34 protein-coding genes are annotated in these 42,192 nt (G+C 47.0%); 20 read left to right on the top strand and 14 right to left on the bottom strand.

Annotated elements, in window-relative coordinates; translation table 11 throughout:
* On the bottom strand, window positions 1-306 hold a 306-nt coding region (locus OEV42_12680), incomplete at its 3' end, for a CAP domain-containing protein (protein ID MDH3975128.1).
* Between the two features lie 183 nt (window positions 307-489).
* Here OEV42_12680 and OEV42_12675 point away from each other — a divergent pair.
* Window positions 490-1,794, top strand: coding sequence for an OFA family MFS transporter (locus tag OEV42_12675; protein ID MDH3975127.1), 1,305 nt, complete (start codon window positions 490-492; stop codon window positions 1,792-1,794).
* An 85-nt stretch (window positions 1,795-1,879) separates the two neighbouring features.
* Window positions 1,880-2,806, top strand: a complete 927-nt coding sequence (locus OEV42_12670) for a hypothetical protein (protein MDH3975126.1) — start codon at window positions 1,880-1,882, stop codon at window positions 2,804-2,806.
* 134 nt (window positions 2,807-2,940) lie between these two features.
* Here the strand turns inward: OEV42_12670 and OEV42_12665 are convergent, their stop codons facing one another.
* Window positions 2,941-4,122 (bottom strand): recombination-associated protein RdgC, encoded by a 1,182-nt coding sequence (locus OEV42_12665; protein MDH3975125.1) that lies wholly within the window; start codon window positions 4,120-4,122, stop codon window positions 2,941-2,943.
* Between the two features lie 161 nt (window positions 4,123-4,283).
* On the opposite strand from OEV42_12665, the gene OEV42_12660 reads away from it, so the two are divergent.
* A complete protein-coding gene (locus OEV42_12660; GenBank protein ID MDH3975124.1) occupies window positions 4,284-4,619 on the top strand; it encodes a TraR/DksA C4-type zinc finger protein in 336 nt (111 codons plus the stop codon).
* Window positions 4,620-4,779: 160 nt separating this feature from the next.
* Here OEV42_12660 and OEV42_12655 read toward each other — a convergent pair whose 3' ends face one another.
* The 3 genes from OEV42_12655 to OEV42_12645 are packed head-to-tail and all read right to left on the bottom strand — an operon-like array spanning window position 4,780 to window position 6,539.
* On the bottom strand, window positions 4,780-5,364 hold the full coding sequence (locus OEV42_12655) for a periplasmic heavy metal sensor (protein ID MDH3975123.1): 585 nt from the start codon (window positions 5,362-5,364) through the stop codon (window positions 4,780-4,782).
* 21 nt (window positions 5,365-5,385) lie between these two features.
* The gene (locus tag OEV42_12650) at window positions 5,386-5,904 is read right to left on the bottom strand and encodes a hypothetical protein (protein MDH3975122.1); all 519 of its coding nucleotides are present in this window, start codon (window positions 5,902-5,904) and stop codon (window positions 5,386-5,388) included.
* On the bottom strand, window positions 5,901-6,539 hold the full coding sequence (locus OEV42_12645) for an RNA polymerase sigma factor (GenBank protein ID MDH3975121.1): 639 nt from the start codon (window positions 6,537-6,539) through the stop codon (window positions 5,901-5,903). Before OEV42_12645 ends, OEV42_12650 begins: the two co-directional genes overlap by 4 nt.
* Before the next feature lie 235 nt (window positions 6,540-6,774).
* Here OEV42_12645 and OEV42_12640 point away from each other — a divergent pair, with 235 nt between their 5' ends.
* Complete coding sequence (locus OEV42_12640) at window positions 6,775-7,194, top strand: hypothetical protein (protein MDH3975120.1); 420 nt, start codon at window positions 6,775-6,777, stop codon at window positions 7,192-7,194.
* A 148-nt stretch (window positions 7,195-7,342) separates the two neighbouring features.
* Entirely contained in the window at window positions 7,343-8,494 is a 1,152-nt protein-coding gene (locus OEV42_12635; GenBank protein ID MDH3975119.1) for a ParM/StbA family protein, read from the top strand.
* 58 nt (window positions 8,495-8,552) lie between these two features.
* Here OEV42_12635 and OEV42_12630 read toward each other — a convergent pair whose 3' ends face one another.
* Together OEV42_12630 and OEV42_12625 are read right to left on the bottom strand one after the other, a co-directional pair.
* Entirely contained in the window at window positions 8,553-10,148 is a 1,596-nt protein-coding gene (locus OEV42_12630) for a TIGR03790 family protein (GenBank protein MDH3975118.1), read from the bottom strand.
* 109 nt (window positions 10,149-10,257) lie between these two features.
* Window positions 10,258-12,120 carry a fibronectin type III domain-containing protein gene (locus OEV42_12625; protein ID MDH3975117.1) on the bottom strand — a complete coding sequence of 621 codons (1,863 nt, stop codon included), beginning with the start codon at window positions 12,118-12,120 and terminating at the stop codon, window positions 10,258-10,260.
* A gap of 230 nt (window positions 12,121-12,350) precedes the next feature.
* Between OEV42_12625 and OEV42_12620 the strand changes: the two genes are divergently transcribed.
* The 3 genes from OEV42_12620 (at window position 12,351) to OEV42_12610 (ending at window position 13,764) form a co-directional block, all read left to right on the top strand.
* A complete protein-coding gene (locus tag OEV42_12620; protein ID MDH3975116.1) occupies window positions 12,351-12,824 on the top strand; it encodes a hypothetical protein in 474 nt (157 codons plus the stop codon).
* A gap of 81 nt (window positions 12,825-12,905) precedes the next feature.
* Complete coding sequence (locus tag OEV42_12615) at window positions 12,906-13,301, top strand: SCP2 sterol-binding domain-containing protein (protein MDH3975115.1); 396 nt, start codon at window positions 12,906-12,908, stop codon at window positions 13,299-13,301.
* A 154-nt stretch (window positions 13,302-13,455) separates the two neighbouring features.
* Complete coding sequence (locus tag OEV42_12610) at window positions 13,456-13,764, top strand: MTH1187 family thiamine-binding protein (GenBank protein ID MDH3975114.1); 309 nt, start codon at window positions 13,456-13,458, stop codon at window positions 13,762-13,764.
* Window positions 13,765-13,770: 6 nt separating this feature from the next.
* Here OEV42_12610 and tatB read toward each other — a convergent pair whose 3' ends face one another.
* The 6 genes from tatB to smc all read right to left on the bottom strand — a co-directional run bounded on the left by tatB (window position 13,771) and on the right by smc (window position 19,755).
* Complete coding sequence (gene tatB / locus OEV42_12605) at window positions 13,771-14,181, bottom strand: Sec-independent protein translocase protein TatB (GenBank protein MDH3975113.1); 411 nt, start codon at window positions 14,179-14,181, stop codon at window positions 13,771-13,773.
* Window positions 14,182-14,302: 121 nt separating this feature from the next.
* The gene (locus OEV42_12600) at window positions 14,303-14,815 is read right to left on the bottom strand and encodes a hypothetical protein (protein ID MDH3975112.1); all 513 of its coding nucleotides are present in this window, start codon (window positions 14,813-14,815) and stop codon (window positions 14,303-14,305) included.
* Window positions 14,816-14,927: 112 nt separating this feature from the next.
* Entirely contained in the window at window positions 14,928-15,341 is a 414-nt protein-coding gene (locus OEV42_12595; protein MDH3975111.1) for a 6-carboxytetrahydropterin synthase, read from the bottom strand.
* Window positions 15,331-15,753, bottom strand: a complete 423-nt coding sequence (locus tag OEV42_12590; protein ID MDH3975110.1) for a 6-carboxytetrahydropterin synthase — start codon at window positions 15,751-15,753, stop codon at window positions 15,331-15,333. The genes OEV42_12595 and OEV42_12590 overlap by 11 nt, the downstream gene beginning before the upstream one ends.
* 56 nt (window positions 15,754-15,809) lie before the next feature.
* Window positions 15,810-16,169: a roadblock/LC7 domain-containing protein gene (locus tag OEV42_12585; protein ID MDH3975109.1), complete on the bottom strand. Its 360-nt coding sequence runs from the start codon at window positions 16,167-16,169 to the stop codon at window positions 15,810-15,812.
* A 43-nt stretch (window positions 16,170-16,212) separates the two neighbouring features.
* Window positions 16,213-19,755 (bottom strand): chromosome segregation protein SMC, encoded by a 3,543-nt coding sequence (gene smc / locus OEV42_12580; protein MDH3975108.1) that lies wholly within the window; start codon window positions 19,753-19,755, stop codon window positions 16,213-16,215.
* Window positions 19,756-20,002: 247 nt separating this feature from the next.
* On the opposite strand from smc, the gene OEV42_12575 reads away from it, so the two are divergent.
* The 11 genes from OEV42_12575 to OEV42_12525 all read left to right on the top strand — a co-directional run bounded on the left by OEV42_12575 (window position 20,003) and on the right by OEV42_12525 (window position 39,198).
* Window positions 20,003-20,476, top strand: coding sequence for a WbuC family cupin fold metalloprotein (locus OEV42_12575; GenBank protein MDH3975107.1), 474 nt, complete (start codon window positions 20,003-20,005; stop codon window positions 20,474-20,476).
* Window positions 20,477-20,534: 58 nt separating this feature from the next.
* The gene (locus tag OEV42_12570; protein ID MDH3975106.1) at window positions 20,535-21,764 is read left to right on the top strand and encodes a hypothetical protein; all 1,230 of its coding nucleotides are present in this window, start codon (window positions 20,535-20,537) and stop codon (window positions 21,762-21,764) included.
* Window positions 21,765-21,834: 70 nt separating this feature from the next.
* Window positions 21,835-23,556, top strand: coding sequence for an adenosylcobalamin-dependent ribonucleoside-diphosphate reductase (locus OEV42_12565; GenBank protein ID MDH3975105.1), 1,722 nt, complete (start codon window positions 21,835-21,837; stop codon window positions 23,554-23,556).
* A 22-nt stretch (window positions 23,557-23,578) separates the two neighbouring features.
* A complete protein-coding gene (locus tag OEV42_12560; protein MDH3975104.1) occupies window positions 23,579-24,067 on the top strand; it encodes a DUF188 domain-containing protein in 489 nt (162 codons plus the stop codon).
* A gap of 410 nt (window positions 24,068-24,477) precedes the next feature.
* The gene (locus OEV42_12555) at window positions 24,478-25,110 is read left to right on the top strand and encodes a hypothetical protein (GenBank protein MDH3975103.1); all 633 of its coding nucleotides are present in this window, start codon (window positions 24,478-24,480) and stop codon (window positions 25,108-25,110) included.
* 33 nt (window positions 25,111-25,143) lie between these two features.
* Window positions 25,144-31,008 (top strand): OmpA family protein, encoded by a 5,865-nt coding sequence (locus tag OEV42_12550; protein ID MDH3975102.1) that lies wholly within the window; start codon window positions 25,144-25,146, stop codon window positions 31,006-31,008.
* A gap of 50 nt (window positions 31,009-31,058) precedes the next feature.
* Entirely contained in the window at window positions 31,059-32,342 is a 1,284-nt protein-coding gene (locus OEV42_12545; GenBank protein MDH3975101.1) for a FecR domain-containing protein, read from the top strand.
* 12 nt (window positions 32,343-32,354) lie between these two features.
* Window positions 32,355-34,199: an ATP-binding protein gene (locus tag OEV42_12540; protein ID MDH3975100.1), complete on the top strand. Its 1,845-nt coding sequence runs from the start codon at window positions 32,355-32,357 to the stop codon at window positions 34,197-34,199.
* A gap of 247 nt (window positions 34,200-34,446) precedes the next feature.
* The gene (locus OEV42_12535) at window positions 34,447-35,409 is read left to right on the top strand and encodes a diguanylate cyclase (GenBank protein MDH3975099.1); all 963 of its coding nucleotides are present in this window, start codon (window positions 34,447-34,449) and stop codon (window positions 35,407-35,409) included.
* Window positions 35,410-35,434: 25 nt separating this feature from the next.
* Window positions 35,435-36,436 (top strand): diguanylate cyclase, encoded by a 1,002-nt coding sequence (locus tag OEV42_12530; protein ID MDH3975098.1) that lies wholly within the window; start codon window positions 35,435-35,437, stop codon window positions 36,434-36,436.
* Between the two features lie 14 nt (window positions 36,437-36,450).
* Window positions 36,451-39,198 (top strand): hypothetical protein, encoded by a 2,748-nt coding sequence (locus OEV42_12525; protein ID MDH3975097.1) that lies wholly within the window; start codon window positions 36,451-36,453, stop codon window positions 39,196-39,198.
* Between the two features lie 509 nt (window positions 39,199-39,707).
* Here the strand turns inward: OEV42_12525 and OEV42_12520 are convergent.
* Window positions 39,708-40,031 (bottom strand): hypothetical protein, encoded by a 324-nt coding sequence (locus OEV42_12520; protein MDH3975096.1) that lies wholly within the window; start codon window positions 40,029-40,031, stop codon window positions 39,708-39,710.
* Between the two features lie 801 nt (window positions 40,032-40,832).
* Between OEV42_12520 and OEV42_12515 the strand changes: the two genes are divergently transcribed.
* The gene (locus tag OEV42_12515; GenBank protein MDH3975095.1) at window positions 40,833-41,978 is read left to right on the top strand and encodes an SIR2 family protein; all 1,146 of its coding nucleotides are present in this window, start codon (window positions 40,833-40,835) and stop codon (window positions 41,976-41,978) included.
* Window positions 41,979-42,192 lie beyond the last annotated feature (214 nt).

Here is a 42,192-nt window from a genome sequence, read left to right as displayed (position 1 = left end):
AACGCACATAAAGAGATTTTCACCGTATTTCCGCTTCCACTTTCCCGATGAGGGCCTATGCCGGAGTACACACAAATTTTCAGCCAGATAATTTGCCCATTGCTCTACATACCGGGAAAGCTCATCAGACCATTCGAGGGCCTTCACGCCAATATCGGCACGGACCCTGTTATGTTCGCCAAGAAGAATGGTCTTTTCTTTTTTTGACAGTTTTTCAAAAATTACCACCTCTTTTATCTCTTCAGCGGCAAGCCCCTTCACAGTAAAAAGTGATAAAAAAACAAAGGCTATCCATATTTTTTTCATGGGTCATCTCCTTTGGAAAAGTTATGCCTATTTAATATCAAATTTACTTTGCTTTGCAAAGGGGCATAAAAAAATTTCTTTGTGCCCTTTGTGGTGGAAAAAAACTTACCAACCATTTGACAAGCTTTTTGCCGGTGCTACACTTTTAATCATAAGAAGACTTTTTAAGAAGGGGAGGACTTTATTATGGAGGGAATAAAAGACAGGGGAAAAATAGTAACCGCTGCCGGAACGGGGATCAACCTTGCCCTCGGTGTGCTTTATACGTGGAGTATTTTTAAGGGCGAAATTAAACGATCCATAGAAAGCGGCGGTGAAGGGGCCTTCAACTGGTCTCTCTCTTCACTTAACGACCCTTACGCCCTTTGCTGCCTCGTCTTTGCCTCCATGATGATCGTCGCCGGAAAGTGCCAGGACCTGCTGGGCCCCAGAAAAACGGCTATTATGGGCGGTCTCCTTGTGGGGCTCGGATTTATCCTCATCTCGACAACAACATCCTATGTCATATGGATAGCAGGCTTCGGCTTCCTTGTCGGTTCGGGTATCGCCTTCGGTTACTCTTCGGCAACGCCTCCGGCGCTTAAATGGTATCCACCGACAAAGACGGGCAAGATCGCCGGGATAGTTGTTTCAGGCTTTGGCCTGGCCGCCGTCTATATTGCCCCGCTGGCTCAATACCTTCTTAAAACGATAGGGCTTCAGCAGTCCATGCTCTTTTTCGGCATTGCCTTTTTTATTATCGTCACCCTTCTTGCCATACTTCTCATCAATCCACCCGACGGTTATGTGCCCAGGGGCTTTGTCGACAGGAGAAAGAAGGAAGGGGACGCCCCCGGCATAAGAAGTCAGATAGAGGATAATGAGACAGGCCCCCTTGCCATGATCAGGACGGCTGAATTCTGGGAACTCTGGCTGCTTTACTTTATCGGCGCCGGGGCAGGCCTTATGGTTATCGGAAGTGTCGCCGGCATGGCAAAAGAGAGCCTTGGGGCCAATGCCTTCTGGGCAGTGGCTATTTTAGCCATAGGCAATGCAGCAGGCAGAATCGCAGCGGGGGCCTTATCTGATAAAGTAGGACGAAGGTCCACGCTGGCCGCAATATTCAGCTTTCAGGCCCTTCTCATGTTTATAGCCGTCATGGCTATCGGCACGGGCGGCCCCGTTGTGCTTGTCCTGCTGGCCACATTTATCGGTTTTAACTATGGCGCAAACCTGGCGCTCTTTCCTTCCTTCGCCAAGGATATGTGGGGAATGAAAAATTTCGGCGTCAATTATGGCATTCTCTTTACTGCCTGGGGAGTGGGTGGTTTTGTTATGAGCCGGGCATCACAGACACTCTTGTCGACAACGGGGACTTTTAATTCCTCCTTTATGACCTCCGGCATACTGCTTCTGGCCGGGGCGGGACTTACCTTCCTGGTAAGAGATAAAAAGGATGAAGCAAGACGCAAAGCTGCCAGGCAAATTGCCAAGCAAATACCGGTTTAGAGGCATTAGAAACATTCACTTAGGATAAAACAACAATTTACCGGCATTGCTCTATGGGAATCGGGGGCTGCACAGGAGGCATGACGTGAAAAAAACAGTACTTATGGTTTCTCTTATCCTTTTCTTTATGAGCCGGACCAGCACTGCCGCCGACCATAGCGGTTGCCTTAGCTGCCACCAATATGCCGGACAGGCAGTTATGACGGAAAAGGGAAAGCTGAAGATCACCCATATCGATGAGGAGCAGTTCCTTAAGTCGCCTCACAAAGACCTGGGATGCCAGGATTGCCATAAGGAAATCAGCATCATGCCTCCCCTGGAAAAACCTGAAATCGATTGCAGGTCCGCTTGCCACAAAGGAAAAAAAGAGGGAAAAAGGCTAAAAAAATATCCGCTGGAAAAAATTCATGAAGGCCAGCAATGGGCCATCAGTTTTCTGGAAAACAAATCCCCCTGCAGGATATGTCATAATACCTATCCTCACAGCAAGTATAAAATGACAAGGGCAATCCTTAACAAACATACCCTTCACTTAAACTGTGAAGTCTGCCACCTGGATATAAAAAATACTGAAAAAATCACTTATGACTGGACCGGCGCCGAAAGCGCCCTTTTTAAAGGAAAACCCTTCGGAAATTATTATGACCCCCTGAAAGACACCCTTTTAAAACCCCAAAAGGCTATTTCCCGGATAGGAATTTATATGACGGCAGAGGGGAAAAAAGAGGCGCTCATGAAAAAATGGAACAAAGAGTTGGCCAAAAAGCTCAAAGTCCCTGTAAAAAACTGGAATGAGGAACAATCAATAAGAGTCATGAATTTTCTCCATGAGGGAATCAGGAAAATGCCCGTGAAAAGCGCCTGCAAAAAATGTCACAGAAAGTCGGGATTGATTGACTTCAAAGCGCTTGGCTTTTCGGAAAAAAAGGCTGAAGAACTCAAAAATATCGCGCTGGAAAAAATCGTTGCTAACTATGAAACCTTTCATATACCACAGGTATTTATGAAATAGGCGTGCCGGAAAAGGGGCGGAACGGCAGTTAGTTCTTCACTCTCTTTCCTACCCTTCATCTATCACTGAAAATTACGCTTTATTCCGTAAATAATCATAAACTACCAGCGCCACCCCCCGTCCAATTCATCCATTCAGGAGGGATTTACTTCTCCCCCGGCGGTCCACTCATTAATCGCTTTCAACTCATCAGCCCACTGAGAAGACAGCCTCAAACGAAGAAAAACCGAATAGAGGCTGTTAAATAGCTGAAGTCCTTTTTCCACCAGATAAATGCGCTCATAGAAAACAGCCTCCTTTTCACTTTCGGCATCGGTCAGTTCATCCTTTTCTATCCTCACAGCGGGCGATTTAAAAGAGGCGAAATGAAATAAATCCCCTTTGAGGGTGAGGCTCCACTGGTCTTCCTCTTTTTCAAAAATGATGGCCGCTTCAGAAATGGCCTTGCCGTTTTTAACGGCCGTACGGACCTCTTCAAAATTATCCTGGGGGCCGGCAACGGTAATTTTTTGAACCCCAATTTCTGATTCACCCTTCAATATAAGCCGGTCATTGAGGTAAGCTACGTACTCCTCTCCCTCCATGAAATGGCCCGGTTGGTTTACCTTATAGAATGATGAGTCGGTCATTGTTTTATACATGAGCCATAGGAGAAAATCCCTGCCGAGCCAAAGGTTTCCTTTAATGAGAGAGATTACGTCATCAGCGGAAGAACCATTGGCCTTTGCCAATAGAGGCAGGGAGGCTTCATCTATGACGCCTTCCGCCCTTTTAAAAGGATGAATCATCACCAGCCTTAAGCCCTCAAAAGTCTCTTTAAAAAGCGCCTCCAACGTATCTATCGCCCTGGGGCTTAAACTTGAGAATGTGACAATTCCTCTGTTCCTGTCCCAGACAACATCATAGGTGGCCGGCGAGGGAAGGGTCTTTGAATAAAGGGAAGAGCGCACCGCCTCACGCAAGCTCTCTTTTTCGCCCTTCGGCACCCGCCGGAGGGTCGGGTTGGCTGCAAGAAACTCCCGGCTTGCCCGTTCCAGTTCGGATTTAAAAAGGACGGAAGGAATCTTCCTCACGTCTCTGCGAAGTGAAAAAACGGTGCACTTGTCACGCCAGAAGACACGGGGCGTGTCGAAGCTGCTCCGGTCCATATCGTCCAAATGAACCCAGCCGACGGATGATTCTTCAGCCCGGTTATCTATAGGTGTAAACCCATTTTTCGCAAGCGATTCCGAAGACCACTCAAAAAGGTCTCCCTCAGGTATGTCTCCCATTACCTGAAATTGACAGAGGCTCACCTTGTTTGCAAGAATACCCATCGCTGTTCTCCTTTTAATAATGATTTTTTAAAGTGGCAAAGGATACCTTTTTAAGAGACGGGGAGCAAGATAATTTTCTTTTTCTAATAAAAGACGGGATATGGTATAAAAAGAGAGGGTAAAGGGGAACACTTAAGGAAGAATTAAAGAAAGGGCAACCAGTGACTGCAGAAGAAAGAGCAAGCATCAAGCTTAAAATCAAGGCAAGTATTGAAGCGGTAGAGGAAAACATTTCATCCCTCGAATTTTCCATCGGGCAACTCCCCAATCCTGACGACCTGGAACGTCATGCCCGTATAGACATGATGAATTATAAGAGAAATTGTGAAGCCCAGATAAGAGCTGCCATAAAAAAGAAAAAGGAACTTGATGTCGCGCAAAAAAGAGTGGACAGCGATGATTACGGTATCTGTATCGAATGTGACAAACCGATTGAAGTGCAAAAGCTGCTGCTTATACCGGAAACCTTTTACTGCGTGCAGTGCCATAAGCTGTAACGAGAAGCAAATCCTATAGAGATACCTTTTTATCCTTGTTATGAAATCCCCATTAATCCCCCTTTGCAAAGGGGGAGATTTTAATCCCTCCCTTTAATAAAGGGAGGGATTAAAAAAAAGGGGCCCCAAAGGCCCCTCTTCTATTTTACCAACACAATATTTATCGACGCGGTTCCCCTCTTTCATCCCCCATGGGCCTTCTTCCTCCCCGGTCTCCCCTCATCATTCTTCGCTGCTGGAACTCTGACTTAAGTTTCTGGTACCTTTCATAACCCAGGATTTTTCTCACCTCCAGGAGAAAGCTAAAACGTGCCATAGACATCTTTCCCCTGGCATTATGCAGTTTTTCAAATTGTCCCTTCACTGCCTGTTCATCAATAGTTTCCTTATCAATGAGATATTCGAATTCCAGTTTTTCCTTCTCCACATCACCTTTCAGTGTAATCATCTCTCTGCGATGGGTCATGTAGAGTTCATCAAGCCGCTTCTGCTCTTCCCGGCCAAGGCCCAGTTTTTCCGCCGCGCCGGGCATGCGCCACCACTGTCCCGGCGGCATGTTCCCCTTCATTCCCCCCTGAGAACCCCCTCGCCCCGGCCCTTTCATGTTATCGCCGCCGCGCTGACCAGACATTTGGGGCCGCTCCATTCTATAATCTTCTTCTGCCACAGCGTTCCCCGGCAATGATAAGCTTGCCAGCATACCGAATACCAGGGCAATTGCCATACTTTTCATTCTCTTTTTCATAATAATCCTCCTGTTTTTTTATTAAGCGCCATTTATTTCTTCTCCCATGGGAAAAACAAAATCGATAAATTCATCATATTGATTCGAATCAGCATTACCGGTCAATGCTGAATAAATTTCAGGCATAATATTTTCCTCCAGCTCGATTACCTCGGCAACAAGCAGGCTGTGTTTCTCCATTTCTACAGTCAACTCGGCTACAGTAAATACCTTTCCTTTAAGGCGGGATTTGCTTCCCGGCATAAAAAAGGAAAGCCCCGCCAGGGCAATTATCACAATAATGGCCCCGGCTAAAGGGGCAGAAAACCAACCTATGCGGCCTTTATCTCTTTCTTCAAGGATAACCATTCTTTTCGGTTGGGGCATTAATTCATCAGCCGCTGAAGTAAGGCGCGATAAATTACGCTCCATTATTTCCTTCCTGTCCCTGCAACGATGACAAGTTGAAAAGTGGCCCCGGGCTTCCTTCGAAAGGTCAGATTCATCAACGATGGCTTTTATAATTATCTCATCACTAAGATGTGGATCCTTGCCGCTCATACCTTTCCTCCTTTCATCATTTCCTGAATAAACGGATCGTCCCTGAATTTCTTTATGGCCCTGTAAAGATGGGTTTTTACGGTACTTTCATTTTTATTAAGCGTTGAAGAAATTTCGGCAATCCCCAATTGGTCGACAAAACGAAGCATAAAGACCTCACCTTCACTCCCGGGAAGGCGATCAGTAAATTGTTGAAGATTTTTTATCAATTCCATCCTCTCCATATGAGCGCCGGGATCACTGTCTTCGACGGACAATTTATCAAGTTCATCATAACTCCTGCCAAAAAGCCTTTCTATCGATTTCCATCGTTTAAAATCTCTCACCCTGTTAAGTGCAATGGCGAAAAGCCAGGGCCTGATTTTGTCCGTGTCGTCCAGTTTCCCCATCCCCTTAAACATTTTAATAAATACCTCTTGCGTCAGATCTTCGGCATCTTCACGGGAAAAGATGCGGTAATAAATCATACGAAAAACCTCTTTATGCAAAAGAGAGACAATACGGTTTGCCGCTTCAACACTCCCCCCTTTTGCCTCTTCGGCCAGAAAGGGGAGCCGGTCATAATGATCTGTCATATTAGTCGCATCCTGATTCGTTTTTTCTCCCTTGTTGTTAAAGACGACAAGATATTTCATTTTGTTTACAAGAAGTAAAAAAATAGTTGTTTCTGCTAAAACTATAACAAACCTTAAGTCCTTATCCCAGCCCCTCTTATTTTTCTCTATTTATGCTTTATTTATGTTATTATTTGCGGCTTTGCCTCTCATCAGAGGGGAGGCCTGTTCTCTTTTACCCTCTTACAGAATCAGCGCGTAAAAGACATTTAACCCGGCTTAAAACATCAATGACAGAAAGGAGCAAAGAAAGAAAATGTCGAGGAAACCAACAACAGGGGGATATATATCAGCTTATTGTACCAGGTGCTGTCTTGACCTTGGACATACCATTATGGTCATGAAGGGAGACAAGGCGCTGAGAGTCAAATGCAGGACCTGCGGCAGTGAGCATATTTACAGGGACAAAACAAAAAAGAGTCCCCCCGCAAAGAGGACAGGACCGAGGACAAAGGCTAAAAAAACAGGCCCGTCAAAAAACCCTGAAAGAACGTGGGAAAGCGCCATTGAGAAGGCCGCCGGTCCCGACATCCCTTACAGTCCCGGCAAGTCCTTTGCCGTTGGTGACATTCTTGTTCATGAGAAGTTCGGCAGAGGGGTTGTGCAGACTGCTCTTCCTAAAAAAATAACCATTCTTTTCAAAGACAAGGCAAGGCTGCTCCTGTCATCAAATTGACGGAGAGTTCATATTGAAAAAAGGGCCCATTCCCTTCACAGGGGAGCAGGCCCTTTTTTCCTCGCCATTCAGTGCTTAATTGACATATCCTCGCCAGTATGGTAGAAGATTTTTAACATATTAATTCATCGGAGGTTATCATCAATAGATGAGCGCCTTAATTAAGGACATACTCAAAAAAAGGAAGAAAAGAGACTCATCAGATGAAATCAGTTCGGCGCCTGACGATGACGATTCCACATCAGAAGGTAAAGGGCAACCCCTTTATGAGGAGGCTTCTATGGAAATACTGGGCATAGATATCGGTTTCGGTTTTACTAAAGCGACAACGGGCGATAAATCAATGATCTTTAAATCCGTCCTCGGTGAATCAATAAAGATACAATCGAGCGATGCCGTCTTTGCCGATATGGATGATCTGGAATACCTTCATGCCGACGTTGACGGAAAGGATTATTTCCTGGGAGAACTGGCCGTCCGTCAAAGCAGCGAGCGCTTTTTTACTCTCGACCAGTCACAGTTTGTCAGCCACTATACAAAGGTACTTGCCCTTACGGCCGCAGCAAAGCTGGTTAAGAGCCATATCCCCATCAATCTCGTCACGGGCCTCCCCATAGGGTTTTATTCAAGACACAAGAAGGAACTGGTAAAGATACTTCTCGGTGAACATGCGGTCATTCTTAAAGATGCCGAAGGCAATACTCAGGAAAAGACCGTTAACATCAACAAGGTAAGTGTCATGTTTCAGCCCTGGGGTTCCCTTTTTAACGTCATGCTTAATGAGCGGGGTGAATTGAAAGACAAGCGGCCTGTAAGTGAAAAGTACGGCATTATCGATGTCGGCTTTCGGACGTCCGACTACTCCGTTTCAGACAAAATGCACTATTCGGAACGGGGCAGCCGAACAACCGACTCGGGCATAGCCAGGGCCTTTAATCTGCTTGCCACCGGTCTTCGTGAACAAAGTGGCGTCAACGTGGAACTTTACAGGCTCTACGATGCAGTCGACAAGGGGAGAATCAAGATCAGGGGAGAGGAGTATAACATCGAGGAACAGACCAGAGAGATTTTCAGCCAGCTTGCCACCAAGGTCGCCAATGAAGCAGACCGCCTCTGGGTGGATGACTGGGACATTGACAACATGATCGTTACCGGCGGCGGGGGCAGAGTCCTTTCCAAATACCTGGAACCGCTGATTAAAGGGCACGTTACCCCCATGGATACCGACATTGACGCCAGGTTCAATAATGTTCACGGTTACTGGAAATTCGGCAGAAATATGTGGGCCAAAGGTTCATAGCATAAGGCCGGCGTCCTCCCTTTCTTTCGGACATTCACAGCGTCATCACTTAAAACTTTCAATTCAGGGGGATAGCAGGTTCCCCCTTAAAAGGCCTGTAAAGGGGATCACCGATGATGAGCTGGCGCCAGGAAAGATAAGGCGTGCTTTGGTAATAAGCCTCCATGAGGGAATGTTTTCCCGTCATAAGCAGGGGAAAGAAAATATGAGGCAAGGGAAATGAATCGAGGTAAGGCTCTGAAACAGGACCGATCGATGCGGCAACGCCCTCTTCGAGCATCCTTTTTACCCATACCTGACTCCCTTTTTTCCTCAATGTAGAGGCCTCCGAACTTGCCACGTGAAATGCAACGGCCCCCTTTACCCAGTCAAAGGAATCGACATATTTTCCGAGAGAATACCAGCCCACGTAAAGGGCGGCATCTTTACAGCAATCTGGCGGGAAAAGTCCCTCTTCATCATTAAAGACCGTCTTCATTTTACTCTTCCTCTTAACCCTGTCATAGAGGGCATAAAGATGACTATCGTAGCGGCCGTAACTGTCTTTTCCCTTAAGCCCCCTGGCATCGATATAAAAAGTCCCTTTCAAGCCCTTTTTTTCAACCTCCAGAGCATCGTCGACGAGCCGCCTTGCACTCTTCGCAGTGGGGCCATCGAGACGGCCGACCATGACAACCTTCTCCCTGAATTGCTCAATGCCCGGCAAGCTGTCATATATTTTATTGAGCGGATTGCCAAGCCACCTGTTAAGCTGATAAGGACCTGCCATGACCATAGTCAATTCGCTGTCGACAGAGGATGAATTCATTTCATCATCCCCCTTTTTAAGGAGATTATCCCAGAAAATGAGTTCCCCCATAATTCCCCTTGTAATCCTGATTGCCGTAGCCACCTGACCGGCATTTTCAGGGAAAATGCCATAAAAACTTACTTCGTTCAACTGGCGTTCAAGAATTGCATTCCACTTTACAATGCCGTCAATCTCTGTTATGTCCATATCTTTCCGGCCCATGCCTGCCTGCTTTCTCTCTATCTCACGGGCCACACTTGAAAAACCGGTAAGGCGAAAAATTATGGAGGCAACTTTCATCTTTTTCTCCCTGTCTTTCTTGCCGGCAGAGGGCGTTTTGATAAAGCTGAGGGCTTCCTTTGTCGTCCTGTCTCCCCGCTTTATGGCCTCTTCCACCGTTGCGGGAGTTGTATTGTTTTTATCCCCAATTAGCGTTTCAACCTCCATAATCATCCTGAGCATGAGTTCCTGGTATTCTCTCACCCTGGCTGCCGCCAGTTTTTTAAAGGTCTCCTCTTCCTTTTTCTTGCCCCATTCCTTTATTTTTAGCGGTATGCCGTAAACGAGGAGGACCGCAGGATTTCGTCCCTCAGCCTTTAGTTTCTCTATTGCCGGGCGGACATGGGGAAGGAGCTTCTTTTCGTATTCCCTGCGCCCCATACTTTCCGATGTTGACACATTGACGCCTACTATATTTTTAGGGGGAACACCTCTCTTTTTACTGTAATATTTCGACACAGACCGGCTCTCGGCCATATTGCGGTTAAAGACAATAATAATATCTTCAGCCTTAAGCTCCGCCCCGGCAGGAGCACTCATGACCAGAACCAGTATGACCGGTAAAATTGAACGCATATATTTCATAGTAAGATTTCTCCCTTCATCAACGGCTCCCCGGCAAGCTGACGGAGCATAAAGCGGATTAATTTATTTTCTATGGCGGCAAGCCGGGATAAATTGCGCCTGCCGGAGATTAAAAAGAGATGGAAGCCCCTGCATTAAAAGTCCACCCACCAAGATCCCTTTCATTATCTCCAAAGCGATCGATCCTCGAATAAACGGCTTCAAGGGTAACCTTAAAATTTCGTGCAAGTTTATCATCAAAAAGGTTAGGCAGTTTTTTCAAAACAAGACCAATCTTTCCATGATAACCACCAAGCTCTAAAGTCTCATCTGAAACCTTGCTCTTCTCCTTAAAGTACCAATAATCCCCGCCTGCACCGAGATATGTTCCAATGTAAGCCGTTATGGGTAAATGAAATTTCATGGAAAGGGAAAGAGGGACCATGGTCAATTCACTCTCAATAGCCGTTTTTTTGCCTGAAATGGTCAGCACATCCCCTTCCCTGTAAAGATAGCCCGCAGAGAGTTCTGTTGACAAAAAAGACGCCATATTGAGGTCATAAAAGAGGGATATCATCGGTGTTGCATCATAATATTCAGACTGGTCATCATCAGAGGGCTCAAAATAACCGATCTTCATTCCCACCGTATGATTCTCACCTGCCACAGCATTTTGAGGCTGGGGTAAAAACAGAAAGAATGCAACAAAGCTCATAAAAGCATATTTCCGGTATCTCAATAAAAGAGGGCTAAGGAAGAGAAAAGTTGCAGCAAGGGGACCGAGCTTAACCAGTAAAAAAGCCATAATAATGAGAGGAAGGAGAAAAAGAAAGGAGAGCACTCTAAATACAAAGTTCTTCTTTACATAAGCAGCCGCCTGCGGCCCTTCCTTGTAATAAAAATGAATAAACTTCCTGCCCGGGGCATTACTTTTTAAATAGCTGTCACGAAATTCACGTAATACCTTAACAAAGGGATGATCATAGGAACCAAAAACAGCAGTAGCAATAAAACATCCCTCTTTCATAGTCGACTTATCGAGATAACCTCTCACCTCTTCCACCAAAATATGTCCTGTGCCGGAGTAACTGCTTTCATTTCCCCTCCTATCGACAGCTTTCACGGCGAAATAATAATCTGATCCGATGGTAAGCCCTCCAAGTCGGTAAGAATTCTGACTGCCCGCATTAGCAGAGAAGGATAAGAAGGTGCTTACCGTATCATAAGCCACCACAAAGTGGCTAAAGTCAGCCATATTTTCATTATTATCAGTAAAGCTTATTTCAATCTCACCGCTGCCGCTGATAGCCGCCTGCGGTGTGCCGGGAACATTGGGAACATTGCTGTCGGGCAGGGTATCGACAACAATTTCTGCCGACCTGGCCGATTCGGCCGGGGACGAGTCCGTCACGGAAAGGGCAACATAATACCTTGTTGATGGGGAAAGGCCCGTTACATTAAGAAATGTCGCGGTATCTGATGTGGAACGGGAATTATCGTAGATTCCCGTTGCCGTTCCATAATAAATTGTATAGTAAGAAATATCCGGTTCACTGCTTGCCGTCCATTGGAAACCGGCATGAGTCGTTCCAATTCCAAAGGCCGAATCTATCCATAAACCTGTTGGCGCCGAAAGACCGGCACTATCGAGTGTTGTTGCCGAAAGTACTGGAGAGCGTCCGCTTTCAATGTTGGCAAAGTTATCGTAAGCTGATATGGCGACATAATAGGTTGTGTTGGGCAAGAGGGGAGCAAGTGTGTGGCTGTTGCTTCCCTGTCCGCTAATAATAAGGGGAGGTTCGATATTAGCCGCTGTAAGGCCTGAGTAGAGATAATAATCGGTTGTGCTGTCACTGTTGGCAATCCAGCTCACCTCTATTGATTTATCACCTGGAACGAGCGTAAGACCTGCCGGCGTCGTTAAGGCAAACACAAGAGAGGGAGCAAATAGAAATAATATAATAATAGTGAATGATAAATTTTTTTTTAACATGACAAAACTATAACACATATGAGGTAAAAATTGGCAAGCGCTGCTTTATAATTAAGAGTTAAGGGCTTAAGAAGCGTTGTTTTATGAGTCCTCATGGCAGCAAAGCATCTTTTTTTGAGACTTTTTCACGGTTGTTTTCTCAAAAGACAATAAAGGACTACTTTTATCTTGATTAGATTTATGAAAAATATTAAGCTGCGATTTTTAAAAGAAAGAAGCGCCGGAAAAAAATGAAAGCACTGGAAGTTTTAACGACAGCAGCAAAAATCGAACGCAAGATTGCTGATATTTACGACCTGTTCAGGAAAGCCTTTAGCCAGGAGGAGGAAACATCTTCCTTCTGGGAAACGCTTGTCAGCGAAGAGGAAGCGCATGCAGCTTTTCTTGATGCTGAATCGGTTATGGTAAGGCTCAAACCGGATATTTTTGGAGGGGCCATTCTCGGCGCCGGCATACTGGAAGAATCTTATCGCGAAATTGAAGCCCTTGAAAAGAGGGTTGAAAAAGGAGGAACCGATCATAAAGAGGCCCTCTCCATTGCATTTATGATTGAAACGGAAGTGGTGGAAAAAAAATATAACAGACTCATCGAAACAGGAGATCCTTACATTAAAAAAATATTCTGCGATCTTACCAAAAAAAATGATCATATTGAAAAGATTGTTCTGGCTGCCGACAAATCAGGTGTAAAGATCAGGCAATAATAGAAAGGTCCTATCTATAAAGATCATTAACAGTCAACATAGATATTGCCAAAATATCAGGAAGGATGCTAAAATTCACGCATGAATGAAAATTTAATAACCATGGCGAGCAAACCTCTCAAACTCATCCCCGCATGGATGCAAGGCGCAGGGCTCGGCCTCTTTCTGGCCCATGTGCTGGAAAACAACCCCGAATTCAAGGAAAGGCTTGAAGAGATTGACGATAATTATTTTCTCTTTGAATCGACCGATACGGGCCAGAAATTCTACCTTTACGTTAAAGATAAAAATATTACCGTCAAACTGCATCACAAGGATGAACCTGACGTCGTTATGAAGGGTGAATTCCCTGTCCTTGTCGGTCTTCTCCTGAGTAAAGTCGACCCTGACAATGTCTTTTTTTCAAGAAGGCTGGAGATTTCAGGTAATACAGCGACAGCACTCTGCTTCAAAAATATACTCGACAGCATAGAGTAGTCGCTCATCCTGATCTTTCAAGCAGACAGAGATCAACACTGATTTGTTATGATAAACATACGATCACGGCCAGGCTTGTTTTTTTCTTATTGCCCGATTCTTAAAAAATCCGTTTTGATCTTTTGGAAACATGAATTAAGGGAGGTTATCTGACATGGTCTTACTCGAATTCAGCATGAGCCCTATGGATAAGGGAGAATCTTTGAGCAAGTACGTTGCGCGGTCACTCGACATTATTGACGAGAGTGGCCTTCCCTACAAATTAAATCCCATGGGAACAGTCCTGGAAGGCGAATGGGATGAGGTCTTTAGTGTTGTAAAAAAGTGTTACGACAGGATGAGTGAAGACTGCAACCGAATATCAGTCCATATCAAGGTGGATGCCAGGCAAGGGAAAAAAGGGCGCCTTGAGGGTAAAATTGCAAGTGTAGAGAAGAAGCTCGGCAAAAAGCTGGAAAGGTGAGGCTCATCAAGCCTCTTTTACAACATCATCTTTTGCCTTTCTTATTCTTGTCTTTTTTGGCCTGTCCACCTTTGCGGAAGCGCTCTCTTTTTTTATTCGGGAACCTTTTCCGGCTGACTTTGCAGGAACCCCTTTTTTACTTTCTTCCCGAGAAAGCGCCTCTTTATAATCTTTCTTAAGCGCTTCTTCTTTATCTCCCAGGCTCATGGTATAAGCCCGGTCAGGTTTTTCATCAATACTTTTTTCTATATTTTCCTGTTCCTCTTCCATGCTCGTCTTCACCCCGTCGACAACGTTCTTGAATTCAGACAGGGCCTTGCCGAGAGTCTTGGCAATATCGGGGAGTTTTTCCGGACCGATAACAATTAATGCGATGACCATGATGACAATTAATTCCGGTATTCCGATGCCAAACATAATGTATTCTTCCTCAGTTTATTAAAAAATAAAAAGGGCGCTATGAGTGTTTAGGCTCATAGATTAAATGCCCTTTATAATAAATAGCTATTGCTCCAGGGGGAGCCTTTAATTCTGCCGATTAATGCTTTTTCTCAGCTCTTGCCTTCCACTCATCCATCGTTGCTGCAAGAGGAACTGACGGCTCAGATTCAGACTCAGCCTTGCCGGCAACAGCTTCCTCTGTCACAGGTTCGGGAGCTTCTGCCGCATGCGTATCTGCTTTGGGAGCTTCCACCTCGGGCTTCTTTGTTTTAGCAGGTTCCGCCTTATGGGTGGGCTCTTCGGCTCCAGCCGCTTCCGTCGCATGCAGTTCTTCTTTATTGTGGTTTCTAACGGTAATAAGCTTGCCGTTCTTGTTCCAGTATTTCCATTTGCCTACTTTATGACCATCGCGGTACTCCCCTTCGGACATCATGAGTCCATTGCCATAAAAATACTTCCATTTCCCCTCTTTTTTACCATCTGCCTGAACAGTCCCTTTTCCTTTCAGGGAACCGTCAGCGTAAAATTCCTTACCCTCTTCCTTATTGCATCCCGATAGAACAAAAGCCATTACTGTAACGAATAAAACAAGAACCTTACTCTTTCTCATAGCCTTACCTCCATACAGTTAACATATAAATAGACACACAGGAACACTATCATATCAAAATGACAGGGAAATGCAAATTTATAGTTATAAAAATCCCGAAGCAGCTTTTTTTTTATTGCCCATAATATTTGAACCGGTTTTTTCTCGTTTCCTCAACCTCTATTTTATCAATAGCAGGGTCTTGCACATAAGGTGTCAGCAGACGCCAGATCTCACTAATAAGACACTCTGAAGTAAGTATGGGGGTGTCCTTTAACTCTTCATTGAGGTTTTTATGATCCAGCTTGTCGATGACATGCCTGTTAACAATGCGATCAAGGTCATCTACATTGGCAACCATCCCCGTCAGCGAATCGACTTCTCCCTTGACGGTTACTCTAAGTATATAGTTATGGCCATGACCTGAGGCATGACTGCACTTGCCGTATATTTTCCTGTTTTCATCATCATTAAAATAGGGAGAGGCGAGCCTGTGAGCTGCGCTGAAACGATAAACCCGGGTAAGAGATATTCTTTTATTCGCCATAATACTCAGCAAAAAGATAAGGATCTTCAAAAAGACGGACCCTGTGCAGCTGACAGCCATGAAGGGTGCCGACAATGGAATCCCAGATGAAAATAGCAATATTTTCCGTCGTGGGAATCTTTTTTTCAAAGCAGGGAACATCGACATTGATGAATTTGTGGTCCAGCACGTCGACAACCTTCGATCTTAATATCCTGTCAAGCTCCGAGAGATTAATCACCATGCCTGTCTTCGGATCAGTCACACCTTTAACGGTCACTTCGAGGGAATAATTATGCCCGTGTCCATGCCGGTAACTGCATTTGCCGAAAAGCCTGAAATTCTCCTCTTGAGACAACTCTTCAATAATGTACCTGTGGGAAGCGCAGAAATCGATCTTCCTGGTAAGGTAAACTATATTTCTTTCTTCCATTTTATCTTGACTGCTATCGTTTTTTGAGGGGTAAATATGGGGTACAATAAGTTATTCTACATATTGGCTGCAAGGTCTTTTACACTTTTCCTGATCATATAGGCAGCACGGCTCATTATAGTATCCGATTGCACGACAAGGGCTACGTAGTAACCTTCTTTCACAGGGGAAAGGACGATGCTGTATTTATTCATCTTCACGGTTACCGTATTTATATCCGTACTGCCCACTGTCTTCTGGGCTTCATTAATGAGCTTGAGAATCACTCCCTTGTAGGCTCCCATCACTTTCAACTGATAAACATCTTCATCAAGGGAGTACTGGTCGACGGCCTCCCCTTCCCAATCAACAAATATTGCGCCTCTGGCGCCGGGGATTGTCTCCACAAGATTACGCATTATCGCCTTAAAGGGCATTCTTTTTTCCTCCGCTACTCCTTATATTTACTTATAACACAAGTCAGTTTAACTGTACAGAAACCAGCTTGGAAACGCCGGGATCTTCCATGGTGACACCATAGAGGGTATCTCCGATTGAAATGGTACTCTTGTTATGGGAGATCATGATGACCTGCGACAACAGCGACATCTCCCGTACAAGTTCGTTAAAACGTCCCACATTGGCATCATCGAGGGGCGCATCGACCTCATCGAGAAGGCAGAAAGGACTCGGTTTAAAGAGAAAAATAGAAAAGATCAGCGTAATTGCCGTGAGCGCCTTTTCGCCACCGGAAAGGAGGTTCAGGTTCTGGAGCTTTTTGCCCGGAGGCTGGGCAATAATGTCGACACCCGTTTCAAGCAAATCGTTTTCATCGGTGAGCACCAGTTCCGCCCGCCCCCCTCTGAAGAGTTTGGGGAAAATATCTTTAAACTTTTCATTAATCGATTCAAAGGCTTCCTTGAAGCGCTGTCTGCTTGTACGATTAATCCTGTTGATGGTTCTTTTCAGGGACTCCATGGCTTCGACAAGGTCCTTCTCCTGCGTTTCGAGGAAGGTCAATCTCTCCATATTTTCCTTATGTTCTTCAAGGGCCGTAAGGTTTACCTCTCCAATCTCCTCAATTTTGCCGTTTAGCCATACAAGGCGCTCTTCAGCACCCGCTTCGACGGGAGGGATATTTATGGAGCCTGCAACAAGATCAATATCGTACTTTTCCACCGTTCCCTCTACAAGGTGCCTTACCTCCATCTCCTTCTCGGCAACAAAGACCTTCAGTTGTGAAGTATTGCGGTTAAGCTCATCATGAGAACGGTGGAGGTCCTTAAGCTCCGCTTCAATCATTCTTATCTCTTCAGCAACCGTATTATAGGCATTTTTCTTTCCCGTCAGTTCTTCCTTGAGTCCTTCATGCTCACCGAGAAGCCTGTCGAGCATCTCCTTGCCTGTTGAAAGATCGGAGGAGATCTGGCCCAGCCTCTCTTTGCCGTTTGCAAGCGCCCTTTCATCTCTTTCGAGCAGTCTCAGGGTTTCTTCTTTTGCGCTCTTGAGAGAGCTGATCTCACTTTCGAGGCGCCTCCCTTTTTCCATAAAGCTGTTACCGGAAACCCTCAGTTCGGTAAGTTCTTCTTTCACCTTTTCAACGGTTTCGCTGAAGGTAAAAATATCCTGCTGCATGCGTCGGATCTCTTTTTCCTTGTCCGCTTCATCATTTCCAAGAGTCAGGATCTTTTCTTTTGATACCTCTATCTCGGCCTTAAACTCTCCGATTTCCTTTGAAAGCTGCTCCTCCTCCATGGAGATAATACTGAGGCGTTCCTCTTCCCTGCCGACCTCTTTTTCAGCAGCTATTTTATCTTTTTCCAGATTTGCAATCTCGATCTCTTTATCAAACTCTCTTCGTTTTAACTGATCCAGTTCTTTTTCACTCTTTTCGACGCATTCCAGAATTTCAAGACGCTTGTCGTCTTGTTCTTTAAGCTCTTTCTTTTTCTCTGCAACATGGAGGGTAATTTCTTTTATTTCTCTTTCTCTTTTTAAAAGATCAAAACTTCCCCCCTCACTCTTTCCACCGGTAATAGCACCGCTACTCTCAATAAATTCCCCTTCAGCCGTAACGATCACCCCCCTGAAACCTGTATCCCACTCCTTTAAACCCGCTTCCATGGAGGAGACGAAAAGCACATTACCCATCAGTGTTTCGATGAGATCACCATAGCCTTCTTTTACTTTTATTTTTGAAATAAGAGGCTCACCACTGCCCGACCAGGATGAAGCAAGGTGGGAAGCGTCACAAACCCCACCGGCAGCAGCGATAAAAGATCCCCTCCCCGTCGATTCATTCTTGAGATATTCTATGGCCTCCATCCCCCTTGTACGGTCCTTGACGACAACATATTGAAGTTTGTCGTCGAGAACAGCCCCGACAGCCATTTCATAGGCTCTCGGCACCTCTATAAAATCGGCAACAATCCCTAAAATACCGTCACCGTTGGATGATTTTTTATGGCGCTCCATAATGGCCTGAACCCCCGTTTCAAGACCTTCATAGCGGTTTTTGAGTTCCTCCAGTGAGTGAAGTTTCGATTCTTTCCGGTGAATTTCAACATCGAGGGCCTTTATTTTCTCTTCCATGGCATCGGCATTTAATTTAAGGCCTTTTAGTTTATCCACTTCCGAAGATCTCGAACCATCAAGGGTGCGTTTTTCCCGGTAGAGCGCCTCCAGGCTTGAACTATGAGAAGCAAGACGTTTATTAGACTCTTCAAGAACGTTCTGTGACCGGCTGCGTTCATCCCTTTTTCTCTCAAGCCGTCTTTCAATATCAGCCAGCCTTTCGCCAAGATGGACGATACTGTTATTAAGGTTTGACTTCATAGTCGCAATGTGGACCATCTCCCCTTTCGCCCTTTCCAGCTCTTTTTCCTTCTCTGTAAATTCGGCGGAAAGCTTCCTGTAATTTTCTTCGGAACTTTTAAGCTTTACCGATCCCTCTTCTTCACGCTTTGATAAAGCGCTCCGTTCCCCTTCAAGTGTTTCGAGCTGTTCTGCCAGATCGACAAGTCTGGATTTTAAACGTACAATTTCTTCACTGTACCTCTTCTCCTCACCGTCCAGCCTCTCCAGTTCCTTTTCATGGAAGGCAATCTTCTGTTCAAATTCGACGATACGGTTGGAAGTTTTATAGGCATGGTCCTGTGCCTGCCTGAGGCTCTCTTCCGCTGAGGCGGCAGCAAGCTTTTTCTCTTCAACGATCCCCTCCCTCTCGGCAATGGAGGCAGTAAGAGCCGATTCTCTGTCAATAGAGGAATTAAGCTTTTCCTTTTCAGAAGCCAGCAGTGCGACCATCTCCTTATATTTCCTGGAAGCCATGGAGATCTCGATCTCTCTCATTTCGGCTCTTAGTTCCTTGTAAGCTTTCGCCTTTTTCGCCTGCCTTTCAAGAGAGTTTATCTGCCTTCGTACCTCCCTCATGACATCTTTCACCCTTAAGAGGTTCTGCTCCGTAGCATCAACCTTCCTGAGAGCTGCATTCTTTTTCGATTTATACTTGGTAATACCTGCCGCCTCCTCAATGAGACTCCTTCTCTCTTCGGGCTTCATGGTAACAATGGCTCCCACCTTCCCCTGTTCAATAATGGAGTAGGCCCGTGTTCCCACACCCGTATCCATGAAGAGTTCCGTAATATCCTTGAGTCTGCAGGGAAGCTTGTTTATGTAATATTCACTGTCACCGGACCTGTAAAGACGGCGCGAGACGCTTATTTCATTAAATTCCGCATAATCTGCCGGCGCAATGCCGTCACTGTTATCAAAGGTAAGGGCAACTTCAGCCATACCGACAGGTTTCCTCTCCTCACTCCCGTTAAAGATAATATCTTCCATCACTTTGCCTCGCAGGTGCTTGGCACTCTGTTCCCCCATAACCCACCGGATAGCATCGACAACATTGCTCTTCCCGCATCCGTTTGGACCGACAACGGTAATAATGCCGTTGGGAAAGCTCATGTCCACTTTGTCGACGAAAGATTTAAAACCCTGAATTTCCAGCTTCTTGATTTTCATAAGCAATTACCTTAAAGGAGTTCTTTTTTCGGGTTGTACGGAAGAAGAGAATATCAAAGGGAATCTGCCTTGTAAAGAAAAATATACAACAGAAAGGGTATATTTTTTTAACTACCACAAGATGTAGTATCTGTCTATTTTCCCGCCTTAATCATGCAATGGCGAAAAACAAGCCATTTCTTGACGGTAACCGGCTATAAGCGATAAAATCACCCTCTTTAGAATAAAAAATCCCGGGGAGGGCAGCTTGATAAAAATAATCGACGGAAAATTGCTGAAAGAAACATCGGACAGGGCGCTCCGGTCACCGAGAGGACGCATGAATTTCAACCTCCATGAACTTTCCGACCCTGTCCAGAGAATGCTCAATGCTATCGAACCGGGAAGTTACGTCAGGCCCCACAGACACCTCGATCCCGACAAGACGGAATTATTTGTTATTCTTAAAGGGCGGGGAGTGGTCCTTACCTTTGATGATAATGGTAATATTAATGATCTGGTCCAAATGAAAGCCGGGGGAGAAAAGCTTGGCGTGGAAATCCCCCCCGGAATCTGGCACTCCATTATTTCACTGGAGAAAGGAACCCTCTTTCTTGAAATAAAGGATGGTCCCTACGTGGCGGCAACAGACAAGGACTTTGCAAGTTGGGCGCCCGAAGCGGGAACAGAAGAAGAGAAAGCCTATCTTAATGATCTTATTGCAAAAGTAACTGAAAAATGAACCTGCTATATAAAGAAATGTTCCAGACCTGTAAAAAAACCAAGCGATTGCTTTCATCATGAGTGCAGGGAAAAGTCAAAATAAAAGCATCAAAATCTTATCTATTATCACCGTTAATATTTTGATTACCCTGGTGCTGATTCTTATTCTTGAAGTGATAGCTTCCTTTTATGTCTCCCGTCCGGGCGATAGCAATGCATCCCATTATCAGCTTAATCACACCTGGAGACCCAATACTAAATCAGTCCACAGGGAATGGATCGCCAATAATCCCGATTTTCCCGAACCTTACACCCATTACTATAATAGCCAGGGCTGGCTGGAAAAGTACGACATAAAAAAAGAAAACCCGGCATCAACATTCAGGATATTTTACGTGGGAGATTCATTTACAGAAGGGACGGCTCCCATGGACCAGTCTGTGCCAAGCATCGTTGAAGAAAAAATAAATGAAATGGCTAAAGGGAAAGATATCAACTTTGAAGTCATCAATACAGGAACGGGAGGTTACTCCCCCACTATTTATTACATCCTTACCCGTTACTATATAGCCGCTTACTCACCGGACCTGGTTGTCATCAATGTCGATATGACCGACGACTTTGATGACTGGAAGTATGCAAAGACCCTTATCCGTGACAATGAAGGGAATCCGCTCTATGCCGTACCCCGGGATATTTATGACGCGGCATTTATCGATATGGAGGAGGCCGCTGTCAAGGCAACGCCTTTGAGAAAAACCCAGCTCTTTCTCGTTCAACGTTCCTATATTTACAATCTTATTATAGAGATGAAAAAGAAATGGAGGGGGAAAGAGAGACTAAAGCAAAAACCATCCCTTCGGGAAGCCGGTGGCGGAAACTATTACCCCCGCTGGTCGTGGTGCAAAACATACTGGAGCGGGCAGACCGTAGAAAATGTGAACAACACACTTGATATTTTGAAGCGGCTCATCCATTTTGGCAGAGAAAATAACATTAAAATACTATTAACGTCCGTCCCTCATTACTGGCAGTATTCGGGAAATTACGAGGGTGGCGGTAAACCGATCTGGTCCAGCCGTCCCCATAGGGCAATTGAAAGTCTGGCAAAAGCAGGGGGAGTCCCTTACCTGAACTCCTTTGAGAAACTAAAGCCTTACATTCGGGGCACACCGCCGGGCAAATATTACTATAACGGCGATCCCCATTTTAATCCCAGGGGATATGCCATCCTGGCACAGGCCCATATCGATTTTCTTATTAATGCCGAAAACAGGCTTCTGCCCGATACATTTTACGATGAATAATGTATATACTGTTTTTAAAGGGAATCACTAATAATTCTGGGTGAGCATCAATCAAAAAGAAGAGGCCCCGGTGAAATACAGTGATAATACAATCAGGGTACTGGAAGGAAGATACCTCCTGCGTGACGGGCGAGGCAGATTAATAGAAAACCCGGAGGGGCTATTCCGGCGCGTGGCGAAGGTCGTTGCAGGCGCTGAAGCTTTATTCGGCAATACGGGGGCACAAAAAAAATGGGAAGAAGCCTTTTTCAAGGAAATGGCCGGCCTTAAATTCCTGCCCAATTCGCCAACGCTCCTTAATGCAGGAAAAGAAGTGCAGCAGCTCTCGGCCTGCTTCGTCCTTCCCGTTGAAGATTCCATGGAAAAAATATTCGACGCCGTCAAGGAAGCAGCCATAATTCATAAAAGCGGCGGCGGCACTGGATTTTCATTCTCCAGCTTAAGACCGAAAGGCTCGCCTCTAACATCGACAGGGGGCACCTCAAGCGGTCCTGTTTCCTTTATAGAAGTCTTTAACACAGCGACAGAAGCCATCAAGCAGGGCGGCGCCAGACGGGGCGCCAACATGGCTGTGCTGAGGATAGACCATCCCGATATTATCGATTTTATCCGCATTAAAGAGACACCGGGAAAGTTGACAAGCTTCAATCTTTCCGTTGCTCTTACTGATACCTTTTTAGATGCCCTGTCAAAAGAGGACCATTACGCCCTTATCGATCCCTGCACGGGCAAGGCCGTAAAAAAAGAAAATGCCGCAAAAATATTCCATCTCCTTACGGAAAAAGCCTGGTTTTCCGGCGAACCGGGCGTACTCTTTATCGACACCATCAACAAGACCAACCCCACACCGGACATAGGTAAGATCGAATCGACCAACCCCTGCGGAGAGCAGCCCCTGCTCCCCTACGAATCATGCAACCTGGGGTCGGTCAACCTGTCAAAGTTTGTTCTCGGCCAGGATATAGACCGGGAAGCGCTGGCCGGGACCGTTGCGCTGGCCGTACGATTTCTTGATAATGTGATAGAAGTTAATGACTATCCCCTTGAAGAGATTAAAGCGATTACCCTGGGCAACAGGAAAATCGGCCTGGGCGTCATGGGTTTTGCCGATCTCCTCATATTACTTGGCATTCCCTATAATTCGGCCAAAGCGGTTCAAAAGGGGGAAGAAATTATGTCATTTATCGATAAGGAAGCTAAAAAGGCTTCACAAGAACTGGCCCGGCAGCGCGGGGCTTTTCCAAATTTCGCCGGGAGCATCTACGCCAAAAGAAATGACCCCCCTCTCAGAAATGCCACAGTAACAACCATTGCCCCCACAGGAACAATTTCTCTCATTGCAGATTGTTCAAGCGGTATAGAGCCGCTCTTTGCTGTGGCTTATAAAAGAAAGGCCATGGAAAACACGAAGCTTTCCTATGTGCATCCCCATTTTCTGGAAGCAGCAAAATCAGGCGGATTTTATTCCCCTGCCCTTATCGAAAAAATAAAAGCCAAAGGAAGCATAAGTGCGATAGATGAGATTCCCCAGGCGCTTAAAAGATTGCTCATAACGGCTGTCGATATGGACTGCGAACGGCACATAAAGATGCAGACCGCCTTCCAGCGCCATACGGACAACGCCGTATCGAAAACAATCAACTTCCCTCCTCATGCAAAAGTGGAAGACGTAAAAGAAGCTATCATTATGGCCCACCATCTCGGCTGCAAGGGTCTCACTGTCTACCGCCTTGGCAGCAGAGAGGGACAACCTCTCGAAATGTGCGACTACTGCATGGGAAGGCGGGGGTAAAAATGAGACATGCAAGCAGACCATGACAAAAAGTGATAAAAATCAGGAGAGCAGAAAACTCTTTATCGATGCAGACGGCTTCCCTCACCTTAAAGCGGCAATAGAGGTTGCCGGGAACGTCGGCATTGGAATCGTTGCCGCCGGCAATATGACGCAGAACCTGGGCCGCCTCGATGAAATTGAAGGGCTTCAAATCATCGAGGTTTCCGACGGTATGGACGCCGCCGACTTTGCCATTCTCAATCATATGAAAACCGGCGACCTGGTACTCACCGGCGATACGGGCCTTGCCGCACTCGTCATCGGAAAAGGGGGGATTGCAATCGACGCAAGGGGCAATCCCTACCGTAAAGAAACTATCGACGGCAGACTGCTGGCAAGGCATATTGCCAAAAAGATCCGCAGAAGCGGAGGGAAGACAAAGGGGCCTGGAAAAATCAGTCACCGGGACCGGGAAAAGTTTGCGGGAAAACTGGAAAGACTGTTGAAGGATTTTAAAACTCTTTTTTAATTATTTGATCTTATTGCCTGGTAATCACGGAGTTCTGACCTCCCTGGCAAGGAGGGGATGATAAGTTCCTCCCCTTACTAAGGGGAGGCCAGGAGGGGAATGGGTTATTTTTTTGATACCATTTCCATGTGAACCCATCCCACCCCAACCCTCTACCCTCAAGGGGCATGGAGACCCTTGAAGGGGGAGGAATTCTTAATTTTCTGCAAACTCCTGACCGGACACTACTGAATCAAAGGACCCTTCCAAGGATTACGCCTCCATTTTTACCACTTTTATCCCATAAAAGATGTTAAGAATAAAAAAGCTTAACATTCATTTAAAAATAATAAAAAACCAACATCTGTCGCGCATTCATCGATTTATTATGCTTAAATTATTATAACAATAAATTTTTTTGAGAGGTTGTTATGAAAAAAAATATTCCTGTCCCGGCGGCAGTTAAAATGCTGGCCCTTCTTATCATCCTTCTTCCCACAAATTCCAATGCGGCTACCAATGAAGCCACTTATCCCGGAGGTGGAGATATTCCACTCGTCAACTCGGGAATCGTTACGGTACTGTCAACTAATCTTCAACTTGTCAAAGCCGTCTTCGATCTGGCCGGAAACTGCCTTGCCAGTTCTCCTGCCGATGCAAATTGCAACAGCAGCGCCACTTCTGTCGCAGTCGGCACAGGCACGGAATTAAAATTCATCATTTATCTGCGCAACACCTCAATCGTTGCGGCAACAAACATCAGGTTCCAGGATCTGCTCGATGACGTTGAATTTACTTATATTGCAGGATCGATAATGTATGACGCCTCCCAGTTCGATACAGCAACGGTAGCAGCCATCTTTACCGCCATTGATACGACGGGAACAGTGCAGACAGACGCCTTTGACGGAAGCCTTGCCGTCAATGAGTTTGCAGGGATCGATACCGCTGCAAGCCCGGATAACCTCCTTGTCGGAGGGGATACGCTGGCACCGGATAACGACACGGTAAATATTCCGGCAAACAGGACTTTTGCCATCCTCTTCCGGGCCTTTAAGAACTAATCTGCGGCACAACAAAAAAGGTGGGGGCTAATTTTGCTTTTCAGGATAAAAATATCACTGAAAGCTTTATTTCAGACGCTTTTACCTCCGGTAGTCTGTCTTTGGATAGTACTCTCTTTTCCCGGCTTCCTCCTGGCAGGAACGGGAGTAAACGAGGCAGTCGATGCGGGAAGCTCTACCCTGCTCAATCCATCGGGACCGGTAACGGTGACCAGCAGTTCCGGGGCTGCCACATCGGCCCTCGCAGAGATTGATCCGCCCCTGTACCTGGCCGGTACTACAGGCGCCGTCTTCACCTATGACATAAGTCCCGTCATCAACGCAGTAAGCGGTGATACAGGCGTCAATGCACTGACCATCACCTCTCCTCCCGGTTATATGAATCTGGCGGTAAGCAACTTTTCTATCGACGGAAGTCCGAAAAATCCGGGAGTCGCCTGCCCGGCCGTGGCAGCAGGCGAATACTGTGCCACTGTAGCCGGTCAAACAATAACGATTATTTTCGGAGACAAGATCATGTTGACAGGCAGTGTTATAAGTACCGTCTTTTCCGCTGACCTGCCGGGAGTTGCCGGAAACGGTGATGTTACTTCTACTGTTGATGACCTGTCGACGCCTGTCATCGCAACGCCGACGGCAGCAGGAAATGCCGACGGTGACAATACAGACAGCAACAGCGTGACTGTAAATCTCATGGCTCCCCTTTCCGGTACGCTGTCCACCGTTACTGTTAATCCCACTGTTCTCACGGCAGACGGCATAGAGATAGCGACTATTACAGTAACCTTGCGTGACGGTGCCGGTCAACCCGTAGCCGGTAAAACGATGACTATCTCCTCTGACAGGGGGATTGCCGATATCATCGTACAACCGGCAGGTCCCACCGATATACTGGGAAGGGCCGTCGCCACCATACGATCAAACACAGTGGGCGTGGCCACCCTGACGGCAACAGATGTCACTGACAGTATCACCCTCACAACTCAGCCCACCGTCTATTTTACAAAGGGTGAGGTCCTGATCCTGACAAAAGAAGCTAATAAAAGGGAGGCAAGTATAGGGGAAGTGGTGACCTATACAGTGACCCTGGCCAACAGCTCCCCCGACATACTGCCGCTGGTCACTGTCGTTGATCCTTTGCCTCCAAACTTCAAGTATTTGAAAGGGAGCACCCGTCTAAATGGAGTCAAGCTTGCCGATCCTGCCGGAAACAAACCGCTCCTTTTTTCAACGGGGGCCATTCCCGCCCTTCTGGACACAAACGGTAACGGCAGGGCCGATCCGGGAGAAGCCGGTTTTATGACCCTTTCCTACCAGACAATCATTGGTTCCGGCGCCCTTCCCGGCAAGTATATCAATGGGGCTGTTGCAACAGACGTCTGCTCCACCTGTTACGTCTCCAATAAGGATGAGGCAGAGGTGGCCGTCGTCGCCGACCCTTATCTCGACGTGGGCACTATTATCGGAAAAGTCTTCCACGATAAAAACGGGAACCGATGGCAGGATAAAGGGGAAGAGGGAGTGAGCGGGGCCATGGTCGCCCTTGATGACGGCACCTACATCATGACTGACGACTATGGCCGTTATCATTTTCCCGCTTTACGCCCCGGACAACGCCTACTGAAAATCAATCTCCAGACCCTGCCCGGTGCCGCCGTTACAACGACCGGGGAGACAAAGATAGTGACCCTCACCGAGGGTCTTATAGCCAAAGCCAACTTCGGTGTCCGTTTCACAACGGAAAGCGAAACCATCGGCAGCCCTGCCGTGGAAGGGCTTTCCATAAGGCGTGAAACCATTCCCCGCCCCGTCCAGATCATCGGAAACGTGGAAAGTTTCACCCTCCTTGTAAACGGTCAACCTCTTCCTTTCTCCACCAGTGATGTTCTCATGCGCCATGGCAGACTGTCTGACATTATGGAGATCAAAGGGGGGGAATTAAAGGAACCGGTCCGCTTTAAAGTCAATATCGAAGGTTCAAATACCCCGGAAAGATGGTTCTTTACAATCTGGGACGACGCAGGGGCCATCGTCCATTCCCGGGAAGGAAGAGAAAATCCTCCGCCAGTCATTGAATGGGACGGCATGACCTCACATGGAAGCCTTCCGCAGGGGGGGAAGATCTATCAATACCAGATGACGCTTTCCTATAAAGACGGCAGTGCTTCCAGAACTGCGAGACGTTTCTTCGGAGTTAACCGTATATCGGCCATATCCCTGAAACTGAGAGGGAGCGCTTTTGGCACGGGCTCTGCAAAATTGAGCAACGAGGCAAAGGAGGTGCTCAAAAAAGCAGCGGAACTGATCAAGAAATATCCCGGCGAGAAGGTCTTTATCGAGGGGCACTCTGATTCAATGGGCAGTGCTGCCGTCAATCTGAGGCTTTCTGAAAAAAGAGCGGAAAGCGCCCGTAACTATCTTATTAACGATGAGGGTATCGATAAAAAGAGACTCTTTGCCCTTTCCTATGGTGAAACACGCCCTATTGCAGACAATAAAACCCCTGAAGGACGCGAAATAAACAGGCGTGTCGAGATTAAGGGGACCTTCCAGGAGGTAGACCGCTCCAAACTCTATGACCAGTACAGGACAGCCCCCTTCCTCAAGATTAATAGCGATGCACTTCAATTGGAAAATGGGGGCCGTTTTAGAGGCAATATTGACATTCCCGAAGGGGAAGCGCTCGTCATTGAAGCGTTAAATAGCCAGGGTAAATCGATCAATCTGACGCTAATGCTCCCTTCCCTTGAAATTTCGGCGCCCCCCACGCCGGAAAGAAGGGCCGTTGAAATCCCGGGAAGCGAGACTTTCCAATACACCATAGAGGGGCGAACGGAGGCTGGAAACGAGCTCTACCTTGACGGCATATTCGTTCCCGTCTCATGGGAGGGACGTTTCCGGAAGGACTTGTTACTGGAAAATGGGGAAAACAGGTTCGGCCTTATATTGAGTAACAGCGAAGGAGTACGGAGGGTGGCCGATCTCATCGTCACCGTTTCAGATAGGGATGAAGACGGTCTGCCCGTCATTGTCGTTAAAAAAATACCTCAACTGACCGTCAATTTTCCACCTCCCGGTGCTTTTCTGGAAAAGGACATTCTTAACCTCTCGGGAAAAACAGCTCCCGGAAACCGTGTTTATCTTAACGGAAAGACTGTTCCTGTTGAAAGGAATGGCTACTTTTCCACCCTCGTCCGTCTGCCGGCAGGAAAAAGTACACTCGACTTTCGCGTGGAAGACGAAGCCGGAAACAGCGGAACCTTGCAGCGGGAAGTGAATGTGCCCCAGACAAAGCTCTTCTTTCTCGCCTTTGCCGACGGCAAGATGGGAAAGCTGACGGCTAAAGGGAATCTGGAAGGAGCGGGAATGTCAGAGGATAGAGAATACTATACCGAGGGTCGCCTCGCCTACTACCTGAAGGGGATGATTGCCGGAAAGTATCTTATAAGCTCTGCCTTCGATTCGGATACCCGCAAATTCGAACGTCTCTTTAATGACCTTGACGAGAGTGAAAATGACCGCTTCTTTACCAATCTCGATGCCGACAAACTCTACCCTGTATACGGGGATACAGCAGAACCTGTTTACGACAACCCGAGCCAGGGAAAGTTTTATCTCGCCATAAAAAGTGATGAAGTCGATTTTCTAATAGGCAACTATCCACTCGATGAGGGAAAAAATGAACTCACTTCCTACCGGCGAACCCTTTTCGGCGGGCGCTTTATCTACCAGTCAGCGAGCAAATCACGCTACGGTGATCCCGACACGAAGATACTGCTTTTCGGCGCAGGGGTAAGGCAGGTTCCTGTACGGGATGAGTTCCGGGCAACAGGGAGCGCCCTCTATTACCTGAGCCGAAGGGAGATTATTGAAGGAAGTGAACAGGTCACCATTGTCGTCAGGGACAAAAATACAGGTCTTGTCCTCTCTCGAAGTCCCCGGCAGCAAAATATTGACTACCGCATAAAATATGAAGAGGGGCGTCTCCTCTTTAACGGCCCAATATCAACCGTATCAGCCGATACTCGCCTTGTCGACAGCAATCCGCCGGCAGGCAACCCCGTCTATATCGAGGTGAATTATGAAAGCCGTGTCGACAGTTTTGAAAAAACAGCCCTTGGAATACAGGCACAGAAACAGTTAGGAGACCACCTTGCCCTGGGAGGCACTTTAATAAAGGATGAACTTAAGCTCGGGCGGTATGAGTTGAAGGGGCTCAATACAAGCCTGCGTATGGGAGAAAAAACGAAGCTCACAGCTGAAATAGCACAAAGCGAGGGAGCAAACACTTTTACTGCCTCAAGCCGCGACGGCGGTATGACCTTCACCGACGACCTTCCCGGCGCCGGAAAGGAAGGGCAGGCATGGAAAATAACGGCCCAAACCGGGGGAGGTGGGGAAAACGGCTCTGACAGGCATTTTTCACTAGGCACATACATAAGGAAAGTGGAGGAAGACTTTATCTCGGCCGATACATCTGCCGAAAGGGGAACAAGTAAGTTCGGCATCAAGGGCAGTCTGGAACTGACAGACCGTGACTATATTACGGGCCGTTTCGACCGCTCCAGAAGGACAGAAGCAGTACCCTCGACGGGAATTGACAAAAGGGACCAACTGACACTCCAATGGCTCCACAAAAGGAAGTCATGGAATCTGACAACGGAATATTTCTCGGACAGGGCAAAGGCCGGGGCCGGAGGCAAAGACGAGGACAGGCAAGAGGGAGCGCTGAGACTTGAAAATGAATTGACAAAAGACCTGAAAACCTACCTGGAACAGCAGCTGACCATGGACGGTCCGCAAAACGACCAGACCTCTGCAGGCTTCGACTACAGGGTAATGGAGAAAGTGACATTATCCGGCAGCGGAACAAAAGGTTCAGCAGGGAGCGCCTATGAGGGGGGAGCAGTGTTGAACATGGGCGAAGGAAAAGCCTACCTGACAAAACGGCTCATAGAAGACCGGGCAGGCAGGATGAACTCGACCATTGTCGGCGCCGAGGAGAAAGTAAACCCATCAACCCGCATCTACACGGAATACCAGTGGGCGGAACTGGACAGCAAAGGACGGAATATATCGCTTGTCGGTGCGGAAAAAAGCTGGAAGCCGGCAAAGGGCTTCAAACTGCTTTTTTCCGGTGAGCGCTCGGAAATCGAAAGCGACAGTGCTCCCATAAAACGATACAGTTTGTGGGCCCATCTTTATTATTCAAAGTCAGGGGGGCTGAAAGTCTCCACGAAAAACGGTATGACCCGTGAAGGGGGAGGGCTGTCGCAAAACCAATACCTGACCAGTAATCATATCGAGTTCAGACTCACCCCCGACTTTACTTTTCTCGCCGATTATCGCTGGAGTGAAACGAGGGACCGGGCACTTGACACAAGGATTGCCGGTTTCAGGGAAAGCAGTGCGGGCATAGCCTATCGCCCCGTTGAGAGTGACCGCTTCAATGCCCTCATGCGCTATACCCGTCTTAAGGATGAAAGACAGACGAACCAATGGGACCCGGAAAAGCAGATAAACGATACAGAGGTTTTGTCCGCCGCTTGGTCCCTGGAACTGAATCGCTATTTTGAATGGGTCGAGAAGGAAGCAATAAAGAGAAGGTGGGAAAAAGTCGGCAACAGGGAGGAAGTAAAAACAGAGACGCTCCTCTCCATTCACCGTATTAATCTGCACATTACAAAAACAATCGACATGGGGACGGAATACCGGACACTCAGGCAGAAAGAGGCAAAAGACGAGCGGAAGGGATGGCTGGCTGAACTAAGCTGGGAGGCCGTAGAACACCTTCGTATGGGGGTGGGGTATAATTTTACCGATTTCTCGGACAATGAATTTTCCGACAACAGTTATTCCGTGGAAGGCCCCTTTGTGAGACTGCAAGCCGCCTTCTGATGCAGTCGTGGCAAGAAAAGAAAAGATTTTTCCTTAATGAGGATTGACACATGACGGACGAGAGGATAGATCGTACAGGCAAAAACTTTCTTGAGATCATAACGGCCCTCATACTGGTATTCCTTTTTTTTGGGATTTTGCTTGTCATTATGAACCGGGTTTTCCCTGTTGGCGGAGGACTCGGTCTCCTGCTGGCGGGGAAAGAGCAAAATGAAGAGGAAATGGAAGCATCAACAGAAGAAGAGGAGAGCCTTTCCGGGGGAACTCAACCCCTTCACGCAACTCTGGCAAAGATCTATCGTACGGTGAAGAACAAAAAAGCAAACCATATCGCCTGGCAGGAAGCAAGCGAAGGGCTGTTGCTTTTTGACCGGGATGCCGTCCAGACCTTCAAGCGATCTTCAGCTGAAGTGGCCTTCGATGAAAATAGCCGGCTCTTTCTTGGCGAAAACTCTCTTATCATCATCAGTCTTTTCGAAGAAGACCCGGCACTGAAAGAAAAACGGTCCTTTCTCGTTATGGTGGATGGTGAAATGAGAGGGAGGGTACGTTCCTCCGGGGGAGTGCCCGTGCAGATGGAGATTGCGGCGCCGGGGGGGAAGATCAGGGTGGCGGCAACCGCCCCCGGCGGCGGTGAAACTGATTTCAGGCTAAAGATAAATGCCGACAAGTCATCTACCCTTTCCGTCCTGAAGGGGGAAGTAGAAATGATGGCAGGAGAAGCGACCATTGCCTTGAAAAAAAACGAAACGGCTCTCCTCGGTCCGGGAGAAGGGATGGGAAAGGTGAGGCCCCTTCCTGAAAAACCGAGAATCCTCTCCCCTATGAAAGGAAAAGCCTTTTATTTCCGGGACCTTCCCCCCAAAGTCAACTTTTCATGGCGAACGGAAAAGGGAGGAAAAACGCGCTTTATGCTGGCCCGTGACCCCCATTTCAGGGATATTCTCGTTGATGAGCGGATCTCGGAAAAACATTTTACCCATGGCAATCTTCGTAAGGGCCTTTATTACTGGAAGGCAAGCCGGCTCGAAGGAAACTACGAGAGTGATTTCAGCCGGGCGGAATCCTTTCACATAATCCGGGATAATAAGGCGCCCTCCCTTGAGGTCCACTTTCCAAAGGAAATCATTCAGGAAAAAAGCCTGGCACTGGAAGGAACGACGGAACCTGGAATCACCATCTATTCAGGCGAAGAAAAGATCAGGGCCGGCAGTGACGGGCGGTTCACCCTAATGCTTGATCTCAGGGAAGGGGTTAACGTCATCGTTGTCGAAGCCGTCGATAAGGCAGGGAATTCAACTTACCGTTCCAAAACGGTGAACGTAAAGCTGTAGAAAGGGCGCACTATGCAAAAGAGGCTCTATTTCCCCATACACCTTAAGATACTCGCTTCACTCCTCCTTGTGGTTACCCTTGTCGTCGGCATTATTACTTTTACCATGGCCAGGCTTTTCCATGACGATAAGACGGGTTACATAAGAGACCTCGCTACGATCATTGCCGTTCATACAGCGGAAGGATCATCCCATCTTCTCAAGGAATATGAAAAACAGTTAAGGGTTTTTGCCGACCTTATCTACAGACGGGATATATCATTAAGCAGGAAAGAGGAACTGATAAAAAAGTATTTTGAAAATTTCGATGAGATTTTTGCCGTTACTGCCATTGATGAGTCAGGCGGCAAAAATCGGCAGACAAGCATTTATGAAGCGGAAACGCTGCGCAAGGCCGGTCTCAAAAAACAAGACATTAATGCCTACCGGCTAAAACACCCCCTTCCACTCGACGAAATACGTTCCGGGGCCTTTCATATAGAAAACGGTACACTCTCAAAAAGGCTTCCCCTTTTCCGTCTTGCCTTCTCCCTGCCTCCTGAAAAAAAAGGGGGCAAAGAAAGGGTCATAACGGGACTCATCAAAGCGGAATCCCTCTTTCACCTGACCCGCAGAACGGCTGCATTCGATTTATTTATTATCGACAGAAAGGGAACTATCCTGGCGCACAGCGATACTGAAAAGGTCGTCAAACATACCGTCGCAGCATGGCTGCCAGATCTGGAGGGTCTCTTTACCCATAAGAGAGGAGGAACGGGGCTCGAATATGATAAGGAAGGAGACCTGACGGTAGGGGCCTTTGCGCCGCTCGGATTGGGGAACCTCCTTTCAGGCGTCGAAATATCGAAATCTGCCGCCTACCTTACAGCCCGGGAACTCCTTGCCGACCTGATGCTAATATCCTTCGCACTCCTTATTACCGCCGTATTTATCAGCTTTTTCGGCGCGCGGAAGATTACCAGACCCCTTGAAATACTCTCCCGGGCAGCCGAAGCAGTCGGGCAAGGCGACTTCGACGTTCGCGTCGACATAAGGTCGAGAGACGAGATCGGCACCCTTTCCTATTCATTTAATCAAATGACTTCTGAACTTGATAGCAGGGAAGTGGCGCTGGGAAAGGCGAACGAAGCGCTCGTTCAATCGGAAAAAATGTCCGCCTTCGGACAGCTGAGCGCAGGCATCGCCCATGAGGTGAAAAACCCGCTGGCCGGTATTCTCGGTTATGCACAGTTTTCCAAGGAGGAGGCTCCACAGGGGAGCACTCTTTATGAAAACCTCTGCATTATCGAAAAAGAAACAAAGCGCTGCAAATCAATCATTGATAACCTGATGAAGTTTGCCAGACAGGAAAAGATGGAAAAAGCCCCCTTATCGGTCAATCTCGTAGTGGAAGAGACCATCAGGATCATAGACCACCAGCTGACCATCCACAGGATAAAAATCGAAAGTGAACTTGCCCATGGCCTGCCCAAAATATCGGGAAACGCAAACCAGCTTCAGCAAGTGCTCATGAACCTGCTTATTAATGCCCAGCAGGCAATGAAAGATGAGCCGGGGAAGGTCAGCATCTCAACGCGCCTAAAGGGACCCGACACCATCGAGATCATCGTGGAAGATACAGGCCCGGGAATAACGGAAGAGGTGCAGGCCAGGATTTTCGATCCCTTCTTTACAACCAAAACGGCAGGGCGCGGTACGGGCCTCGGCCTTTCCGTCAGTTACGGTATCATTAAAGACCATGAAGGAACGATCCGGGTAGAGAGCCCCCCCGGCCAGGGGACAACATTCATCCTTACCCTGCCGGCTATTAAGAGCGAAACATCGCCAAAAAACAATGAGGCCGTTCAGGAGGCCTGAAGATGTCAGCCCCTGTTTTCTTCGTCATTTGACAAAGCGATTTCCGGCTGCTATAGCTTTTAGAATATAGTTCTTATGCCGAAGTTGGCGGAAGACACTCAATAGAGATTTTACGTCTCTACTCAGTTGCTCTGGTTCCCCTTTGTCAAAGAGGGAGACAAGGGATACTCACAGGATACATTGTGGTATTTACCAAGCTTTGGAGAAGAATCTGAAATAGCAATTTATTTGAAAGCAGGAGGCAATTGTGGGGGAAATTGCGCACATTCTCGTCGTCGATGACGAAGAGAGCCTTACAGGTATCATTTCCCAGGTTCTCAATAATTATGGCTACCTTGTAGATACGGCGGCAAGCGCTGAAGAAGCCTTATCTCTTTTCGAAAAAAATACCTATCACCTGGTCATCTCAGATATCCGCATGCCCGGCATGAGCGGCCTTGAACTTCTAAAAGAAATCAAAAGGCGCGACCCAAATACACAGGTGGTAATCATGACCAGCTACGCCTCCATGGAGACGGCCATCGAAGCCCTTAGAAACGGCGCTTACGACTACGTTGTCAAACCCTTCGAAGATATCCACGTAATCCGCAATATTGCCAAACACGCTCTGGAGAAAATATCCCTGGAACTGGAAAAAAAGGCGCTTATTCAAGATCTCAAGGGAACAAACGAGGAACTGAAACGTATGAATGACGCCCTGAAAGAGCTTGCCCTCAAAGATGGTCTCACGGGCCTTTACAATCACCGCTCTTTCCAGGAAACACTCCGCCATGAAATGGAACGTGCGAGACGATACCATCACCTCCTGTCCATTATTCTCCTGGATATCGATCACTTCAAGCTATATAACGATACCTACGGACACCCCGAGGGGGACACCCTGCTGAAAGCCTTTGGCAAACTTATTTCAAGCCATGTGCGGGGCGCCGACTTCGTGGCCCGTTACGGAGGGGAAGAGTTTGTCATTCTCCTGCCGGAAATGGGTAAGGAAGAAGCGCAAAAGGCGGCGGAAAAGATACGCAAGTATATTGAGGAGCACCCCTTCCCGAACAGACAGGTAACAGTAAGCATAGGGGTCGCCGCTTATCCAGAGGATGGCGATGATAGCGGTCTCCTCGTTAATGAAGCCGACAAGGCGCTCTATGAGGCCAAACGTAACGGCCGGAACAGGGTCTGGCTTGCGCCGGGAGCAAAACATAAGGCGCAATAATATTTATTATTAAAGGGTGGAGGTCATGGAAAGTAAAGAAGAGGAAAAAGAGATCCAAATACTCGTTGTCGATGAAGATGAAAATATGAGGGCCTTCTTTTCAAAAATAGGGAATGATCTCGGTTACAGGATGACGGAATCAACATCGGTAGAGAGGGCGCTGGAGTTTATCGATTCAGGAGCCTGTCACCTCATCATCTCGGACATCCGCTTTGAAAAGATGGATGGTCTGGCCATACTGGAACATGTCAAAAATAAAGCACCCCATATTGAAGTCATCATAGCTACCGTTCCCGATTCTCTCGAATCGGCTATCTCGGCCATACGGGCGGGCGCCTATGACTTCATCATGAAGCCCGTGGAAGATTTTCGGCTCGTCATAAAAGTGCTTGACCGCGCCGCCGAAAAGGTTCGTCTCGTAATGGACAACATGGCTTTGTCGGAGATGCTTAAATCAAGCAGCGAAAAACTCGAGGATACGGCAAAGCTTCTCGACGAAGCGGAATTGCGGGACAGCCTGACGGGCCTCTACAACCACCGGCACTTCCAGGAAGTGCTGGCCAAGGAAACGGCACGTTCCTTCAGGTACAGCGAATTTTTTTCTCTCCTCCTCATCGATATCGACAAGTTCGGAGAATTCAACAATTTTTACGGCCATGCAACGGGAGATGAAGTGCTTCGTGTAATGTCCGACATGCTCTCCGAGGGAAAGAGAGCTTGCGATATCATAGCCCGTTACGGCGGCCAGGAATTTGTTATTCTTCTCCCCGAAACACCGAAAGAGGGCGCCAGGCATCTTGCAGAAAGATACCGCAACCGGATTGCCGAATATGCCTTTCCGGCAGCGAGCCAACTGCAAGCGGGAGAGATTACAGTAAGTATCGGCGTATCCACCTTCCCCGAAGATGGCGACAGCAAGGAGACCCTCATCGAAGAGGTCGCCCAATTGGTACAGGAGGCCAAGCGTCAGGGCCGCAACCGGACCTGCGTGGCGGGAGAAGAACCGAGAATGAAGGAAGGAAGCTGAACCGCTTCGAAAAAATGAAGAGGCCTCAAAGGGGAGCAAAAAAGGCGGCCCTTCTTATATTCAGCCTCCTCACCTGGGGAATGCCTGTTATTGCCGCTGCCACCCTGTCGGGAACGGTTTATCTCGATGAGGGGCTCACACGCGCCGGTGCTAACAACCGTATCAGAGTGATCCTCAACGGCGTCGATACAGGCTTTGTCAATACCGACGTTAATGGCGATTATACTCATCCCGTAAGTCTTGCTGCCGGAGACGCCTTTCTCGCCTTTATCGATGGGGGAGGCTTTAATGCAACAACAGTCAGTGTTTCAGACGGTTCCAATCTTGCCGGATTCGATCTTTATGGCGACCATATCATTCTCCGCCGTGAAGATGCGGGACAACTTACCATTGCCCATATGGATCAGGCGCTGGGCGCCTTTAACGACCCAAAAATCCTCTATGATATTACTGCTGGAAATCTAACAGTCGACGCCAATGTGGAAATCTATATTCCGCCGGGGGAGATCTTTGAACCCGGTGGAAACGTATCGGCAGAAGATGTGAAAATTCTCGGCACTTTCCGGGGAGGGGCAAATATTATCACCGTCGAAGGACATTGGGATGCCGCCACCGGTCTCTTCGAAGCGGGCACTTCCACCCTCCGTTTTATCCTGGATTCAGCCACCTTCACCCCCGGCGCCTCTTCCTATTACAATGTAGAAAATGCCATCGCAAATGCTGCCACACTAACCCTGGCTTCCAACCTGACGATCCTCAACGACCTGACCCTTTCCAATGGAACACTGGATGTTTCCGCCGCCAATTACACTGTCTCCGTTGGAGGTAACTTTTCCAACGGAGACACGTTCGACGCAAGGAACGGCACAGTCGTCCTCACCGGTTCGGGGCAGACGATCTCGGGAGACACCACTTTTTACAATATCAGCAAGACCGTCACCAGCGCCGATACACTCTATATTACCGCCGCGTCCACAACTACCGTGACGGGCACGGCAACACTTAAAGGGTCGGCAGGCAACCTGCTTACTATCGCCTCTTCCCTGGCAGGCAGTCGGTGGAATTTTAACCTGACGGCAACATCCGTAAAGGATATGGACTATACAGAGGTAAGCGACTCAGACGCCTCCGGCTCAGATGCGACAAAAAAGCCGATTTCGCCGCTCAATTCGGTTAACGGCGGCAATACAATCGATTGGTTTTCACCCTATAGCCTTTCGGGCAGGGTCTTCCTTGATCTGGGAATCACGCCCGCCGGGGCCGGTCTCACCATCCAGCTTGTTGTCAACGGCAGCGCCAGAGGGAGCGACGTCACAGATCTCAATGGCGACTATCTCATTACAACGGACCTCATCCCCGGCGATGCAGCGCTCCTTTATATCGACGGCGGGGGCATTCAGGGTACAACCATCTCTCTCCTCGATACGGTCAACTATACAGACTTGAATATCTACAACAATTATATTACCCCGCGAAACGACTGGGGTAGTGGACTCACCAACACGGATATGGGCACCGCCCTTGGCGCCTATAGCGATCCTGATATCGAATACTCCCTTGCAGTCACCGATATAACCATTACTCCAGGTAACGAACTTTTTGTCCCCCCGGGCCACACCTACGCACCAAATGGCAACGTAAGCGTCGATACAGTTAATATATCCGGCACCATTGCAGGCGGTGCAAACACTTTTACCGTCGCCCTCGACTGGAACGCGGCGGCAGGTACATTCCAGCCCGGCCTGTCGACTGTGGAATTCATCTCCTCTTCCGCCCTCTTCACAGCGGGAGCCTCTTCCTATTATAATATCATCAACAATATTGGAAACTCCCAGACACTGACCCTCGGTTCCGCCCTCAACATCCTCAACGATCTCACCCTTTCCAGCGGAACGCTGGATGTGTCGGCATCCAATTTTGCAATTAACGTGGGAGGCAATTTTTCCAACGGTGCATCCTTCCTCCCTCAAAACGGCACAGTGACCCTCACCGGAAGCGGCCAGACCTTATCGGGCCCGATGAATTTTTTCAATCTTACAAAAACGGTATTAGCGGCAGATACGCTAACCTTTACTGCCGGCGCTACCACAACAATCGACGGTACGGCAACACTCAAAGGGCAGGCAGGCAACCTCTTAACGCTTCAGTCAAGTCTGGCGGGAACACGGTGGAACTTTCAGCTCAACGCCGGGGGAGCAAAAGATATGGCCTATTTGCAAGTGCAGGATTCCGATGCATCAGGCTCCGGCGCCGCCCATATACCGATTAATCCTGCAAACTCTGTTGACGGCGGTAATACCATCGACTGGTTTCCCCTTATTATAGTCAAACAGGTCTGGGAGACTACAGGATCAGCCCCCCTACCCTCCCCCGCAACGGTACCGACCGGTTCCACCCTCGTTTTTCTTATTTATGTAAAAAATACCTTCCCCGTTGACGTAACCGATGTAAGGGTTTCCGACGTGCTGGACGAAACAGCCTTCCTGTATATCGCTGGAAGTCTCAGCCGTACAAGCATCCTTTTACCCCCCACCGACCTTGCCACCGATCTTCAAATCTTTACCGCTACCGATCCTGCGGGAAGCGGGCAAACCCTGACCGACGCTGTCAGCGTCGCCGACGCGGCATCGGCCATCGATACGGGAGGGCTGGCAGATATAGACAACATCACTATCGGAGCCGTTGTGGGACAGGTAAACCAGACACTCGGTATCACTTCACATACCACCTTCGCCCTCCGTTTTCGCGTGCAGGTAAAGTAAGTGTTTACAGGGATTTAATCTCAAGATCCGGACTGGAACACGACAGCCACATAGTGAGTGATTAGCGAAGCGTAATCCGCCAAAATACTGTGCGAAAAAAAGGCCAAAAACCTAAAACATTTTTTCTGACAGGATTAACAGGATTGACAGGATTTTTAAAAACCCTTTTTTATCATTTGACCTTATCCTGTAAATCCCGTTAATCCCGTCTAAAAATAATCTTTTAATCTTTCAGTCAACACCCGAAAATATAAATATCCGCACTAAAAAGGCTAAAACCCCAAATATTTCTTTAACAGCCACGTAGGGCGTGATTAGCGAAGCGTAATCCGCCAAATTGCTGTGCAAAAAAGGGCCAAAACCTTAAAGCATTTTTCTGACAGGATCAACAGGATTTACCGGATTGTAAAATCCTTTTTTATCATTTGACCTTATCCTGTCAATCCTGTTAATCCCGTCTAAAAATAATCTTTTAATCATTTGATCTTATCCCATCCAATAAAAACCTTCTAACTCTCTTTCTTTTCAGGCTCATCATCACACATAAGCAAATCAAATTTATGATCAAGCACGTCTATCTTCTCATCAATCTGTTCCGTAAGCCTTTTCAACATCTGCCCCATTCCCCATAAAGTATCTAAAGAGATATGAATATAAATGTCCTTTCTGCCTGCGCCGCACTCGTTTATAACATCCGTATAAAGCATCAACTGATCACCGATGGTTTTAATCAAAAACAGGTCTTCCCCCAGAACATCAAAATCAGACAGGGCAAAAGGTGACCTTTCCCCCTTTTCTATCGTCTTTAACAACTGCTGAAATTCTTTAACCATTATTCTTTTACCTCCCTTTTTTGTATTATTGATTTAGCAACATTAATTGCAACATCCTAAAAATTGTCATTCCCGTATTGTTTAAGCGAGAATCCGGTTTCCCAAAATTGTCATTCCCGCATTGTTTAAACGGGAATCCGGTTCCTCAAGGTTGTCATTCCCGCATTGTTTTAGCGGGAATCTGGTTCCTCAAGGTTGTCATTCCCGCATTGTTCTAGCGGGAATCCGGTTTTATTATTGATATTGACGACCAACATTATTACTTGCCAGACCCCATACAGCCATGATACACATTAATTTTTTTTAATGCTCTGCCAGCTGACAGTGGATTTGATTTTTTTTGATTTTTTGGGAAATTCTTGTTTTGGAATTAGTGGTAAATATGGAAGGAAAAGGGATTCCGTACTTATCGACTTGCCTTAGAAAGCGGTGTATCGAGTGGTGTCATCGTTAGGCTGGAACAAGGTACAGGGGAACCCAAAATCAATACGCTTTTAAAAATCCCCAATGGATTGGATATAACGCCTTCAGAATTTTTCAGCAGGTTGGATTGAGGTTTTGATTTGCTTATGTGGTGGATTACGCTTCGCTAATCCGCCCTACGCGGGCTAGTTGATTTGATGTATCAATCTCGTCATAAGAGAAAACTTAGCGGGGTATTTAAAATAAAGTAACAAGAATTCCTGATATCCCAATACGCAGGAATTATTTCCTGCATATTGGGATATTCGGAAGAAATTCCTACTAATAATAAGTTAGCCAGATAAAGCAAGTGATGTATTTGAGAATTCAAGGGATAACTTGAAGTATAGAGTAATAATACTGGGGGCTGGATTCTCAAAACCTGCCGGTCTTCCATTAGCTTACGAACTTTGGGATATAATACTTAAACGTGCAAAACATCTCTGGGGACGTGCAGATAAGCTAAACGATGATATTGAGTCATATATTGCATTTCGTAGAGATTGTGATGGTATCGAACTTACCCGCGAGGGCATAGATTTCGAAGAGTTTTTAGGGTTTCTTGATATTGAACATTATCTTGGATTAAGAGGGTCGGATACATGGAGTAATGACGGAAATGAAGGTCAAGTAGTAATTAAGACACTCATTGGAGAAATACTATCAAGTTATATGTCACAATTGGATTCAATTCCTGAATTATATTTAGAATTTGCTAGGCGCCTTCAACCACAGGATTATATTCTCACATTTAACTATGATGTTTTGCTTGAGCGTGCTCTTGATGCAGTTGGTAAAAAATATAGGCTTTTCCCTACGCGATACAGTTCAGTCTCTCGTTTTTCTGGAACTGTAGATAATAATAATGAAGAAGTAACGATACTTAAGATGCATGGGTCTATCGATTGGTTTGACAAGAGTAGATTTATTGATAATATTAAATTCCGAGAAAAGGAAGGATTGTCAACCTTACCAAGCGATCCCGTTTTTAACGGTGTTGAGGACTGGGGGATCACTCAAATAGTTGATGGGCCAAGGCACAAAGGTGACCCATTACTGAACATACACAAGGTTTCTCGCATTGAAGACCTTTATAAACAAAATCTTATGTTTATGGCAACACCTTGGATATTGACACCTTCTACTAATAAAATTCTTTATGCGAGCACAGTAGAAGAATTTTGGAGAGGACTTGGTAGAGCTGGTGGTTCTAACTTTGGAATGTCCATAATTGGATATTCACTTCCTGACCATGATAGTTATGCACGTCAAACTATGTACAGTCTATCAAGTAATTATCAAACGGCCTACTGGGATAAAGAAATCTCAGGGATGAAAAAGCATCCTTTAGTTCTAGTTGACTATAAATCAACAAAAAGAGGCATAAATGAATTTCTTAACAACTACAGATTTCTTGATAAACAAAAAACAGAGTTACATATGGATGGTTTTAATATAACAGCAATTGAGAAGATATTTAAATAAATTGGCTAACCAAGCGCTACCTTTAGCCCGGTAGGGTGGGCAATCTTTCCCTGCCCGCGCGGAACCAAAGCGAACGAATAAGGGGTCGCCCATTAGAAGTACCCCTGTCAATGGCAAAACGCATCTATTAGCAAGAAAAAAGTTTTTTTCTTGCTGCCTTTTCATAGAGTTAACAATATATTTACCATTCCCGTAGTTTCATTAAGTTTATAGT

The organism is Deltaproteobacteria bacterium (assembly GCA_029860075.1).
Taxonomy (GTDB): Bacteria; Desulfobacterota; JADFVX01; order JADFVX01; family JADFVX01; genus JAOUBX01.
Note: the sequence above shows the minus strand (reverse complement) of the source record. Positions and strands in the feature narration are given on the sequence as shown.

Coding starts and splice junctions, on each gene's coding strand:
- OEV42_12520 (MDH3975096.1), bottom strand. CDS start 40,031: ATGGTTAAAGAATTTCAGCAGTTGTTAAAGACGATAGAAAAGGGGGAA.
- OEV42_12650 (MDH3975122.1), bottom strand. CDS start 5,904: ATGAGCGGCAAGGATCCACATCTTAGTGATGAGATAATTATAAAAGCC.
- OEV42_12645 (MDH3975121.1), bottom strand. CDS start 6,539: ATGAAATATCTTGTCGTCTTTAACAACAAGGGAGAAAAAACGAATCAG.
- OEV42_12640 (MDH3975120.1), top strand. CDS start 6,775: ATGTCGAGGAAACCAACAACAGGGGGATATATATCAGCTTATTGTACC.
- OEV42_12655 (MDH3975123.1), bottom strand. CDS start 5,364: ATGAAAAAGAGAATGAAAAGTATGGCAATTGCCCTGGTATTCGGTATG.
- OEV42_12630 (MDH3975118.1), bottom strand. CDS start 10,148: ATGAAATATATGCGTTCAATTTTACCGGTCATACTGGTTCTGGTCATG.
- OEV42_12560 (MDH3975104.1), top strand. CDS start 23,579: ATGACAAAAAGTGATAAAAATCAGGAGAGCAGAAAACTCTTTATCGAT.
- OEV42_12635 (MDH3975119.1), top strand. CDS start 7,343: ATGAGCGCCTTAATTAAGGACATACTCAAAAAAAGGAAGAAAAGAGAC.
- OEV42_12610 (MDH3975114.1), top strand. CDS start 13,456: ATGGTCTTACTCGAATTCAGCATGAGCCCTATGGATAAGGGAGAATCT.
- OEV42_12570 (MDH3975106.1), top strand. CDS start 20,535: ATGAGTGCAGGGAAAAGTCAAAATAAAAGCATCAAAATCTTATCTATT.
- OEV42_12555 (MDH3975103.1), top strand. CDS start 24,478: ATGAAAAAAAATATTCCTGTCCCGGCGGCAGTTAAAATGCTGGCCCTT.
- OEV42_12665 (MDH3975125.1), bottom strand. CDS start 4,122: ATGGGTATTCTTGCAAACAAGGTGAGCCTCTGTCAATTTCAGGTAATG.
- OEV42_12625 (MDH3975117.1), bottom strand. CDS start 12,120: ATGTTAAAAAAAAATTTATCATTCACTATTATTATATTATTTCTATTT.
- OEV42_12620 (MDH3975116.1), top strand. CDS start 12,351: ATGAAAGCACTGGAAGTTTTAACGACAGCAGCAAAAATCGAACGCAAG.
- OEV42_12545 (MDH3975101.1), top strand. CDS start 31,059: ATGACGGACGAGAGGATAGATCGTACAGGCAAAAACTTTCTTGAGATC.
- OEV42_12595 (MDH3975111.1), bottom strand. CDS start 15,341: ATGGCGAATAAAAGAATATCTCTTACCCGGGTTTATCGTTTCAGCGCA.
- OEV42_12615 (MDH3975115.1), top strand. CDS start 12,906: ATGAATGAAAATTTAATAACCATGGCGAGCAAACCTCTCAAACTCATC.
- OEV42_12530 (MDH3975098.1), top strand. CDS start 35,435: ATGGAAAGTAAAGAAGAGGAAAAAGAGATCCAAATACTCGTTGTCGAT.
- OEV42_12590 (MDH3975110.1), bottom strand. CDS start 15,753: ATGGAAGAAAGAAATATAGTTTACCTTACCAGGAAGATCGATTTCTGC.
- tatB (MDH3975113.1), bottom strand. CDS start 14,181: ATGTTTGGCATCGGAATACCGGAATTAATTGTCATCATGGTCATCGCA.
- smc (MDH3975108.1), bottom strand. CDS start 19,755: ATGAAAATCAAGAAGCTGGAAATTCAGGGTTTTAAATCTTTCGTCGAC.
- OEV42_12600 (MDH3975112.1), bottom strand. CDS start 14,815: ATGAGAAAGAGTAAGGTTCTTGTTTTATTCGTTACAGTAATGGCTTTT.
- OEV42_12540 (MDH3975100.1), top strand. CDS start 32,355: ATGCAAAAGAGGCTCTATTTCCCCATACACCTTAAGATACTCGCTTCA.
- OEV42_12525 (MDH3975097.1), top strand. CDS start 36,451: ATGAAGAGGCCTCAAAGGGGAGCAAAAAAGGCGGCCCTTCTTATATTC.
- OEV42_12585 (MDH3975109.1), bottom strand. CDS start 16,169: ATGCCCTTTAAGGCGATAATGCGTAATCTTGTGGAGACAATCCCCGGC.